The following is a 57671-nucleotide window of genomic DNA, read 5'->3' as shown; positions in this document are numbered from 1 at the left end:
GGGTGCTGTACGTTCTGGTTGCCATGGCGGAACTGACCGCCGTCGGTAAATACATCCAGTTCTGGTGGCCAGAGATCCCAACCTGGGCATCGGCGGCCGTCTTCTTCATTGCTATCAACGCCATCAACCTGACCAACGTGAAAGTGTTCGGTGAGATGGAGTTCTGGTTTGCCATTATCAAAGTGGTGGCCGTTATCGCGATGATCCTGTTCGGCGCATGGCTGCTGTTCAGCGGCACCGCAGGCCCGCAGGCGACCGTTCGCAACCTGTGGGAACAGGGCGGCTTCCTGCCGCACGGCTGGATGGGGCTGGTGATGATGATGGCGATCATCATGTTCTCCTTCGGTGGCCTTGAGCTGGTGGGTATCACCGCAGCAGAAGCGGATAACCCGGAACAGAGCATCCCGAAAGCCACCAATCAGGTTATCTACCGTATTCTGATTTTCTATGTGGGCTCGCTGGCGGTACTGCTCTCGCTGATGCCGTGGACCCGCGTCACCGCAGATGTCAGCCCGTTCGTGCTTATCTTCCATGAGCTGGGTGACTCGCTGGTGGCAAATGCCCTGAACATCGTGGTGCTGACCGCTGCACTCTCCGTGTACAACAGCTGCGTATACTGCAACAGCCGTATGCTTTTCGGCCTGGCGCAGCAGGGTAACGCCCCGAAAGCGCTGCTGAGCGTGGATAAACGCGGCGTACCGGTGAACACCATTCTGGTTTCCGCCGTCGTCACCGCGCTGTGCGTGCTGATCAACTACCTGGCCCCAGAGTCCGCATTCGGACTGCTGATGGCGCTGGTGGTCTCGGCGCTGGTGATCAACTGGGCGATGATTAGCCTGGCACACATGAAGTTCCGCAAGGCAAAACAGCAACAGGGCGTGACCACGCGCTTCCCGGCGCTGTTCTACCCGCTGGGCAACTGGATCTGCCTGGTCTTCATGGCCGCAGTGCTGGTGATTATGGTGATGACCCCGGGTATGGCCATTTCCGTGTGGCTGATTCCGGTATGGATTCTGATCCTCGGCATTGGCTACCTGTTTAAGCAGAAAGGCGCCAAAACCATTAAAGCGCTGTAATACTCCCCGCCCCCTCACCTCCTGAGGGGGCGTTTACCTCTATGTTACCTGCCTCACAGTTTCCTTTTCGCAGCAATTTTATCCATATGATTAACGTTATCCTGCTACGCATTTCGCCGTTTAGCTGCCAATAATCTCCTCCATATTATTCGGGAGAGGTCTGGCGATGAACTCAAGTAAACTGTCAGTGAAAGAGAAGATTGGCTATGGCATGGGCGATGCAGGATGCAACATCATCTTCGGCGCTATCATGCTGTTCGTTAACTATTTTTATACCGATATTTTCGGCCTTGCGCCGGCGTTGGTTGGCGTACTGCTGCTCTCTGTTCGCGTTATCGACGCCGTAACCGACCCGATTATGGGCGCACTGGCCGACCGTACCCGCAGCAAGTATGGCCGTTTTCGTCCATGGTTGCTGTGGATTGCCTTCCCCTACGCCCTCTTCAGTGTGCTGATGTTCACCACGCCGGAATGGAGCTACAGCAGCAAAGTTATCTATGCGTTTGTTACCTATTTCCTGCTGTCGATCACCTATACCGCCATCAACATTCCCTACTGCTCGCTGGGCAGCGTTATCACGAACGACCCGCAGGAGCGCGTTGCCTGCCAGTCCTATCGCTTCGTGCTGGTTGGCATCGCCACGCTGCTGCTGTCGCTGACGCTGCTGCCAATGGTTGACTGGTTCGGCGGCGGTGACAAAGCCAAAGGCTATCAGTTGGCGATGACCGTGCTGGCCTTTATCGGGATGTGCATGTTCCTGTTCTGCTTCTCCACCGTACGCGAACGCGTACGCCCGGCTGTGCAGACTAACGATGAACTGAAACAAGATTTAAAAGACGTGTGGAAAAACGACCAGTGGGTGCGCATTCTGCTGCTGACGCTGTGTAACGTCTGCCCCGGCTTTATCCGTATGGCCGCCACCATGTACTACGTCACCTGGGTTATGGGAGAAAGCACCCACTTTGCAACGCTGTTTATCAGCCTTGGCGTCGTCGGCATGATGTTTGGCAGCATGCTGGCAAAAGTGCTAACCGACCGCTGGTGTAAACTGCAGGTCTTCTTCTGGACCAACATTGTCCTGGCCGTGTTCTCCATCGCCTTTTACTTCTTCGACCCGCATGCCACCGTACTGATCGCGGTGCTCTATTTCCTGCTCAACGTCCTGCACCAGATTCCCTCGCCGCTGCACTGGTCGCTGATGGCCGACGTAGACGACTACGGTGAATGGAAAACCGGCAAACGCATCACCGGCATCAGCTTCTCCGGCAACCTGTTCTTCCTGAAGGTTGGCCTGGCGGTCGCGGGCGCAATGGTCGGTTTCCTGCTCTCCTGGTACGGCTACGACGCGGGCGCGAAAGCGCAAAGCGACACCACGATTAACGGTATTATGCTGCTGTTCACCGTCATTCCCGGCATCGGCTACCTGATTACCGCCGGAGTGGTGCGTCTGCTCAAGGTTGACCGCCAGTTGATGAAACAAATCCAGGAAGACCTGGAAAAGCGCCGCGCTAACTATCGCGAGCTGAATGAGTACCAGCAAGAACTGAAAACGACTGAACACGTAAGGAAAGCCTGATGAAGAACTGGCCCAACCCCTTTATTGAGCAGCGCGCAGACCCGTTTATTCTGCGCCACCAGGGAGAGTACTATTTTATCGCCTCCGTGCCGGAATATGATCGGCTGGAAATCCGCCGCGCCGCTGACCTCGATGGCCTGCGTACCGCCCAGCCGGTGGTGGTCTGGCGCAAACCCGAAACCGGCCCGATGAGCCAGCTTATCTGGGCTCCGGAGCTGCACCACATTAACGGTCGTTGGTATATCTACTTCGCCGCCGCCCACACCCAGGCGCTCGATCGCCAGGGGATGTTCCAGCATCGCATGTTCGCGCTGGAGTGCAGCGACGCCGATCCGCTGAACGGCAAATGGGTGGAGAAAGGTCTGGTCAAAACGCCGTTCGATACCTTTTGCCTCGACGCCACCACCTTCGAGCATCAGGGCAAACAGTGGTATCTGTGGGCGCAAAAATCGCCGGACATTGCCGGTAATTCGAACCTGTATCTTGCCGAGCTGGAAAACCCGTGGACGCTAAAAGGTGAACCGGTGATGCTCAGCCAACCGGCGTTCGACTGGGAATGCCGCGGTTTTCTGGTGAACGAAGGGCCTGCCGTCGTCACTCACGGCGACCGTCTGTTTATCAGCTACTCCGCCAGCGCGACCGATGAAAACTACTGCATGGGACTGCTGTGGATTGATAAAGATGCTGATATGACCCATGCGGCAAACTGGCATAAATCGCCCACGCCGGTGTTTACCACCAGCGACGAAAATCGCCAGTATGGGCCGGGGCACAACAGCTTTACACAGACGCCTGAAGGCGAAGATGTGTTGGTGTATCACGCAAGAAACTACACGGAGATTGAGGGCGACCCGCTGTATGACCCGAATCGACATACCCGCCTGAAGACGGTGCGCTGGAAGGACGACGGGATGCCTGATTTCGGCATCCCGCCGGCAGATTCGCAGTAAACCTCTTGCCCGGTGGCGCTACGCTTACCGGGCCTGCCGTAATGCAGGCCGGATAAGCGCCATCCGGCACAACGCTACACTAACGTCCCATAAATGGTCAGCAGCGCCATTACCACGACGACCGCGTACGACGTTTTCTTGGCCATCGAAACCGCCGCTTTCGGCGTTGCCACTTTATCCACGTGCGGCTCGCGCGCCAGCGAATACTGTGCCAGGGTGGTTAACACCTGATACTGCGATGAATGGCGGTCGCCCAGCGAGGCAAACCACGCCGGCAGCGCTTTCTCTCCGTGACCAATCAGCGCATACACGACGCCAACCAGGCGCACCGGCACCCAGTCCACCACGTGAAGTATGGCATCGATGCCCGACTGTAAACGCTGGTGCGGCGTTTGATAGCGCGCCAGCCAGGACTGCCATGAGCGCAGGAACGCATAGCCCATTAACGCCACCGGCCCCCAACTGCCGCCCACCACAAACCAGAACAGCGGCGCAAGGTAGAAACGGTAGTTAATCCACAGCAGCGCATTCTGTAATTCCCGCAGGAACTCCCGCTCGTTACAGCCAGGAGGCACGCCGTGAATCATCGTCAGCTCGCAGGCCATCGCATCACGCGCGTGGGTATCATCGCGCGACGCCGCCTTCAGATAGGCGTGATAGTGCAGACGAACGCGCCCCGCGCCGATGCACAGCAGCCCCAGCAAAATCCAGAAAATCAGCGTCGGTACGTTAAACAGCAGCCCTTCCAGCGCACGCTGAATCAGCGCCACCAACGCCATCGCCACGACGGTCATCGCCAGCGTTGCGGCCAGTGAGTAATGTTTCACCCGGCGGAACAGGGCCTCCAGCCTGTGGTCAAGCTGCCAGTGCTCGCCGAGCTTAAACAAGCGCTCCGCAAACAACACCAGAAGCGTGGTAAACAACGTCATGTCATCTCCTTATTCGACGAAGGGGTGACCTGCGCGCGAAAACGATCCCAATCAAAAGCCGGGCCGGGATCGGTTTTGCGCACGGGCGCGATATCACAGTGGCCGGTCATGTTGTCGGCAATGGCAGGATACTCGGTGATTAACAGCTGGGTCAAAGCCGCCAGCTGCAGATACTGCGCGTCGGTATAGGCCAACGTATCGGTGCCTTCCAGCTCAATACCGATAGAGAAATCATTACAGCGCTCGCGACCACGATAGCTCGAAACGCCAGCGTGCCAGGCGCGCTTATCAAAGGCAACGTACTGAACAATCTCGCCGTCGCGGCGAATAAGACAGTGGGCTGAAACCCGCAGATGGGCAATTTCCGCAAAGAACGGATCGGCATCAGGATCGAGCGTACCGGTAAACAGGGCGTCTATCCAGGGGCCGCCAAATTGGCCCGGCGGTAAGCTAATATTATGCACAACCAGCAGCGAGGGGACCTCATCCTCTGGACGACTGTCGTGATGGGGAGAAGGCACGTGCCGAACGCCCACCAGCCAGCCCTTATCTAACTGCATTCAGGATCTCCTTACGTATGGTTATGCTACTCGGTTCAGAGTAGCATGTTTCAATCTTTCGCATCGTTACCAATTTGGAGCTTTATCATGCCGCCTCGCCGCTACAACCCAGACCACCGACGTGACGCGCTGTTAGAACGTATCAACCTCGATATTCCCAACGCCGTGGCCCACGCGCTGCGCGAAGATCTGGGAGGTGAAGTTGACGCGCATAACGATATTACCACACAACTCCTGCCGGAAAACAGCCACTCGCACGCCGTGGTCATTACCCGTGAAGACGGCGTATTCTGCGGCAAGCGCTGGGTAGAAGAGGTCTTCATCCAATTGGCCGGTGATGACGTCACGCTCACCTGGCACGTGGCCGACGGCGACACCGTGGTCGCCAATCAGCCGCTGTTCGAAATTAACGGCCCGTCGCGCGTGCTGTTAACCGGCGAACGCACCGCGCTGAACTTTGTTCAAACGCTCTCCGGCGTCGCCAGCGAAGTGCGTAAATACGTCAACCTGCTGGAAGGCACCCATACGCAGCTGCTGGACACGCGCAAAACGCTGCCAGGCCTGCGCACTGCATTAAAATATGCCGTACTGTGCGGTGGCGGCGCCAACCACCGCCTGGGATTATCCGACGCCTTCCTGATTAAAGAAAATCACATTATTGCTTCCGGATCCGTACGCCAGGCGGTAGAAAAAGCCTTCTGGCTGCACCCTGACGTACCGGTGGAAGTGGAAGTGGAAACCCTGCAGGAGCTGCGTGAAGCGCTGAAGGCCGGCGCCGACATTATCATGCTCGATAACTTTGACACCGAACAGATGCGCGAAGCGGTGAAGATCACCCAGGGTCAGGCGCAGCTGGAAGTCTCCGGCAACGTCACTTTCGACACCCTCCGCGAGTTTGCCGAAACCGGCGTCGACTTTATCTCCGTCGGCGCGCTGACCAAACACGTTCGCGCCCTCGACCTGTCGATGCGCTTCCGCTAAGCCAGGAAAGGCCTTCCCTGCGAGCTAGACCGATCATAACGTTGTAGGCCGGAAAGGCGTTTACGCCGCCATCCGGCCCACAGATCCTCCTCGAAGACGTTTTTCGACCCGCCTTCCATTTTCCACGTTCACTTCTGCAACCGTCGGAAAAAAACTGGAAGGCCCTATCCTGAATGCCTTTTCGCCCCTCGCTGTCGTTTCGACGCTCTGCCAAAGTAGCGCCAGTTTCAGCAAGGAGCACAACATGAACAGACAACAGGGCTTTACCCTTATCGAACTAATGGTCGTTATCGGCATTATTGCTATCCTCAGCGCCATCGGCATTCCCGCCTATCAGAACTACCTGCGCAAAGCCGCACTGACCGATATGCTACAAACCTTTGTCCCTTACCGTACCGCCATTGAGCTGTGCGCGCTCGACCGCGGCGGGGTAGACAACTGCGATGCGGGCAGCAACGGCATCCCGTCCCCCACCACCACGCGCTACGTGTCGGCCATGAGCGTCGCACAAGGAACGGTTATTCTGACCGGCCAGGAAAGCCTTAACGGCCTGACCGTGACCCTCGTTCCAGGCTGGGACAACGCCAATGGCATCACCGGCTGGCAGCGAACCTGCGATATCCAGAACGACGGCGCGCTCCAGCAAGCGTGCGAAGACGTCTTCCGCTTTGATGCGCAATAAGCGGGGCGGCAATCATGAAACAGGAGCAACTCTTCACGCTGTGTCAGCGCCATCGCGCGGTGCTGCTCAACAATGCGCAAGATGAACTGAGCATTGCCGTCGTCGGCACTCCGCCCACAGAACTCATGGACTCACTCCGCTTCGCCACCCAAAAACGCATTGATATCGAGTGCTGGGAGCAGGAGAGAATGGACAAGCACCTCCAGCGGCTAGCCCCACTCGCGCAGCCTTCAATACACCAGGAGAGTGACAACGCAGTAGATCTGCTTAACCATTTGCTCAAGCAGGCGCTCGTGCAACGCGCCTCCGATATTCATTTTGAGCCAACAGAGCGTGCGCTACGCGTACGGCTGCGGGTAGACGGCGTGCTGCATGCGCTCACGCCCGTCGCGCTGACGCTGATGGCCCCGCTGATCGCCAGGCTTAAGGTGCTCGCAGGGCTGGACATCGCCGAGCGACGCCTGCCGCAGGACGGGCAGTTCACGGTAGAGATTGACGACACCCCACTCTCTTTTCGCCTTTCAACCCTGCCCTGCCGATACGGTGAAAAAGCCGTGCTCCGGCTGCTGCATAAAGTCGAGCAGGCGCTGGATCTGCATAGTCTGGGGCTTTCCGCCGACGCACTTGCGCAGCTGCAATCCGCGTTGAATCAGCCTCAGGGGCTGATTCTGGTCACCGGACCAACGGGCAGCGGCAAAACCGTCACGCTTTACAGCGCACTGCAAAACCGTAACCGTTGCGACGTCAATATCTGTAGCGTCGAAGATCCCATAGAGATCCCTCTGGACGGACTGAACCAGACGCAGGTCAGCCCTCGCGCCGGGCTGACGTTCCAGAACATCCTGCGCGCCCTGCTGCGCCAGGATCCAGATATCGTGATGGTCGGCGAAATACGCGACGGTGAAACAGCGGAAATCGCCATTAAGGCCGCGCAAACCGGTCACCTTGTACTCTCAACGCTGCACACCAATTCGACGGTTGAAACGCTGGTGCGCCTTGAACAGATGGGCGTCGCGCGCTGGATGGTGTCATCGGCGCTATTAATGGTGGTAGCACAGCGTCTGGTCCGTCGTCTATGCCCGCACTGTCGCCAGATGCTGCCAAGAGAGCAGCCGCTGCCGCGTACGCTATGGCCTCGCCCACTGCCACGCTGGACGGCCTCCGGCTGCTCGTACTGCTATCATGGCTACCAGGGCCGTCTCGCGCTGTTTGAACTGCTGCCGATCGCGCCTGCACTGCGGCAGGGCATCGCCAGCGGACTTAGCCCGGAACAGCTGATGCAGCATGCGCGGGAGGCCGGCATGGCGACGCTGTTTGAGAACGGCTGCCTGGCCGTTGAACAGGGGCTGACGACGCAGGAAGAGCTGCTACGCGTACTGGGGTTGCCTCACGATGTGTGAACAGCTGTGGCACTGGCGGGGTGTCGATGCCAGCGGAGCCGAACGTCGTGGCGCGCTGTGGGCTAGCCATCGGCCCGCGGCGCTGATAGCGCTGGCTCAGCAGAATATTATCGTCCTATCACTCAAGCGTCGCACGGTGAACCGATCACTATGGCGAGCACAGCACAGCTGCGCGGTGATAAGCCAGCTGGCTACGCTATTGCAGGCCGGGTTAACCCTCTCAGAGAGTTTGGCACTGCTCAGCCAACAGCATCCGATACCGCAGTGGCGCGCTCTGCTGGAAACGTTGGCCTCCCGGCTCGCCGAGGGTGTCTCGCTATCGGAGGGTTTAAGGCCGTGGCCGGAGGCTTTTCCACCGCTGTATCAGGCGATGATCCGTACCGGCGAAATAACCGGCAGGCTGGAGCATTGCTGCCAGGCGCTCGCGCGGCAGCAAAAAGCGCAGCTGCTATTAACGGCAAAAGTGAAAAAGGCGCTGCGCTACCCGCTGATTATTTTAACCCTGGCGGCGCTGGTCGTGGCGGCAATGGTCAGCTTTGTTTTGCCTGAATTTACCGCCATCTATCGCACCTTCAACACGCCGCTGCCCGCCCTTACGCTGGCCGTTATGGCCAGTGCAGACGCGGTGGCAAGCGCATGGCTTCCGCTCTGTAGCCTGGTGCTACTGGCCACCGGGCTTAGCGTCGGGTTTAAAGATCATCCGCCGTGGCAGCGCCTTCGCCAGCAGCTGCTACTCGCCTTACCGGTTATGGGCACGCTCGCTCGCGGCCAGATGCTCAGCCAGATTTTTACCGTACTGTCGTTGACTCAACGAGCCGGCATTGCCTTTTTACAGGGGCTGGAAACCGTGGAAGAGACATTGAACAGCCCATGGTGGCGCGAGGTCATTGCCAGCCTGCGCCAGCAGGTGTCACAGGGCAGCGCTATCTGGCAAGCCATGGAAAACTGCCATGAGTTTACGCCGCTGTGCTTACAACTGGTCAGAACCGGAGAAGCGTCCGGGGCGCTGGATGAAATGCTGGAGAACCTGGCGCGGCACCACGATGAAAGCACGCAGAATCTGGCAGAAAGCCTGACGGCAACGCTGGAACCGCTGCTACTGATTGTGACAGGACTCTTTATCGGCACGCTGGTCGTCGCGATGTATCTGCCGATTTTTCATCTGGGAGATGCGATCGGCGGAACAGGGTAACGCGGGTCAGTTAAGGCGTTGAATTCAGAAGCCAGGAGCAGGAACGGTATGCCGGATAAGGCGTTTACGCCGCCATCCGGCAATCCGTGCGCAGTGTGCCGATAGCGCTTTTGCTTATCCGGCCTACGAATTTAGGCATTACGCCTGCATGAGGAGGATTACAGGCTATTGAACACGCGGTTCTCTTGTTCCTGCACCCGGATGAAGGTCGTGCGTTTAGTCAGCTCTTTCAGACGCGATGCGCCGACGTAGGTGCACGCCGAACGCAGGCCGCCGAGGATGTCGCGCGCGGTGTTATCTACCGGGCCACGCAGCGGCAGCTTAACCGTTTTGCCTTCCGCCGCGCGGTATTGTGCAACACCGCCCACGTGACGTTTCATCGCGGACTCAGAGCTCATACCGTAGAACAGCATAAATTTCTCGCCGTTCTCTTCAACAATCACGCCGCCGCTTTCATCGTGACCGGCCAGCATGCCGCCCAGCATCACGAAGTCCGCGCCGCCGCCAAAGGCTTTGGCCACGTCGCCCGGCATGGTGCAGCCGCCGTCGCTGACAATCTGGCCACCCAGACCGTGCGCTGCATCGGCGCACTCGATCACCGCGGAGAGCTGCGGATAGCCAACGCCAGTTTTCACGCGAGTGGTGCACACCGAGCCAGGGCCGATACCCACTTTCACAATATCCGCGCCGGACAGAATCAGCTCTTCGCACATTTCACCGGTCACGACGTTACCTGCACAAATCGTCTTGGTCGGCCAGGCTTCGCGCGCTTTCGCTACGAACTGCACAAAATGCTCGGAGTAACCATTCGCCACATCAATGCACACGAAGTTCAGCGCCGGGCTCAGCTTAAGGATCTGCTGCGTTTTTTCGAAGTCTGCGTCGGAGGTGCCAGTAGACACCATCACGTGCTTAAGCACGTCTGCGGACTCGTTCTGGACAAACGTCTGCCACTCTTCAACGGTGTAGTGTTTGTGTACGGCCGTCAGGATACCGAAAGAGGCGAGTGCTTTTGCCATCCCGAAAGTACCCACGGAGTCCATATTCGCAGCGATAATCGGCACGCCTGACCAGCGTTGGCCTGAATGTTTAAAGGTGAATTCGCGTTCCAGTTCAACATCGGAACGGCTTTTAAGAGTAGAGCGCTTAGGGCGGATAAGAACGTCTTTAAAACCTAACTTCAGATCTTCTTCGATACGCATGTGCGAATTCCTGGGGTTAATGGCAATTAAATTGAGAGCACAACTCCAGTAATGCAATCATACGCACTAATCAGGGCTTCGCAAGACTGCGATTTTCACTTTTTTTAAGCTACAATCCCATAAATTTACCTGGCGAATAGTACAGTGCATCATTGATTCACTCGCACAGGGCTGCCAGTTTTTTAACCAAATGATTTTCATGCAAAAAATCCAGGGCTTAGCGGTATGACTTACACAGTGGCGTTAACAGGCGGCATCGGCAGCGGCAAAAGTACGGTCGCAGAGGCCTTTGCTCACCTGGGAATTAACGTGATTGATGCCGATATTCTCGCCCGTCAGGTTGTCGAACCCGGTACGCCGGCGCTCGCCGCCATCGCCGATCGTTTTGGTTCTCATATCCTCACCGCAGAAGGCGAATTAGATCGCCGGGGGCTGCGCGAGCGCATCTTTGCTCATCCTGAGGAAAAAGCCTGGCTAAACGCCCTCTTACACCCATTGATTCAGCAGGAAACGCAGCGTCAGCTTCGGCAGGCCACCTCGCCTTACGTACTGTGGGTTGTTCCCCTGCTGGTGGAAAACAAGCTTTATCAGCGGGCCGATCGCGTCCTGGTCGTTGATGTATCGCGAGAAACCCAGCTGCTTCGTACCATGCAGCGCGACCACGTATCGCGTGAGCATGCCGAAAACATTCTTGCTGCTCAGGCCACGCGTGAAGCGCGCCTGGCGGTTGCTGATGACATTATTAATAACAACGGCACACCAGATGCTATTGCATCGGATGTCGCTCGCCTTCACGCGCACTACCTTGAGCTCGCGGCACAGGCTGTATCACAGGAAAAATCGTAATGCACACCCACATCCTTTTTGAGCATCCGCTAAATGAAAAAATGCGTACCTGGCTGCGTATTGAATTTCTGACTGAGCAATTGAATGCCAATTTACCCATCAGGGATCACGCCAGCGCGCTGCACTTTTTTCGCAACGTCGGGGATTTACTGGATGTGTTCGAACGCGGCGATATCCGCACGGAGCTGCTAAAAGAGCTGGAGCGCCAGCAGCGCAAACTCAACGCCTGGAGCGAAGTTCAGGGCGTCGATCTCAGCCGCATTGACGCCCTGCGTCAGCAGCTGAAAAACAGCAGCACTATTCTGATGGCGGCACCACGCATCGGGCAGTTCCTGCGCGAAGATCGCCTGATCGCGCTGGTTCGTCAGCGTCTAAGTATCCCGGGCGGCTGCTGCAGCTTCGATTTGCCGACGCTGCACATCTGGCTGCATTCAAAACAGCATCAACGCGACGCCCAGGTCGAATCATGGCTTGCCAGCCTTGAGCCGCTGAATCAGGCGCTGTCGCTGATTCTCGATCTGGTACGCAACTCCGCGCAGTTCCGCAAGCAAACCAGCCTGAACGGCTTCTATCAGGATAACGGCGACGATGCGGACCTGCTGCGTCTGAAGCTTGAGCTAACGTCTCAGCTTTACCCGCAAATCTCCGGCCATAAGAGCCGTTTCGCCATTCGCTTTATGCCGCTGGACAGCGAGCACGGCGTGGTGCCGGAGCGACTGGATTTTGAACTGGCATGCTGCTAAGGAGAGAGAATGACTGAGGTGACAACGGTAAACTGTCCAACCTGCAATAAGCCGGTTATTTGGGGCGAACAAAGTCCTTATCGTCCATTCTGTTCTAAGCGCTGCCAGCTTATCGATCTCGGAGAGTGGGCGGCGGAAGAGAAACGCATTCCAAGCAGCGGCGATCTCTCCGACAGCGACGACTGGAGCGAAGAACAACAGTAATGTCGCGTAGGGCCGGATGAGGCGCTACGCCGCCATCCGGCAACCTGCACCATTTAGCCTGATGGCGCTCCGCTTATCAGGCCTACCCCGCAATGAGCTTTTCAATCACCGGCGCGTTCGCTGGCGGAAATTCGTCCGCCACTAAATCACGTTGCGCAACCCAACGCCCCGGCTGCCCTTCTTTCCCCCACGGCGCCCCTTCCCAGCTATCAACCAGCCAGAACCACAGCGTTATGTGACGATCGGGAAACTGATATTCCAGCTTATCAAACGGTTGCAGCGAGGTAACCACAATCCCAACCTCTTCTTCCAGCTCGCGGATTACCGCTTCCTGCGGCGACTCTCCGGACTCAATTTTGCCGCCTGGAAACTCCCACTTATGCGCCATGTGCGCATCGGCAGCGCGCTGAGTGATATAGATTTCGCCACTGACATTGCGAATGATGCCGACGGATATTTGCAGTATTTTCATTTTGTCTTACCCATAAAAAAGGCGCAGAAGTCTGCGCCTTTTATTTTTTATAATGACCTTAGCTCAGACGGCCGTGGCACTGTTTGTATTTTTTACCGGAACCGCAAGGGCATGGGTCATTACGGCCCACTTTACGTTCGCCGGTCTGCGCGGCCAGATCCTGCGCGGCGGCTTCGTCATCGCTCTGATGGCTCAACTGCTGCATCTGTGCCAGACGCTCGGCTTCTTCACGACGCTGCAGTTCCATCGCTTCAACTTCCTCCGGCATGCGCACCTGTACTTTGCTCAGGGTGCTGATCACTTCATACTTCAGCGACTCCAGCATGGCGGCAAACATAGAGAAGGATTCACGTTTGTACTCCTGCTTCGGATCTTTCTGCGCATAGCCACGCAGGTGGATCCCCTGACGCAGGTAGTCCATCGCGGCCAGGTGCTCTTTCCACAGAGAATCCAGCGTTTGCAGCATCACGCCTTTTTCAAAGTGACGCATCATCTCAGCGCCGACCACTTCTTCCTTACGTTTGTACACCTCAACGGCGCTTTCCAGAATACGCTCGCGCAGCGTCTCTTCGTGCAGTTCAGGCTCTTTATCCAGCCACTCAGAGATAGGCAGATCGAGGTCGAAGTCGTTTTTCAGACGTTCCTGCAGGCCAGGGATATCCCACATTTCTTCCAGCGACTGCGGCGGAATGTGCGCATCGATGGTAGCTTTAAACACGTCTTCGCGGATGCTGTTGATGGTTTCGCTAACGTCGCTCACGTCCAGCAGTTCATTACGCTGGGTGTAGATCGCACGGCGCTGGTCGTTGGCAACGTCATCGTATTCCAGCAGCTGCTTACGAATATCGAAGTTGCGGCTTTCCACTTTACGCTGCGCGTTAGCAATTGCCTTGGTAACCCACGGGTGTTCAATCGCTTCGCCCGGTTTCATCCCCAGTTTACGCATCATGCCGGACACGCGGTCAGAGGCAAAGATACGCATCAGGGCATCTTCCATCGACAGGTAGAAACGAGAAGAACCCGCGTCACCCTGACGACCGGAACGGCCGCGCAGCTGGTTATCGATACGACGAGATTCGTGACGTTCAGTACCAATGATATGCAGACCGCCAGCCGCCAGCACGGCGTCGTGACGAACCTGCCAATCGGCTTTGATCTGCGCAATTTGTTCCGGGGTTGGGTCTTCCAGCTGCGCGACTTCTGCCTGCCAGCTACCGCCCAGCATAATATCGGTACCACGACCTGCCATGTTGGTGGCGATGGTCACGGCAGAAGGGTAACCCGCCTGTGCAACGATATCCGCTTCGCTAGCGTGGAACTTGGCGTTCAGCACGTTGTGCTTGATACCCGCTTTGGTCAGCTCATGGGAAACCACTTCAGATTTTTCGATAGAGATAGTACCGACCAGCACCGGTTGGCCTGCCGCAGTACGCTCTTTAATATCTTCGATGATCGCCTGAATTTTTTCCGCTTCGGTCATGTAGACCAGGTCCGGCATGTCTTTACGGATCATCGGACGGTTGGTCGGAACAACCACGGTGTCCAGCTTGTAGATAGAGCTGAATTCGAACGCTTCGGTATCTGCAGTACCGGTCATACCGGCCAGTTTTTCGTACAGACGGAAGTAGTTCTGGAAGGTGATGGATGCCAGCGTCTGGTTTTCGTTCTGGATTTCAACGCCTTCTTTCGCTTCCACGGCCTGGTGCAGGCCATCGGACCAGCGACGTCCCTGCATGGTACGACCGGTGTGTTCATCGACGATGATAACTTCGCCGTCTTTCACGATGTAGTCGACGTCACGGGTGAACAGCACGTGAGCGCGCAGCGCGGCAGTAACGTGGTGCATCAGCATAATGTTGCCCGGCGAGTAGAGCGACTCACCTTCGTCCATGATGCCTTCTTTAACCAGCAGCTCTTCAATCAGCACCAGACCGCGTTCGGTCAGGTTAACCTGACGGGCTTTTTCATCTACGGAGAAGTGGCCTTCACCCTGGAAGGTGTCGGAGTCTTCTTTCTCCTGACGCACCAGGTGAGGAATGATTTTGTTAACGCGCTTGTACATTTCCGAGCTGTCTTCTGCCGGGCCGGAGATGATAAGCGGGGTACGCGCTTCATCGATCAGGATGGAGTCGACCTCATCCACCAGCGCATAGTGCAGTTTACGCTGTACGCGTTCTTCCGGGCTGAACGCCATGTTATCGCGCAGGTAGTCAAAGCCGTATTCGTTGTTAGTACCGTAGGTAATGTCGGCATTGTAGGCTTCGCGCTTAGCAGGCGCCGGCAGACCAGACATGTTGACGCCCACGGTCATGCCGAGGAATTCGAACAGCGGACGGTTGTTTTCGGCGTCACGCTGAGCCAAGTAATCGTTGACGGTCACAACGTGCACGCCCTTACCGGACAGCGCGTTCAGGTAAGCCGGCAGGGTCGCGGTCAGGGTTTTACCTTCACCGGTACGCATTTCCGCGATGCAGCGATCGTTCAGGACCATCCCACCCAACAGCTGGACGTCGAAGTGGCGCATACCGAATACACGTTTGCTGGCTTCACGTACCACGGCAAACGCTTCCGGGATCAGGCTTTCAACGGTTTCCCCTTTTTCAATACGGGCACGAAATTCGTTTGTTTTAGCCTTCAACTCGTCATCGGAGAGCTTTTCCATTTCTGGCTCCATCGCGTTGATAACAGCGACGGTTTTGCGCATACGGCGCAGGGTACGATCGTTACGACTACCAAAAACTTTGGTCAATAATTTGATTAACATAATAAAATCTCAAACGCCCCGCCATCGCGGAGTCATAAAAATAAAGGAGTTAACACGGTTATTTTCAGACGAGGCGCTGCGGCCCGGCGCGAATGCCCTGCACCTGGCTTACCCAGGCAGGAATGCTAAAAACCGGAGGTGAGAAGGCGGGTAATGCCGCCCCCTGAGCAATCACAATCGACGGCTGGCTCTCGACGTTGAGCAGCGCATTCAGGGTATCGAGCAGCGCCAGGTGCTGTGCCGCCTGCAGTGGCGACGTCGGCTCGGCAACCGGAGAGGCGGTTGGCGCCATGGCAAAAGAAAGGTGGCGAATAACAGTGCGAATAGCATGCTGATGCCAGTAGTCTACGCTGAAGGAGGGGCGACGATTGCTTTCCAGCCGCGCCAGCTGCGAGAAATCAATTCTCTGCGCCGGATTATGGTTACTGGTTGTTGCGCGGGCGGGGGAAGCCGGTTCGGCGTTGTTCGCAAGCGCAGGCAGACCAAAACCGGCAGCAACCATCCCCAACAGGAGATGCGGCCAGAAGTAGCGTCTACCAAACTGTCGCCAACGCGTCAGCATTCCACTCACGTAATGTTCCACCTTCGGTTTAAGTACCGTTATTCTATTTTAGCTCGAGGATATTACCATTAATGCCGCGTGACAGCAGCAGGAATGACGAAAACAGCCGCGAAAAACGGGTTAAGAATGCAGCGGTTGTGCAGCCGTGTGATCTTTATTGGCAGGGGAAAAGAAAATGGCAGGAGCAAAAAGAAAAAACGACTGGTTCCCTGACCGGAGAGAGTGCCAGGTTGCCAGTCGAATTTACGCTATGGTCGGGCTTATGCCAGAACCATTGACGGTGCTTTGAACGCCATCGGCAGTTCTGCGTCGTCCTCGAAGGTCACAAATTCCCAAGCTTCCTGTTTTGCCAGGACCGCCTGCAGAAGTTTGTTGTTCAGCGCATGACCGGATTTATACGCGGTAAATGCACCGATAATGTTGTGACCACACATGAACAGGTCGCCGATTGCATCCAGCATTTTGTGACGAACGAATTCATCTTCAAAACGCAGGCCGTCTTCGTTCAGTACGCGATAATCGTCAACAACGATGGCACAATCGAAGCTGCCGCCCAAGGCCAGGCCACGGGACTGCAGATATTCGATATCACGCATGAAACCGAAAGTACGAGCACGGCTAATCTGTCGCATGAACGCGTCTGCGGAGAAGTTCATGGCATAACGCTGCGTGCTGGCATCAATAGCCGGATGGTTAAAGTCGATGGTAAAGTCCAACGAGAAACCATTATACGGTTTGAATTCAGCCCACTTATCGCCATCTTCCACGCGAACCGTGTCTTTAATGCGGACGAATTTCTTCGCGCAGTTCAGTTCATCGATGCCGGCATCCAGCAGCAGATAAACGAACGGTGCGGCGCTCCCGTCCATAATCGGGATTTCTGGCGCATCGACTTCAACAACGATGTTGTCGATACCCAGGCCCGCCAGCGCAGCGTTCAGGTGCTCTACGGTAGAAATCCGCACGTCATGCTCGTTGACCAGGCAAGTACAGAGCATAGTATCACGCACAGATTTGGCATCGGCCGGAAAATCTACCGGTGGATTCAAGTCGGTGCGACGATAGATGACCCCGGTATTTGCCGGCGCAGGGCGTAGCGTCAGCGTGACTTTTTTGCCGGTATGTAAACCGACGCCAGTCGCCTGAACGATACGTTTAAGAGTCCTTTGTTTGATCATCGTATAATCTCGCCAAATTAACTATCCAACCGAAGTGTACTACACATTCGGTGGGCCAGTTTAGCACAAAGAGCGCTGATTCCCAACTTCCAGCTAATTCTTAGTCAGCTTGCTTACGCAGGAAGGCCGGGATATCCAGATAATCCGGTTCTTTGGTGGTCTGCGGCGTATTGTCGTTGACCACTTTTGCTGCCGGTTTCTGCTCTTGGGTCAGCGGCGCCATACCGTGCTGCTGATAGCGATCCAGCGCCGGCTGCGGCGTCTGCTTGTTGGTGACCAGGGTAATCTCTGGACGTTTGTCCATACCGATACCGGTGGCAACGACGGTCACGCGCAGTTCGTCGTTCATGTCCGGGTCAAGGGAAGTACCGATAACCACGGTCGCATTGTCAGAGGCGAACGCACGGATGGTGTTACCCACGGTTTCGAACTCATCCAGACGCAGGTCGAAGCCCGCAGTAATGTTGACCAGCACGCCGCGTGCGCCGGACAGGTCGATGTCTTCCAGCAGCGGAGAAGAGATAGCCATTTCAGCCGCTTCTTCCGCACGATCTTCACCGCTCGCCACGCCGGAACCCATCATCGCATAGCCCATTTCGGACATCACGGTGCGCACGTCTGCAAAGTCGACGTTCATCAGGCCCGGGCGAGTGATCAGCTCAGCGATACCCTGCACTGCGCCTTTCAGCACGTCGTTCGCCGCGCCAAACGCGTCGAGCAGAGAGATACCGCGACCCAGCACTTTCAGCAGCTTGTCGTTCGGGATGGTGATCAGGGAGTCCACGTGCTTGGACAGCTCGGTGATACCCTGCTCCGCGAATGCCATACGCTTCTTGCCTTCAAAGTTGAAAGGCTTGGTCACAACGGCAACGGTCAGGATACCTAAATCTTTAGCCACTTCCGCAACCACTGGCGCTGCACCGGTACCGGTACCGCCACCCATGCCGGCTGCGATAAACACCATGTCTGCACCGTCTAACGCTGCGCGCAGCGCTTCGCGGTCTTCGTCGGCCGCGTTACGGCCCACTTCCGGGTTGGCCCCTGCGCCCAGACCTTTGGTAATACCGCTACCGATCTGGATAGTCTGGCCAACAGCCGTTTTACGCAGTGCCTGTGCGTCGGTGTTAACGGCGAAGAATTCAACGCCTTCGATGCGCTCGCGCACCATGTGTTCAACGGCATTACCGCCGCCGCCACCGACGCCGATGACTTTAATCACCGCGTCGTTGGTCAGTTCCATAGGTTCAAACATAGTTTCTCTCCGTTTTGTGCCTGTCGCCCGAGACCGTGAATGTGCGTCGGTCTCTTTAAAAATTAAAACTCTTTGCGTAACCAGCTATTCAGTCGTTTGATCCACGATCCGACCGATGCCGTGACGCGCTTTTCTACTTCTGCTTCACCGCTCAGATGGGACTCTTTCCCATAGTGCAGCAGGCCCACCGCCGTTGAATAATACGGCTCCTGGGCATAGTCTGTCAGACCGGTAATGTTCAGCGGCGCACCAATACGCACCTGCGTATGGAACACGCGCTGCGCGCAGGCGGCTAAACCTTCAATCTGCGCTGCGCCACCGGTCAACACAATCCCCGCCGCGAGGTGATGTTTAACCCCCTGCTGACGAAGCTGTTCCTGTAACTGTAAAATCTCTTCATTGACGAGGTTCAGCAGCTCGGTATAACGCGGCTCAATGACCTCTGCCAATGTCTGGCGCTGCAGACTGCGCGGCGGACGTCCGCCCACGCTCGGCACTTCAACGCTCTCATCTTTGCCCACAATCGAGCCCAGCGCGCAGCCGTGGCGCACTTTAATCGCTTCGGCGTCGCTCGGCGGCGTGCCGAATGCATAAGCGATATCGCTGGTCACCACGTTACCCGCATACGGGATCACTTTCGTGTGGCGCAGCGCGCCGCCAGTATACACGGCGATATCCATTGTACCGCCACCGATATCCACGACACAGACGCCCAGCTCACGTTCGTCTTCCGTCAATACGGAATAACTTGACGCCAGCCCGGCGAAAATCAGCTGATCGACCTTCAGCCCACAGCGCTCTACCGCTTTGACGATATTCTTCGCCATATCGTTGTGGCAGGTAATCAAATGTACCTTGGCCTGCATACGCACGCCGGACAAGCCGACCGGGTTCTTGATCCCTTCCTGGTAATCAATGGCGTATTCCTGCGGAATCACGTGCAGAACACGATGTTCATCGCGCACGCGAACCGACTTCGCCGTGTGCACCACGTTCTCAACGTCTTCCAGCGTCACCTCTTCTTCAGAGATGGGCACCATACCAATTTCATTTTGACAGCTAATGTGTTTGCCGGAAAGCGCCAGATATACAGAAGAGATCTGGCAATCCGCCATCAGCTCAGCCTGATCGATAGCGCGCTGTACGCATTTTACTACCGATTCCAGGTCGTTAACTCCGCCTTTATCCATACCCCGGGATGGGCAACTGCCGACCCCAATGATATTAATCACTCCGTCGGGCAGAACTTCCCCTACTAAAGCGGCCACTTTTGCAGTGCCAATCTCCAGTCCAACTACCAGTTTTCTGTCCGTCGCCTTGATCATTGTTGTTCTGCCTGTGCCTGATTCTGTTGTTGATTAGTATCCGCCGCAGGAGCAGGTTCCCAGCCTACTGCCGCCCCCGAGTCATAACGCAAATCAACATAGCTAATCCGATTACCCTCTGTTTGCGCCTGCTGTTCCAGAACCGGATACAGTTCCAGGAAACGCGCCAGCCGCTTCATCGTATCGCCCCGCCCCAGATTCAGCTTGATACCGTTATCAAGCGTCAGCTGCCACGAACGGCGCGCGGTCATCGCCGCAACCTTCAACGTGAACTTCCCTTTCGCGAGCACCGCTCCCATGTCGTGATAGCCCTGCAAGACTTCGCTTGCGCTGCCTTCCGGGCCATAGAGCATAGGCAAATTCTGCTTGCTGGTGCGATCGGCCGGGACGCTGAAGGCCGTGCCTTCTGCATCTACCATGTGCTGATCATTCCAACGCGCAATTGGCACATATTCAACCAGATGAATCTTCAATTCGTCCGGCCACTGCTTTCTTACGCTTGCCTGCTTAATCCACGGCAGGCGTTCAATCTGGCCCTGAACGATATTCACGTCCTGAGTCATAAAGGTTCCCGGCGATCCCAGCGCCAGGATGGACTGACGAATATCATCGTTACGCGTGTAGTGGCGCTCGCCGGTCACCACCAGTTTTGAGATGGGCAAACGTTGCGCATCTTCCATCCAGCCCAGCACGACCCAGCCGCTCACAAACACGGTACACAGCACCGCCAGCAGGAACAGGATCCCCGCTAAACGCGTTCCATTATTGCGCCGTGAAGCGGCATACTCTTCTTCTTCACGGTTCCGCGTATTCAGCGCAGCCTGCGACATATCACCCCGCCAGGTCCAGAATTCGTACTACCAGCTGCGAGAAACTGATTCCCGCCTGTCGCGCCGCCATCGGCACCAGACTGTGGCTGGTCATCCCCGGAGACGTGTTCGCTTCCAGTAGATAATACTGCCCGTCACTGTCCTGCATGACATCAATCCGCCCCCACCCCTGGCAACCTAACACTTTCCAGGCTTTCAGCACCAGAGATTGCATTGCGGCTTCCTGGGCAGGTTCCTCACAGCCAGGGCAGAAATATTTCGTCTCATCAGAGAGATACTTCGCCTCATAATCATAGAAGGTTCCGGCTGGTTGGATGCGAACTGACGGTAAAATTTCTTCACCGAGCACCGCCACCGTAAACTCAGGCCCACTGAGCCATTTTTCTACCAGAACTTCGTCATCATGTTGAAACGCCTGCGCTAATGCCGGCGCCAGCTGCGCACTCTCGGTCACTTTCGACATGCCGACGCTGGAACCTTCGCGGCTGGGCTTGACGATCAGCGGCAACCCCAGCCCGGCGAGCTGCGTGAACACCTCATCCGACAGCCCGTTTTCAAACGCCGCGCGGTCAACGGCCACCCACGGAGCAACCGGCAGCCCGGCGCCCTGCCACAGCAATTTGCTGCGCAATTTGTCCATGGAGATAGCCGATGCCATCACCCCGCTGCCGGTATAAGGCAGCTGAAGCAGATCCAGCAGACCCTGCAGCGTGCCATCTTCCCCGCCGCGGCCGTGCAGCGCAATAAACACTTTCTGAAAACCCATGTTTTTCAACTGGGTAACATCGGTTTCTTTTGGGTCAACCGCATGAGCATCGACGCCAGCCTCACGCAGCCCCGCCAGCACCGCCGCGCCGGAATTCAGCGATACCTCGCGCTCGGCGGAGGTCCCGCCGAGAAGAACCGCGATTTTATCAGCCATGGCGCGGTTCCTCCTGAGTTTGCGGCTTCAGTTTGATTTCAGCTAAGTTACGCGCGATTTTACCAATATTTCCCGCGCCTTGAATTAGCACGAGATCATTACCCGTCAGCACAGAAGCCAGCATTTCCGCAACCTGAGCCGGATCGGAGACCAGAATCGGGTCCACTTTGCCGCGCCCGCGGATGGTACGACACAGCGAGCGGCTGTCGGCCCCCGGAATCGGCGCTTCACCCGCCGGGTAAACATCGAGCATCAGCAGCGCGTCAACCTGGGTCAATACGTGCGCGAAATCATCGTACAGGTCGCGCGTACGGGTATAACGGTGCGGCTGGAATACCATCACCAGTTTTTTATCCGGCCAGCCAGCGCGCGCGGCTTTAATCGTCGCATCCACTTCCGTCGGGTGATGACCATAGTCATCCACCAGCATGGCTGAACCTTCTTTGCCGTTGACTTCCGCCAGCGGGAATTCACCGAGGAAATCAAAGCGGCGACCGGTACCCTGGAAACTTTCCAGCGCGCGCAGAATCGCATCGTCTTCGATACCCTCTTCGGTGGCTACCGCAACCGCCGCCGCCGCATTCAGGGCGTTATGGCGCCCCGGGGCGTTGAGCGTTACACGCAGGTTGTCTTTATCCTGACGCACCAGCGTGAAGTGCCCCTGTGGGCCAATCTGCTGGTAACCTTCAACGCGCACGTCGGCGTCATCGCTGAAGCCATAGGTCGTCGTCTGACGGCCCACGCGCGGCAGCAGTTCGCGAATCACCGGGTCGTCTACGCACATCACCGCGCGGCCATAAAACGGCAGGTTGTGCAGGAAGTTAATAAACGTCTGCTTTAAATTTTCGAAGTCGCCCTGGTAGGTATCCATATGGTCGGCTTCAATATTGGTGACAATGGCCACCATCGGCTGCAAATGCAGGAACGACGCATCGCTCTCATCCGCTTCCGCAATCAAGTAACGGCTATTGCCCAGGCGCGCGTGCACGCCCGCCGCTTTCACCAGACCGCCGTTAACGAAGGTCGGGTCCAGCCCGGCTTCCGCATAAATGCTCGCTACCATTGCGGTGGTGGTGGTTTTACCGTGCGTCCCGGCAATCGCGATGCCGTGACGAAAACGCATCAGCTCCGCCAGCATCTCGGCGCGGCGAATCACCGGAATACGTGACTCACGAGCCGCCACAATCTCAGGGTTATCGGCAGAGATCGCCGTTGACACCACAACAACACTCGCATCGCGCACGTTTTCCGGGCGATGGTTGAAATAAATGGTGGCGCCCAGTTTACTCAACTGCTGGGTCACCGGGTTCGGCGCCAGGTCGGAACCGCTGATCTGATACCCTTCGTTGGCCAGTACTTCGGCAATACCGCCCATACCGGCGCCGCCGATGCCAACAAAGTGAATGTGCCGGACGCGACGCATCTCGGGCACGATAGAACGCAGTTTCGCCAGTTGTTGTGTATTCATTCTCTAAACGCCATCACTTCAAAAATTCGGGCGACGCCATTGCGCCGTGATGATTAAGCCTTTGCTGCCAGGCTGACTTCTTTTGCTACCCGCTCGGTAGCATCCGGGATAGCCGCCGCGCGCGCGCGTTCGGCCATCTCTAATAAGGTGGTGCGATCCCAGCTTGCCAGGGTCTCGGCCACCGCTTGCGCCGTGAACTGCGGCTGCTCGTAGATCTTCGCCGCGCCGGCTTTTTCCAGCGGCAGCGCATTCCAGTACTGCTGGCGGTCTTTATGCTGGAACGGGACGAAAATGGCCGGCAGACCGGCTGCCGCGATTTCGCTGACCGTCAGCGCGCCGGAACGGCACACCACCACGTCGGCCCACGCGTACGCAGCCGCCATGTCGTCAATAAATTCAGTCACTTTGTGCTGCGGCTGACCGGCATCGACGTAAGCCTGCTCAACGGTCTGCTGAGCGCCCTTGCCGCTCTGATGCCAGAGGGTGACCGCATCGCCCAGACGCTGCGCCACCTGCGGCATGGTCTGATTCAGGATGCGCGCGCCCTGAGAGCCGCCAACCACCAGAACGCGGATCGGACCCTCGCGGCCCACCAGGCGCTGCTCCGGCAGCGGCAGCGCCAGTACGTCAACGCGTACCGGGTTACCTACCACTTCGGCATCCGGGAATGCCCCAGGGAAAGCTTGCATCACTTTGCTGGCAATTTTCGCCAGCCATTTGTTCGTCAGCCCGGCAATACCGTTCTGTTCGTGCAGGACCACCGGGATGCCCAGCGACCACGCAGCCAGACCGCCTGGGCCGGATACATAGCCGCCCATGCCCAGCACCACGTCCGGCTTAAAGCGCTTCATGATAGCCCGCGCCTGGCGCCAGGCGTTGAAGATACGCATCGGCGCCAGCAGCAGGGCCTTCAGGCCTTTACCGCGCAGCCCGGAAATATGGATAAAATCAATCTCAATGCCGTGCTTCGGTACGAGGTCGGCTTCCATACGATCGGCGGTTCCCAGCCAGCGAACCTGCCAGCCCTGATCCATTAAATGGTGCGCAACCGCCAGCCCGGGGAACACGTGTCCGCCGGTACCGCCCGCCATCACCATTAGCCGCTTTGTTTGACCGCTCATCGAGAACCTCGGGTAAACGCCTGTGCTTTCTCCAGGCGAGTTTCATAATCAATTCGTAACAAGAACATAATGGCAGTCGACATAATCAGAAGACTGGAGCCGCCGTAGCTGATCAGAGGCAGCGTCAGGCCTTTCGTCGGCAGCATACCGGCCGCCGCCCCTACGTTCACCAACGCCTGGAAACTGAACCATACGCCGATTGCGCAAGCCAGGAAGCCAGAAAAACGTTGGTTAATCTCCAGCGCTTTGCGACCGATGGACATGGCGCGGAAAGCGACGAAGAATACCATTAAAAGTGCCAGTACCACACCGATATAACCCAATTCCTCGCCGATGATGGCGAAGATGAAGTCGGTGTGCGCCTCAGGCAGGTACTCCAGTTTCTGTACCGAGTTACCTAACCCCTGCCCCCACATCTCGCCACGGCCGAAGGCCATCAGGGATTGAGTCAGCTGGTAGCCGCTGCCGAACGGGTCTTCCCACGGGTTCCAGAAGGAGGTCACACGGAGAATACGATACGGTTCGGCGAGGATCAGCAGTACGACCGCGGAGATCCCCATGCCGATGATGGCGATGAACTGCCACAGCTTGGCGCCCGCCAGGAACAGCATCGCCAGGGTGGTCACAAACAGCACCACCACGGTACCCAGGTCAGGCTGCGCCAGCAGTAAAATCGCCAGTACGAAAATCACGCCCATTGGCTTTAAGAAGCCGCGCAGGTTGTTGCGCACCTCGTCAGCTTTACGCACCAGATAGTTGGCGATATAGCAGAACAGCGACAGCTTGGTCAGCTCGGCAGGCTGAATACGCAGCGGGCCAAAGGCAATCCAGCGCGATGCCCCGTTAACCGAGCTCCCCACCACCAGTACAATCAGCAGCATCCCGATAGAGGCGATCAGCATGAACGTACTGTGCTTCTGCCAGAACGACATCGGCAGTCGCAGCGTCACCAGCGCCAGCACAAACGCCAGCAGAATATAAAGGCCGTCACGCTTAGCGAACAGGAACGGGTCGTTCGCCAGACGCTGGCCCACCGGCATCGACGCCGAGGTCACCATAATGAAACCAATCGCCGCCAGGCCAAGCGTCAGCCACAGCAGCGTGCGGTCGTACATAATCAGGCTGTCGGTATCTTTCTCCCGGGAGCCCATCACCCAGCCCTTCAGCGCCGCGAACATCCAGCCGAATAGCCACGCGAACGCGCGCATACCCGGCACACGCGGCAGGCGTAGCCGCGGCAGTCTCAGGCGCGGGAGAGACAAACGCATCAACCTAACTCCCCGGCAAGACGAGCAAACACGTCGCCGCGCTGCTCAAAACTCTTAAACTGATCGAGGCTGGCGCACGCGGGCGACAGCAGCACCATATCGCCCGCTTTGACCTGCGGCGCAATCAGGCGCATTGCCTGCTCCATCGTTTCCGTCTGGGTGGCGATTTCCGGACGCAGCGCGGCCAGCTCGCCGCCGTCGCGGCCAAAGCAGAACAGACGAATATTGTCGCCGGTGAGGTAGCGCTGCAGCGGCATAAAGTCGGCCGATTTACCATCGCCGCCCAGCAGCAGGTAAAGCGTCCCGGCAACGTGCAGGCCATTTAAGGCCGCTTCGGTACTGCCGACGTTGGTCGCTTTTGAATCGTTAATCCAGCGCACACCGTTATGATCCAGCACAATCTGGAAACGATGGGCCAGGCCGGTAAAGGTGGTCAGCGCTTTGAGGCTGGTTGCACGCGGCAGACCGGCGGCATCCGCCAGCGCCAGCGCAGCCAGGGCATTGCTGTAGTTATGCTGCCCGGTTAGCGGCATTTCTTTCACGTTGAGGACCTTTTCGCCCTTCACGCGCAGCCAGGTTTCGCCCTGCTGGCGGTTAAGGTGATAGTCGCCAACGTCAACGCCAAAGCTCACGCAGCGTTCATCGGCACCGCGCACCGGCATGGTCAGGCCATCGTCGGCATTCACCACGCACACGTTGGCATGTTCATACACCCGCAGCTTCGCAGCGCGATACTGCTGCATACCCAGCGGGTAGCGGTCCATGTGATCTTCGGTCACGTTGAGAATGGTTGCCGCCACCGCGTGCAGACTGGAGGTGGTTTCCAGCTGGAAGCTGGAAAGCTCAAGCACGTACAGCTCGCGGGACGGATCGAGCAGCATCAGCGCAGGCAGGCCGATATTCCCGCCGACGCCGACGTTAACGCCCGCCGCTTTTGCCATTTCACCCACCAGCGTGGTAACGGTGCTTTTCCCGTTGGAACCGGTGATGGCAACAATCGGCGCCTGTGCTTCACGGCAAAACAGTTCGATATCGCCAACGATTTCAATCCCGGCATCCGCGGCCCGACTCAGCGCCGGATGCGCCAGCGCGATACCAGGGCTGGCAACGATCAGGTCGGCTGCCATCAGCCAGTCTTCGTTCAGACCGCCAACATACCGCTCGACCGATTCCGGCAGTTTATCCAGACCGGGCGGCGTCGCTCGGGTATCCATTACGCGCGGCGTGACGCTCTGCGCGAGGAAGAAATCCACGCAGGACAGCCCGGTCAGTCCAAGACCAATGATGACGACGTTTTTACCCTGGTAATCTGCCATGATTAACGTACCTTCAGCGTTGCCAGGCCAATCAGCACCAGCATCAGCGAAATAATCCAGAAGCGCACGATAACGCGCGGTTCCGGCCAGCCTTTGAGTTCATAGTGGTGGTGAATTGGCGCCATTCGGAAGATGCGCTGACCGCGCAGCTTGAAGGAACCGACCTGCAGAATCACCGACAGGGTTTCCACCACGAAGACGCCGCCCATGATCACCAGCAGGAACTCCTGGCGCAGCAGCACGGCAATAATGCCCAGCGCGCCGCCCAGCGCCAGTGAACCGACGTCGCCCATAAAGACCTGCGCCGGATAGGTGTTGAACCACAGGAAGCCTAAGCCCGCGCCGACGATCGCCGTACAGACGATCACCAGCTCACCCGCGTGACGCAGATAAGGGATGTGCAGATAGCTGGCAAAGTTCATGTTACCGGTCGCCCACGCCACCAGCGCAAAGCCCGCCGCCACGAACACGGTCGGCATAATCGCCAGGCCATCAAGACCGTCGGTCAGGTTGACCGCGTTGCCGGTACCCACGATGACGAAGTAGGCCAGCAGGATGTAGAACAGGCCCAGCTGCGGCATCACGTCTTTAAAGAACGGCACCACCAGCTCGGTCGCCGGCGTATCTTTACCGGCCAGATACAGCGCAAAGGCCACGCCCAGCGCAATCACCGACATCCAGAAATATTTCCAGCGGGCGATCAGGCCCTTGGTGTCTTTACGCACCACTTTGCGGTAGTCATCGACAAAACCGATAATGCCGTAGCCGATAAGCACCGTCAGCACGCACCAAACGTACGGGTTAGACGGATAGGCCCACAGCAGTACGGAAACCGTAATCGCGGTCAGGATCATGATCCCGCCCATGGTGGGAGTACCGCGTTTGCTAAAGTGCGATTCCGGACCGTCGTTACGAACAACCTGGCCGAAGGACATTTTTTGTAAGCGGGCAATCATGCGCGGGCCCATCCACAAAGAGATGAACAGCGCGGTCAGCAGGCTGACGATGGCGCGAAACGTCAGATAGGAAAAGACGTTAAAGCCGGAATAATATTTGACCAGATGTTCGGCCAGCCACACTAACATGTCCCGTTCTCCTGTAAAGCGCGTACGACCTGTTCCATGGCGGCACTGCGTGATCCTTTCACCAGAATGGTGATCGTTTTATGTTCATTAATCAGCGATTTCAGACGCGCAACCACTGCCGATTTCTCGGTGAAGTGCTCCCCTGCCCCGCTCGCCTCGCTGATCGCCTGGCTTAATTTGCCAACGCTCAGCACGCGGTCAATACCGGCGGTTTTGGCCGCCTCGCCAACCTGGGTGTGACAGGCTTCGCTCTCAACACCCAGCTCACCCATATCGCCTACCACCAGCACGCGGTAGCCCGGCATTTCAGCCAGCACCTGCACGGCGGCCGTCATCGAACCGACGTTGGCGTTATAGGAGTCGTCCAGCAGCAGCTGGTTATCTGCCAACTGAATCGGGAACAGACGCCCCGGCACCGCTTTCAGCTGCGCCAGACCGGCTTTCACCGCGCTTAATTCTGCACCCACCGCCGTCGCCAGCGCGGTAGCCGCCAGCGCATTGGCGATATTATGCCGACCCGGCAGCGGCAGCAGGACCTCTACGCTGCCCTTCGGCGTACGCAGAGTAAATTCGGTGCCCTGAGCGGTAATACGCACGTTTTCAGCGCCAAAGTCGCTGCCCGCTGTATTTGGCGAGAAGCGCCATACGGTGCGATCGCCGATCGCCTTCTGCCAGTTAGGCCAGTCGTTGTTGTCGGCGTTGAGAATCGCAATGCCGTTTTCCGATAGGCCGGTAAAAATTTCGCCTTTGGCTTTCGCCACGCCCGCCAGTGAACCAAAGCCTTCTAAATGCGCGGCCGCCAGGTTATTGACCAGCGCCGCTTCCGGGCGGGTCAGGCTCACGGTCCAGGCGATTTCGCCCTGATGGTTAGCGCCTAACTCAATCACCGCATACTGATGCTCTGCGGTCAGGCGCAGTAGTGTCATCGGCACGCCGATGTCATTATTTAGATTGCCCGCGGTATACAGCGTGTTGCCGCACTGGCTCAAAATGGCAGCGGTCATCTCTTTGACCGAGGTTTTACCGGAGGAGCCGGTCAGCGCGACCACGCGCGCCGGTACCTGCTGGCGAACCCAGGCTGCCAGCTCACCAAACGCCTGGCGGGTATCGCTCACCACCAGCTGCGGAAGGTCGATGTCCAGCTTACGGCTGACCAGCAGCGCGCCTGCACCGCCGTCTTTTGCCATTTGCGCAAAATCATGCGCGTCAAAACGCTCACCCTTTAGCGCCACAAACAGGCAGCCTGCGGTTAATTTGCGGGTGTCGGTAGTAACGTCGGTAATCTGGCGATCGTCGCCGTGCAGTTCGCCGCGCAGCGTGTCGGCCAACTGACTCAAGGTAACGCTAATCATGCTACGACTCCCAGCAGACGCGCTGCGGTCACGCGGTCGGAGTAATCCAGACGGCGATTACCGACAATCTGATAATCTTCATGGCCCTTGCCAGCCAGCAGCACCACGTCATTTTCTTGCGCCTGCATGATGGCGCTGGTGACCGCTTCCGCGCGGCCTTCCATCACCTTCGCATGCCCGGCATCGACCATCCCGGCCAGAATGTCGTTGATAATGGCGCGCGGCTCTTCGGTACGCGGGTTGTCATCGGTGACAACGGCAATATCGGCGAATTCTTCGGCGATAGCGCCCATCAGCGGACGCTTGCCTTTATCACGGTCACCGCCGCAGCCAAAGACGCACCACAGCGTGCCCGTACAGTGCAGACGTGCGGCCTGCAGCGCTTTTTCCAGCGCATCCGGCGTATGGGCGTAATCGACCACCACCGTCGGTTTGCCCGGCGCGCTGAACACTTCCATTCGGCCGCAGACCGGCTGTAAGCGGGCCGCGGTGTTCAACAGATCGCTGAGCGAATAGTCCAGCGCCAGCAGCGTTGCCAGCGCCAGCAGCAGGTTGCTGACGTTAAAGGCGCCCATCAGGCGGCTTTCGATCTCGCCTTCACCCCAGCTGGAGTCGAAGCGAATCGTGGCGCCGCTGTCGTGATAGTTAACGGCAGTGGCTTTCAGCCAGCGGCCGTGGCAGTTCGGGTTGATATGGTCTTCCATGGACACCGCCACCGCATCCGGCAGTCGGCCAAGCCAGCGACGGCCCACTTCGTCATCGGCGTTCACAATCGCCTGACCGCAGTGGTGAGTGGAGTAGAGCAGCCATTTCGCCGCTTCGTAGTGCTCCATATCGCCATGGTAATCCAGGTGATCGCGGCTCAGGTTGGTGAAGACCGAGGCGGCAAACTTGAGCGCCGCGACGCGGTGCTGCACCAGGCCGTGGGAAGAGACTTCCATCGCCGCCATCGTCGCGCCTTCAGCCACCAGGCCTGCGAGCACGTGCTGGACATCAACGGCAGAACCGGTGGTGTTTTCCGTCGGGATCACTTTCCCCAGCAGGCCGTTGCCTACGGTGCCCATCACCGCGCTGGTTTCGCCCAGCAGTTGGCACCACTGCGCAATCAGCTGCGTGGTGGTGGTTTTGCCGTTAGTGCCGGTCACGCCAACCAGATGCAGGCGTTCGGACGGCTCATGGTAAAAACGCCCGGCCAGCGCCGACAGACGTTCGTTTAACTGACTGAGGTAAATAACCGGCACGCCGTGAACTTCACGAATTTCACCGTCGGTCGCTTCATCTTTTGCCTCGGCGACAATGGCAGCAACACCTTGCGCAATTGCCTGCGGGATATAACGACGCCCGTCCGCCTGATGACCTACTACTGCCACGAACAGATCGCCCGATGCAGCCACACGGCTGTCGAGCGTCATCTCTCGCAGTGCTCGCTCCGGTGCATTCGGCACCCACGGAGCAAGAAGGTCGCGCAAATTACGATCTGCCACCTGAACCCTCGCCTTGATTTGTCACAAATTCACTCTTATCGCCCGTTGCCAGCGCATCCGGTTCAATGTTCATCGTGCGCAGTACGCCGCCCATGATGGCACCAAACACCGGCGCGGAAACGGCGCCACCGTAGTATTTACCCGCCTGCGGATCGTTGATGACCACCACCAGCGCAAAGCGCGGCTGGCTGGCTGGCGCAACGCCCGCGGTGTAAGCAATGTATTTGTTGATGTAGCGCCCGTCCGGGCCGACCTTTTTCGCCGTACCGGTTTTAATCGCAATACGGTAGCCTTTGATCGCCGCCTTCACGCCGCCGCCGCCGGGCAGCGCCACGCTTTCCATCATGTGCACCACGGTGCGGACGATAGACTCCGGGAAGACGCGTTCGCCGGGTACCGGCGGGTCAACTTTGGTTATCGACAGCGGGCGATAAATGCCATAGCTGCCAATCGTTGCGTAGACTCGCGCTAACTGTAACGGCGTTACCATTAGCCCGTAGCCGAAAGAGAAGGTGGCCCTCTCTATGTCAGACCACCGTTGTTTTTGAGGATATAAGCCACTGCGTTCTCCGACCAACCCCAAATTGGTCGCTTTTCCCAGCCCAAAACGTGAGTAAGTCTCTACTAACGCTGAGGACGGCATCGCTAACGCCAGCTTGGAAACACCGACGTTACTCGACTTCTGTAGTACCCCGGTCAGGGTCAATTCGCTGTAGCGCGCCACGTCTTTGATCTCGTGGCCGTTAATTCGGTAGGGAATGGTATTCAGCACGGTGTTTTCGCGCACCACGCCGCGTTGTACCGCGGTCATCACCACCATCGGTTTCACCGTCGAACCCGGTTCAAACACGTCGGTGATCGCCCGGTTACGCATGGTGTCTTTGGCCGTGCCGGTAAAGTTGTTCGGGTTGTAGGACGGGCTGTTGGCCATCGCCAGCACTTCACCGGTGCTTACGTCGACCAGCACGGCGCTGCCGGATTCCGCTTTGTTAAACGCCACGGCGTTGTTCAGTTCACGGTAGACCAGCGCCTGCAGACGTTCATCAATGCTCAGCGCCAGGTTGTGCGCCGCCTGGCTGTCGGTGGAGGAGATATCTTCAATCACCCGGCCATAGCGGTCCTTACGCACGATGCGCTCGCCCGGCTGGCCGGTTAACCACTTGTCGAAGCTTTTCTCAACCCCTTCAATCCCCTGGCTGTCAACGTTAGTAAAGCCAATAAGGTGAGCAGTCACTTCCCCTGACGGGTAGTAACGACGGGACTCTTCGCGCAGATAAATCCCCGGCAGCTTAAGTTTTTTGATGTAGTCAGCCATATCAGGGTTAACCTGACGGGCCAGGTAGATAAAGCGCATGCGCGGGTTGGTGTTAATGCGGTTTGCCAGCTGATCGAGCGGCATGTTCAGCGCATCGGCCAGCGCCTTCCAGCGGTTGTTGAGCACCACGCCGCCCGCATCGTGCAGCTCTTTCGGGTCGGCCCAGATGGCTTTCACCGGCACGCTCACCGCCAGCGGACGGCCAGAGCGATCGGTAATCATCCCGCGCGAAGTTGACACCTGCTGAACGCGTAAGGAACGCATGTCGCCTTCGCGTACCAGCTTATCAGGCGCAATAATTTGCAACCAGGCCGCGCGCCCGAGCAGAAACGCGAGCGCCATAAAAATACAGCCGCAGAGCAACGCAAAACGCCAACTGATAAAGTTGGCCTGTTCTTCCTGACGTTTTGGCTTAAGCGTTTTTGCCGCCGGTTTCATGCGTTGCAATAATCCTTATTTCTGAACAACAATGTTTTCTTTTGATGGATCAACATGTTGCATCTGCAACTTTTCTGTAGCGATACGTTCGACGCGGCTATGATCGCCGAGAGCATTCTCTTCGAGGATCAGGTTGCGCCATTCGATGTCCAACGCATCACGCTCCAGCACCAACTGTTCTCGTTGGGCCGTTAACAGGCGAGTATGGTGCGCCGTCGTCACCACCGTCACCGCCGTAACAATAATGCAAATGAACAGACAGAGTGGCAGTTTCCCGAACTGCAAAAGGTCGTCGCGAATAACGCCAGGCAAGGCATGACGTTCGCCATTTCCTAACGACCCGGTGACTTTGCTTAGGGCCTCTGTCACTCTGCCGATCATGCGTTCGTCCTCTCTGCAATACGCAGAACTGAACTACGAGCGCGTGGGTTCTCAGCCACTTCTTCTTCGCCCGGCATCAACTTGCCTAACGCTCGTAAATGACGGCCACCCAGTTTCTTGAGTTGCTCTTCGGTCATCGGGATCCCCGCCGGAACCTGCGGACCGCGGCTCTGTTCGCGCATAAAGCGTTTCACAATGCGGTCTTCCAGCGAGTGGAAGCTGATGATCGACAGCCGGCCACCCGGGGCCAGCACGCCAAGCGAGCTTTTTAGCGCCAGCTCTATCTCCTCCAGCTCACTGTTCACCCAAATGCGCACCGCCTGGAAGGTACGGGTTGCGGGGTGTTTGAATTTGTCTTTCACCGGCATGGCGGCGGAAATCACTTCCGCCAGCTCTTTGGTGCGGGTCATCGGCTCAACGCGGTTGCGTTCAACGATGGCTCGGGCAATACGTTTACCAAAGCGCTCTTCACCAAAGGTTTTAATCACCCAGGCGATATCCGCCTCTTCTGCCGTTTGCAGCCATTCGGCGGCAGACTGACCGCGAGTCGGGTCCATACGCATGTCCAGCGGGCCATCGCGCATAAACGAAAAGCCGCGCTCAGCGTCATCCAGCTGCGGTGAAGAAACGCCAAGATCGAGAAGGATACCGTCGATCTTGCCAACGAGATCGCGCTCGGCGACGTAGTCCGCCAGCGCAGAGAAAGGACCATGAACGATGGAAAAGCGAGGGTCATCGATGGTCTTTGCCACCGCAATCGCCTCGGGATCGCGATCGATCGCGATCAGGCGCCCCTGCTCGCCAAGCTGCGAGAGGATCAGACGCGAGTGTCCGCCGCGGCCAAAGGTGCCATCAATATAGATACCATCCGGGCGAATATTCAGGCCGTTAACCGCCTCGTCCAGCAGTACCGTAGTGTGTTTAAAATTTTCCATCATATTTATAAGGACAAATCCTGCAATCGCTCCGACAGCGCCCCTGAAGCAGATTGCTCAGCGTCGATATCTTCCTTGACCCGTTGATACCAGGCCGTCTCATCCCACAGTTCAAACTTGTTAAACTGCCCGACCAGCATCACTTCTTTGGTCAATCCGGCGTGCTGCCGTAAAACCGGCGCGATCAATAACCGCCCGGCGCTATCCATCTGACATTCACTGGCATGCCCTAACAGCAGCCGCTGCACGCGGCGCTCAACCGGGTTCATGCTCGACAAACGCGATAGCTTTTGCTCGATAATTTCCCATTCGGGCAGAGGATAAAGCAGCAGGCAGGGGTGATGGATGTCAATGGTACAAACCATTTGACCGGTAGCGCTCTCGATCAGCAGGTCCCGATATCGGACAGGGACGGCTAAACGCCCTTTGCTGTCGAGATTGACTAACGTTGCCCCTCGGAACATGCCAGCCTCACCCCTTATTACCACTTTAACCCACAAATTCCCACTCAAAGGAGTTTACGGAGCAGAGGAAAAGCTTGTCAAGCCAGCATGAATGCCAACAGAGCCCAAAATACCGCTATTTAAGGCCGACAATAGCTCTGATTAAAAATTATCCAACAGACGAGGCAAATTAACGTCATGAATACCCGCAAGAAAAATACAAAGGGATTCACATCATGTTAACGCGACTAAATATCATCAAAAGAATATATAAAGTGTCAGTTTGCGACGCGAGCGGCATTTTAGGACATTCTGCGGCCCGTTAACAGTCCCCCGTGGCGCGCCCCGGAGAGGAATTCAAGCCCGACAGCTCGCCCATTCTGGTAGGGGGCTAAAGAAGTGTTTGTTATTTCGGCAATCCGCAGTGCGAATGTAACAAAATAATTCACAAATAATATATTTTTACTTTGTGTTCACAATAATAAACGGGAAAGGGAAACGAAATGAGCGTTATTAAATAGAAAGCTAATCAAAATGAGGAATTATCTGAATATCCACACCAGAATAATGTTTTAGGCGATAAAGGCGACTTTTTTTGGCCGCCCCTATCGCGAGGAAGATTATCGACGACTCAGACTACCGCGACGGTAGAGATTACGACGAATACGGCTCAGACCCGGTTTTGGCTTACGCGGCTCGTCCAGGCTTGCCAGCACAATCTCCAGTACGCGCTCGGCAACGTCGCGGTGGCGCTGAGCCACGGCCAGCACCGGGCACTGCAGGAAATCGAGCAATTCGTTATCGCCGAAGGTGGCGATCGCCAGATCGGTCGGCAGCTTGCCTTCACGGCGCAGCGTAACGTCCATTACGCCCTGCAGCAGCGCAAACGATGTGGTAAACAGCGCCTGCGGCATCGGGTGCGTTTCCAGCCATTTCTCAAACAGCTGCGCTGCGGCTTCGCGCTCATAGCTGTTGGCGTACAGGAAGTGCACTTCGCGCGGATCGTCTTTCCAGGCCGTACGGAAGCCTTGTTCACGCAGGTAGCTAACCGACAGCTCCGGCAGTGCGCCAAGGTAAAGCACGGTTTCCGCCGGGAAGGTACGCAGTTCGGCAGCCAGCATTTCTGCATCGTCCTGGTCAGCCCCCACGACGCTGGTGAAATGTTCGCGGTCCAGCGCACGGTCCAGCGCGACAATCGGGAACGAATCGTTAGCCCAACGCTGATAGAACGGATGCTCCGGCGGTAACGAGGTAGAAACAATGATCGCGTCCACCTGGCGCTGCAGCAGATGCTCAATGCAGCGCATTTCGTTATCCGGCTGATCTTCGGAACAGGCAATCAGCAGCTGGTAACCACGCTGGCGGGCCTGACGTTCGAGGTAGTTGGCGATGCGGGTATAGCTGGTATTTTCCAGATCCGGGATAACAAGCCCGATAGAACGCATGCGTCCTGCACGCAGCCCGGCGGCAACCGCGTTGGGATGGTAGTTATGCTCGCGCACGACGGCCATCACTTTCTCAACAGTTTTGTCGCTAACGCGGTACTGCTTCGCTTTGCCGTTAATCACATAGCTGGCGGTGGTTCGGGAAACACCGGCAAGCCGGGCGATTTCATCCAGTTTCACAATTGCCCCTTGCTTTATAAGTATAATCCGTAACATCTAAACGCAGAATGATCCGATCGGCAATAGCTTTTGTTCCCACTTATTGCTGATTTCGCAAAAAAAAGCCCGACGTCTGGCCGGGCTACGATAAAGCGATGAGATCCAGGCTAGCGCATAATCTTGTCGCCGCGCGACAGACCGACCACCCCGGAGCGGGCAACCTCAACAATTCTGGCGACATCGCGCAGCGACGCGAGGAACGCATCCAGCTTATCGCTGGTGCCCGCCAGCTGGACGGTATACAGCGACGGCGTGACGTCGATGATCTGCCCGCGGAAGATTTCCGTGTTGCGTTTCACCTCGTCGCGGCCGTAGCCGCTGGCCTGCACTTTCACCAGCATGATTTCGCGCTCAACGTGCGCCCCCTGCCCCAGCTCGTTAACCCGCAGCACGTCCACCAGCTTATGCAGCTGCTTTTCGATCTGTTCGATGGTCTTCTCATCGCCAACCGTCTGAATGGTCATTCGCGACAGCGTCGGGTCGTCGGTCGGCGCCACGGTCAGGCTCTCAATGTTGTAGCCGCGTTGAGAGAAAAGCCCAATGACGCGCGACAGCGCGCCGGACTCGTTTTCCAGCAGTACAGATAATATCCGGCGCATAATCAGGTTCTCTCCGTTTTGCTCAACCACATCTCGTCCATTGCCCCACCGCGAATATGCATGGGGTAGACGTGCTCGCTACCGTCGACGGCGACGTCAACGAACACCAGTCGTTTATTGCGCACATGTTCCAGCGCCTCGCTCAGCTTGCTTTCCAGCTCATCCGGGCGAGTAATGCGGATACCCACGTGGCCATAGGCTTCCGCCAGGCGGACAAAGTCCGGCAGCGACTGCATATAAGATTGGGAGTGGCGGCCAGAATAAATCATGTCCTGCCATTGCTTGACCATCCCCAGATAACCGTTGTTCAGGTTCAGCACCAGCACCGGCAGTTGATACTGCTGTGCGGTCGACAGCTCCTGGATGTTCATCTGAATACTGCCGTCGCCGGTAACGCAAACCACCGTTTCCTCAGGAAACGCCATTTTGACGCCCAGCGCAGCGGGCAGGCCAAAGCCCATGGTGCCCAGACCACCGGAGTTGATCCAGCGGCGTGGTTTATCAAACGGATAGTACAGCGCGGCGAACATCTGATGCTGGCCAACGTCGGAGGTCACATAAGCATCGCCGTGGGTCAGCCTCCAGATGGCCTCAATGACCGCCTGCGGCTTAATCTGTTCACTTTTTTCGTCATACTTCAGGCACTGGCGGGCGCGCCACTGTTCAATCTGCTGCCACCAGTCGCGAATATCATCCAACGGCTGCGCGGCGCTTTCTTGATCCAGCAGCTCCAGCATTTGATCGAGCACCAGCCCCGCGTCGCCCACGATCGGAATGTCCGCCGGAACGGTTTTCGAGATCGACGTTGGATCGATATCAATATGCAGCACCGTCGCATCCGGGCAGTACTTCGCCAGATTATTGGTCGTGCGATCGTCAAAGCGCACGCCGACGGCAAAGATGACGTCGGAATGGTGCATGGTCATATTGGCTTCATAAGTACCGTGCATCCCTAGCATCCCCAGCGCCTGGCGATGCGTCGCCGGGAAGCCACCTAGCCCCATCAGCGATGAGGTGACGGGAAGATTCAGCTTTTCAATCAGCGTGCGCAGCTGCGCGTGGCACTCGGCGTTCACCACTCCACCGCCGACATAAACGACCGGTTTTTTCGCGGCAATCAGGGTCTGTAACGCACGCTTAATCTGCCCCTTATGCCCCGTGGTGGTCGGGTTATAAGAACGCATGCTGACCGTATCCGGCCAGACGTACGGCAGTTTGTTCGCCGGGCTAAGAATATCTTTCGGCAGATCCACCACCACCGGTCCGGGGCGGCCGCTGGCCGCTAGCCAGAACGCTTTCTTCAGTACGCCGGGAATATCCTCAGTCTGTTTCACCAGAAAGCTGTGCTTCACGACCGGCCGGGAGATCCCCACCATGTCGCACTCCTGGAAGGCATCGTAGCCAATCAGCGAGGTCGCGACCTGACCGGAGATCACCACCAGAGGAATGGAATCCATATAAGCGGTCGCAATCCCGGTAATGGCGTTGGTCGCCCCCGGGCCCGAGGTCACCAGCACGACGCCAACCTCACCGGTCGCACGCGCCAGCCCGTCAGCCATATGTACCGCCGCCTGCTCGTGGCGGACCAGTACGTGGTCAATGCCGCCGACCGTATGCAGCGCATCATATATATCGAGGACCGCGCCCCCCGGATAGCCAAACACCTGCTTTACGCCCTGATCGATTAACGATCGGACGACCATCTCGGCTCCTGACAACATCTCCATGATTTGCCTCCCGGCTTTTTTCTTGATGACCGGGGACGTCATTGTCCCGGCGGTCATGCGTCGGCGGCGCGTCTGCCATCCATCGACGCTGAATTGGGTCATGACTTAACATAACCGCTCGCCACCAGGCAGGCAATTCACCCATCCCGCGTAGATACCATCATGAAAAGAGAAAAAATAAAGCGAAAAGGGAAAATGATGGAGGAATACTTCAACGATAAGAAAAGGAGAGCGTAGATACTCGGGTGAACGCAGCCATTACAGCAAAAGCTGCATTTTTCACTTTCTCACCGCCGACGGCGACGGCTAACAACAGAATAAAATTTTAATTTTACGTGAACATACAAAACAAACAGGATGCATATGCATCCTGTTTATGCCGCCATCTTATTGCTGCCGACAGGCGTTAACCAGCAGCTCTTCCATCCACTGATGGCCCTTATCGCGCCCCGCCGCTTCATGCCAGGAAAGGTAACAGGTACGGCTATTTAGCTTCATCGGCAGCGGTAATACCTGCAGGCCAATCTGTTCAGCAAATTCGTCTGCCAGGCGACGTGGCGCAATCGCCACCAGATGAGTTTGAGAAACCACGTTTAATACGCTAATCAGCGCCATCCCCTGATAAGCAATGCGGCTTTGTTTATCAAGGGTGTCATACCACGGCTGGCTAAAAGAGGCATAACGATCCAGTGAAACCACCGCATGTTCCTCTTGATACAGCACCTCCTCCGAAACCGGGCCATTAATACGCGGATGTTTTTTACTGGCGACCATCACCATTTCATCATTGAATAACGGCACGCAGGCGAATTCCGGACGACGAAACTCTTCATAGCCAAGAACAAACTCAATTTCCTGATAGCGCAGCTGATGTTCTGTATTTTGATTTAAGGATGACTTAAACACCATGTGAATATGTGGGGCGACTTCATTCACTTTATTCAAAATAATAGAGGTCAGATAATTATCCAGCGGACTACAGACGCAGAGATTAAATACGCGTTCGCTGCTTAGCGGTTCAAAACCGGAACCCGGTAGCTCATTTTGCACCAGCTGAAGCGCCTGACGAATCGAGCCAAACAGCTGAAATGCACGGGCGGTGGGCTGAATGCCGCGACCGTAGCGAACGAACAGCTCATCATTAAACATCACCTTCAACCGCGCCACGGCGTTGCTGACCGCGGGTTGCGACATCCCCAGCATATGCGCCGCGCGGGTAATATTTTGCTCCTGCATTACCGCATCAAATACGGTCAGTAAATTTAAATCCACCAACCGTAGCTGCAGTTTGTTCCCTTCATTTGCGGTCACACGCGGCTTCTCCGGCGCGCTAATAACGCTCTCAGACTCCAGTGTCATACAAAACTCCCTTTGCAGAATCGCAGTAATATATTGAGGCTATATGATTTACCATGCATATAAAATCCAAAAAAGAGAAATAAATAAAAATAGGAATATATAAAGATGCAGAAGATTGACTTTCCCTAAGAAAAGCCAACCTTAATTTATATCACCAAGCTAATGACTGATAGTTTACTCATAGATTACATAAATAGACAACAGCCGAAAAAGTACACAATGAATTAAGTTTTATTAAATTGTTCCATTCTTACCATGAATAACATTAACAATTTCGCATCAGAAATAGTGATACTACATTTACCTGACCGACGGTTAAAATACATAAATCCAGTATTATCATATCGATAGCATTAACGCTTAATCATGACAAAGTCATGATCGATTACGATGAATCATGTTCATATGCGTCAAAATATTAAAATCATGAATTCCGACATAAGACAATCCGCTATAAAATGAGACATTCATCAGCACAATTAGCTAATTTCACCGTCTCGCTTAACGACCTTCTTCACCGCCTTTTCCGTCTTCAGGGTTGACATCAGAAAGCATATCCAGTACCACTAAAAGCATATCGAATTCATCTGGAGAATGATGACCATGTTCCGCACCACTCGCTTCAACGGCCTACTACTACTAAACGCCTTTTCTGTGCGCGGTAGGCTGGTGTGCGACGTTCAGCGTTAGTCATCATCAGTAGAACTCTAAACCCGCGCCATTGCGCGGGTTTTTTTATGCTCGTAGCAAGGCGCTCCCAAGTTAACCAAGGACCTAAACCATGAGCCAGCAAGTCATTATTTTCGATACGACCTTACGTGATGGTGAACAGGCATTACAGGCGAGCCTGAGCGTGAAAGAGAAGCTGCAGATTGCCTTTGCCCTCGAGCGTATGGGCGTTGACGTAATGGAAGTTGGGTTTCCGGTCTCTTCTCCGGGCGATTTCGAATCCGTACAGACCATCGCCCGCAACATTAAAAACAGCCGCGTCTGCGCGCTGGCACGCTGCGTAGAGCAGGATATCGACGTTGCCGCCGAGTCATTAAAAGTCGCTGAAGCGTTCCGTATTCATACTTTTATTGCGACGTCACCCATGCACATCGCCACCAAACTGCGCAGCACGCTGGACGAGGTGATCGAACGCGCGGTCTATATGGTGAAACGGGCGCGTAACTATACTGACGACGTCGAATTCTCCTGTGAAGATGCCGGGCGTACCCCAATCGATCAGCTGGCGCGCGTGGTTGAAGCGGCGATTAACGCGGGCGCTACCACCATCAATATTCCAGACACCGTTGGCTATACCCTGCCGTTCGAGTTCTCCAACATCATTACCGGCCTGTATGAACGCGTTCCAAACATTGATAAAGCGATTATCTCCGTTCACACCCACGATGATTTAGGGATGGCGGTCGGCAACTCGCTGGCAGCCGTTCACGCCGGCGCGCGTCAGGTTGAAGGCGCAATGAACGGCATCGGCGAACGTGCGGGTAACTGCTCGCTGGAAGAAGTCATCATGGCGATTAAGGTGCGCAAAGACATCATGAACGTGCACACCGCCATCAACCACAACGAAATCTGGCGTACCAGCCAGACCGTCAGCCAGATCTGCAACATGCCGATCCCGGCCAACAAAGCTATCGTCGGTACCGGCGCATTCGCCCACTCTTCCGGTATCCACCAGGATGGCGTGCTGAAGAACCGCGAAAACTACGAAATCATGACCCCGGAGTCCATCGGCCTGAACCAGGTTCAGCTGAACCTGACCTCCCGCTCCGGCCGCGCGGCGGTGAAACACCGTATGGAAGAGATGGGCTACAAAGATACCGACTACAACATGGACCACCTGTACGACGCGTTCCTGAAGCTGGCAGACAAAAAAGGCCAGGTCTTCGACTACGACCTGGAAGCGCTGGCATTCATCAACAAGCAGCAGGAAGAGCCGGAACATTTCCGCCTGGACTACTTCAGCGTGCAGTCTGGTTCCAGCGATATCGCCACCGCGTCCGTGAAGCTGGCCTGCGGTGAAGAAACTAAGGCCGAAGCGGCGAATGGTAACGGTCCGGTTGATGCCATCTACCAGGCGATTAACCGCATCACCGGCTATGACGTCGAGCTGGTCAAATACGATCTGAACGCCAAAGGCCAGGGCAAAGACGCGCTGGGTCAGGTCGATATCGTGGTCACCCACAACGGCCGCCGCTTCCACGGCGTTGGCCTGGCAACGGATATCGTCGAGTCCTCCGCCAAAGCGATGGTGCACGTGCTGAACAACATCTGGCGCGCCGCTGAAGTCGAAAAAGAATTGCAACGCAAAATTAAGAATAACGAGAACAACAAGGAAACCGTGTAATGTCGAAGAATTACCATATTGCTGTGTTACCAGGTGACGGTATTGGCCCTGAAGTCATGACACAGGCATTGAAAGTACTGGAAGCCGTGCGTCAACGTTTTGATATGCGCATTACCACCAGCCACTACGACGTGGGCGGCATCGCGATTGACCGCCACGGTGAACCGCTGCCGCAGGCAACGGTAGACGGCTGCGACCAGGCCGACGCCATTCTGTTTGGCTCCGTCGGCGGCCCGAAATGGGAAAATCTGCCGCCAAACCAGCAGCCAGAGCGCGGCGCGCTGCTGCCGCTGCGTAAACACTTCAAGCTGTTCAGCAACCTGCGTCCAGCGAAGCTGTACCAGGGGCTGGAAGAGTTCTGCCCGCTGCGCGCCGATATCGCCGCTAACGGCTTCGATATCCTGTGCGTCCGCGAACTGACCGGCGGTATCTACTTCGGTCAGCCGAAGGGCCGTGAAGGCAGCGGTCAGCACGAAAAAGCGTTTGATACCGAGGTGTATCACCGCTTTGAGATTGAACGTATTGCCCGTATTGCGTTTGAATCTGCACGCAAACGTCGTCACAAAGTGACCTCCATTGATAAATCTAACGTACTGCAGTCCTCCATTCTGTGGCGCGAAATCGTCAGCGAAATCGGCAAAGAGTATGCCGACGTTGAGCTGGCACATATGTATATCGACAACGCCACCATGCAGCTGATTAAAGACCCGTCACAGTTCGACGTGGTGCTGTGCTCCAACCTGTTTGGCGACATTCTCTCCGATGAATGCGCGATGATCACCGGCTCCATGGGCATGCTGCCCTCTGCCAGCCTGAACGAAGAAGGCTTTGGTCTGTACGAACCTGCAGGCGGCTCCGCGCCGGACATCGCCGGTAAAAATATTGCGAACCCCATCGCACAGATCCTGTCGCTGGCGCTGCTGCTGCGCTACAGCCTGGATGCCAACGATGCCGCTACCGCTATTGAAAGCGCCATCAACCGCGCGCTGGAAGAAGGCGTACGTACCGGTGACTTAGCCCGCGGCGGCGCGGCGGTCAGTACAGATGAAATGGGCGATATCATTGCCCGCTACGTTGCCGAAGGGGTGTAATCATGGCGAAGACCTTATACGAGAAGTTGTTTGATGCTCACGTGGTTTACGAAGCGCCGAACGAGACGCCGCTGCTGTACATCGACCGTCACCTGGTGCATGAGGTGACCTCGCCGCAGGCGTTTGACGGCCTGCGCGCGCACAACCGCCCGGTGCGTCAGCCGGGCAAAACCTTCGCCACCATGGATCACAACGTCTCTACGCAGACCAAAGACATCAACGCCTCCGGCGAGATGGCGCGTATCCAGATGCAGGAGCTGATTAAGAACTGCAACGAATTCGGCGTCGAGCTGTATGACCTGAACCACCCGTATCAGGGCATCGTGCACGTCATGGGGCCGGAGCAAGGCGTGACCCTGCCTGGCATGACCATCGTCTGCGGAGACTCCCACACCGCCACCCACGGCGCATTTGGCGCGCTGGCGTTCGGTATTGGTACCTCCGAAGTCGAACACGTGTTGGCAACCCAGACCCTGAAGCAGGGCCGCGCCAAAACGATGAAGATTGAAGTAAACGGCAAAGCGGCACCGGGCATCACCGCTAAAGACATCGTGCTGGCAATTATCGGTAAAACCGGCAGCGCGGGCGGTACCGGTCACGTGGTCGAATTCTGCGGCCAGGCGATTCGCGATCTGAGCATGGAAGGTCGTATGACCCTGTGCAACATGGCAATTGAGCTGGGTGCAAAAGCGGGCCTGGTCGCACCGGACGACACTACGTTTAACTATGTTGAAGGTCGCCTGCATGCGCCGAAAGGCAAAGATTTCGACGATGCGGTCGCCTACTGGAAAACCCTGAAAACCGATGATGGTGCCACGTTCGACAGCGTTGTGACCCTGCAAGCCGAAGACATCGCACCGCAGGTCACCTGGGGCACCAACCCGGGTCAGGTCATTTCCGTCAATGACAACATTCCGGATCCGGCCTCTTTCAACGATCCGGTTGAGCGCGCCAGCGCCGAGAAAGCGTTAGCCTATATGGGCCTGAAACCGGGGATCCCGCTGACCGACGTCGCGATCGATAAAGTGTTTATCGGATCGTGCACCAACTCGCGTATCGAAGATTTACGCGCGGCAGCGGAAATCGCCAAAGGCCGTAAAGTTGCCCCTGGCGTACAGGCGCTGGTCGTGCCTGGCTCCGGCCCGGTGAAAGCGCAGGCGGAAGCGGAAGGTCTGGATAAGATCTTTATCGAAGCCGGTTTTGAATGGCGTCTGCCGGGCTGCTCCATGTGCCTGGCGATGAACAACGACCGTCTGAACCCGGGCGAGCGCTGTGCCTCTACCAGCAACCGTAACTTTGAAGGCCGTCAGGGCCGCGGCGGTCGTACTCATCTGGTCAGCCCGGCTATGGCCGCAGCGGCCGCGGTTACCGGTCATTTCGCCGACATTCGTAGCTTGAAATAAGGAAAACACCATCATGGCTGAAAAATTTACCCAACATACGGGACTGGTGGTGCCGCTGGATGCCGCGAACGTCGATACCGATGCCATCATTCCAAAGCAGTTTTTGCAGAAAGTGACCCGCACCGGTTTTGGCGCGCACCTGTTCAACGACTGGCGCTTCCTCGACGACAAAGGCGAGCAGCCGAACCCAGAGTTCGTGCTGAACTTCCCTGAGTTCAAAGGTGCTTCCATTCTGCTGGCGCGTGAAAACTTCGGCTGCGGTTCCTCACGCGAACACGCACCGTGGGCGCTGACCGACTACGGTTTTAAAGTGGTGATTGCCCCAAGCTTCGCCGATATTTTCTACGGCAACAGCTTCAACAACCAGCTGCTGCCGGTCACGCTGAGCGACGCGCAGGTCGACGAACTGTTTGCGCTGGTGCAGGCCAACCCGGGCATTAAATTTGAAGTGGATCTGGAAGCGCAGGTGGTGAAAGCGGGCGATAAGTCCTACAGCTTTAAAATCGACGACTTCCGCCGCCACTGCATGCTGAACGGTCTGGACAGCATCGGCCTGACCTTACAGCATGAAGACGCCATTTCGGCCTACGAGAATAAGCAGCCTGCATTTATGCAGTAATCGCCTTTGGCTGGTCATCGGACGGTGACCGGCCATTCTTTCCTGTTTACAGCGTGTCGCCGTAGTAAATCTGGTAGCCAAGATTGACGCTGCCCGGCGCATCCTTCCCGCCAAGACGTTTAATCAAAATATCCGCTGCCGTTTTACCAATCTCAAAACGCGGGGTAATCACGCTGGCCATTTTTTGCAACCGCGCGCGGCCAATCTCCAGCCCGTGGAAACCGGCAATCGCCATTTTTCCCGGCACGTCGTACTGCTGCGCCTGACACTCCAGCAGTACGCCAACCGCAAGATCATCGTTGGTGCAAAAAATCGCATCCGTGTCCGGCTTTTCAGCCATTGCCTGTTGGAACATCTTGCGCCCCAGCGCCACCGAGGAGATGGTTTTTGGCGCCAGGTGATACGCCTCCAGCCCCTGCGCAGCCAGCGCATTCTCGGTACCGCGGTAACGACTCAAATCGCGAGGGTCGTCCATTGACCCAAAGAACGCAATGTGACGTTTTCCACTGTCGATAAACGCCTGGGTCATCTCGAAGGCCGCTTTTTCGTTATCGAAACCGACCTGTATATCCAGATACTGCCCGCTGATATCCATCAGTTCCGCCACCGGAATACCGCTGGCGCGCACGTACTGAACCATCCTGTTGGTATGCAATTTTCCGGTGAGGATCAGGCCGTCGATGTTGTAAGAAAGCAGGTTCAGCACCTCCCGTTCTTCGCGTTCTGCATCATATTCATAGTTCGCGATCAGCGTCTGGTACTGGCATGCTGAGGTCACCGACTCTATGCCCGCGAGCACATCAGCAAAAATCTGGTTACGAAAAGAAGGGATCAGCACGCCGATGGTTTTACTGCGCGCATTGAGCAATATTTCCGGCGCACGATTGGGGATGTAGTTGTTCTCTTCCATCACTTTCGAAATCAATTCGCGGCTACGCTGCGACACCTGATTCGGGTCGCGTAGATAACGGCTGACCGTCATCTTATTCAGCCCGGCAAGCGCAGCGATATCCTGTAATGTCATCCGATTGTTTTTCATGAGGTTCTCTACGACCAACAGCCCAATATGCTCGCAGAGAACCTTATCACAGCCGGTTAGCGACTGCACTCCTCGCTCAACTTAATGCGCGGCCATTTCACCTGACGGTGCGGTGACGGCATTCTGCGCGCGAACGCAGTACATCAGCACGACCGATGCCAGCAGGGCAATCGCCATAAACGTGTAGGAAACGCCCGGCCCACCGGTTACGCCGTTGAGGTAGCCCACCAGCCACGCGCCGAGGAAGGCACCCAACGCGCCGAAGCTATTAATCATCCCCATCGACACGCCGGACACATTGCGCGGCAGCAGCTCGGGGATCAGCGCAAAGAACGGCCCGTAAGGCGCGTACATACAGGCAGCGGCAACGACCAGCAGCGCGTAAGAGAGCCAGAAGGACTGGTTGCCCAGCATCCACGAGGCAAAGAACGCAATAGCAGCAATCAGCAGCAGCGGCCAGATAAACAGCTTACGATTCTGAAACTTATCGGATAGCCAGGAAACGGTTAGCATCAGACAGATAGCCGCCAGGTACGGCACCGCCGCCAGCCACCCCACCGCCACAATGTCCATCTGCGCGGCATTTTTCAGGATTGACGGCATCCACATCATGAAGCCATATACGCCAATGCTCCACAGCGCATGCACCGCACAGAGCATAATGACGCTACGTGAGCGCATGGCTTCACCGTAGTTACGCATCGGCTTGATATCGCGCTGTTCGCGGTCCATCGCCTGCTGTAACGCCCGTTTTTCCTCCTCGCTTAACCAACCCGCATCAGCCGGTTTATCGCGCACCAGAATCACCCAGCAGAATGCCCAAATGACCGCAGGAATACCTTCAATGATAAACATTTCGCGCCAGCCCCAGGCTTCAATCAGATAGCCGGAGACAATCGACATCCACAGGACCGTGACCGGGTTACCGAGAATCAAAAAGGTGTTGGCGCGTGAACGCTCCGTTTTAGTAAACCAGTTGCTAATATAAATCAGCATCGCAGGCATCACCGCCGCTTCGACTATCCCGAGAATAAAGCGGATCGCCATCAGCGTCGGAATATTGCTCACAAAACCGGTTGCCGCGGCGCAAAATCCCCAGAGGATCAGGCTGCAAAAAATCATTTTACGGACGCTATGTTTAACGGCATACATGGCGCCAGGCACCTGGAAAAAGAAATATCCCAGGAAAAAGAGCGCGCCAATCAGCGAGGCCGTGCCTTGGGTGATCCCTAAATCGTGTTCGATACCGGCGGCAGCGGCAAAGCCGTAATTCGCGCGATCGAGGTAGGCTAAGCTGTAGGTAATAAAAATAATCGGCATTAAATACCACCAGCGGCGCGCCGGCAGTTTTGCGAGCATATTCATACTCACTCCTCGGATTATCATTAAAGGATGAGGTCGCTTCCCGCGGCCTCGTTAGCGATCAAACCGCGGCCAGCATGCCGCCATCGACAAACAGAAGGTGTCCATTCACAAAGTCAGAGGCCGGGGCAGCCAGATAAACGGCTGCACCAATCAGCTCTTCCGGCTTGCCCCAGCGGGCGGCGGGCGTGCGCTGGAATAACCAGGCAGAGAAAGCATCATCGTTAACCAATGCGGTGGTCATTTCAGTCGCAAAATAGCCGGGGGCGATGCCGTTGACCTGAATATTGTATTCCGCCAGCTCTACGCACATTCCGCGGGTTAACATTTTGACCGCGCCTTTTGAGGCGGCATACGGCGTGATCGTTTTGCGCCCAAGTTCGCTTTGCATCGAGCAGATGTTAATAATCTTGCCGCGGCGGCGTTGCACCATATAGCGAGAAACCTGCTGTGAAACCAGAAAGACCGATTTCTGATTCACATCGATAATTTTGTCCCATTCCGCTTCCGGAAACTCGGTAAAGGGATAGCGGCGCTGAATACCCGCGTTGTTAATTAAGATATCAATGGCCCCCACCTCCTTTTCGATTTGCGCAATGGCGCGCTCCACCACCTCTCCCTGCGTGACGTCAAAACCGTAGCCAACGGCGCGATACCCCTGCGCCACCAGCTTGTCGGCCGCCGCCTGCGCGCGTTCGCGGGTGATGTCGTTAATCACAATTTCAGCCCCGTGCGCCGCCAGGCCACTGGCCAGCAGGTTACCGATCCCCTGCGCGGAGCCGGTAATCAGCGCACGTTTTCCGCTAAGATCGAATAGATTTTTCATGAAAAAACTCCTTTTTTAATAACTGTTACGCGTAACTGTATACGCGTAACAGTAGAAAATAGAAGATCCAGGAAGGAGAAAATGATCGTTATGTGATCAGGTTTGCATTTGCGTGCAAGATGAAAAAAAGAAGGGTTGGGCTGATACGCATTGCGTCACCAGACCGTCAAAGCATTGTGCCGGATGGTGGCGTAAGCGCCTTATCCGGCCAACAAAACGCAAGCGCCGGGGCCGCCCCGGCACACGTTAAACGTCTTTCACCCGCGCGGTCATCGCCAGCGTCACCAGCGAGATCCCCGCGATCGCCCAATACACCGAAAAGTGACCAAAGTTTTGCGCCAGCGCGCCCTGTACAATCCCGGCAAGAATAACCCCGGTAGAGATACTGTTGGTAAACAGCGTGGTGGCCGCACCGGCGCGCCCCGGCATCAGATCCTGGAACCACAGCATGCCAATCCCGGCGACAATGCCGATAAAGACGGCGTTAAACAGCTGTAATATCAGCAGCGCGGTATGGCTGTGGAAGAAGATAAGCCCGACGTAGAACAGCACACCGGCGGCTACCGCAGTGACCATCATCCGGCGCTTACCGAAGTGTTTCACGTAGTAGCCCGCAATGATCATCGCCGGAATCTCCAGACCCGCGGCCGTCCCCATCAGGATGCCCGCCAGGCTATCCGGCAAGCCAAGATCGCTGCTGATCCACAACGGCATGTCGATGATATACATGGTATTGCACGTCCACATCAGCGTGGAGGCAATAAACAGAATACGTACGTTGCTGTCCTTCCAGCCGCCTGTGGGCTTCTCCAGCACGTCGGCGGGCTGCTCAACCCGCGCCACCGAAGGCAGCGTGAGCGCAATCAGCATCAGGCTAATGGCAAAAATCACCGCCGCAATAGAAAACATGGCCGTAAAGCCGTAGTTCAGCGCCAGCATAAAGGCCAGCGGCGGGCCAATCACCCACGCCAGCGATAGCTGCGCGCGCATGACCGAGCTGAACATCACCACTTCGCGCGCCGAGCTGTCCGCATATTCGCGCGCCAGCGCAAACAGCTGCGGCATCGCGGCGTTCGCCATTGAGGCCAGCATCACGCCGCAGGTAATCAACGTCAAATAATGGCGATTGAAAGCGAACAACAGCGCGTTGCCGACGGCCATCAGGCAGCAAAACATGATCAGCTTGCGCCGATCGCCCCGGCTGTCGGATCGCCTTGCCAGCGCCAGGCTAACAACGATCCCAGCGATGGCGTTAACGGTGTAAAACAGCCCAACCCAGAACGGCGGCACCCCCACTTCACGACTGAGAAACAGGCTCAGCGTCGGCGCCTGTAGCGCCCCCGCAACGCCCATCATAAATGCCACCAGCATAAAAGCGGCGTACACACCGTTGAGACGTCGTCCCATCGTCATTAACCAGAGCATGAGAAATCCTTTAAGCACGCGAGAAAGAATAAAAAAAAGCCAGCAGATGATACCTGCTGGCAAATACTCAGTCACACATGATTAGGCGAATTAATGTTCAGAGGTCGGTTTCGTAACTTCCCACTGCATCAGCGCGTTCAGAACGTCAAGCCGCTGCGCCGTCGCCTGGCGGGCCAGCCAGGAAATACTCTGCGTCGCGGCAAAATAGCGCTGGTAGAACTGATGGATGGTAGACCCCTTCATAGACACCTCCTCGCTTCATCGAAATCCATTATTGGCCTAATATAGGGATTAATAAATTGCTGAGTTTTTATCAGGAGTTCCCCTTTTATGCCTTCAGGTCGATTACAACAGCAGTTCATCCGTTTATGGCAGTGCTGCGAAGGCAAATCGCAGGAGACAACGCTCAACGATCTCGCCGCGCTGCTGAACTGTTCGCGCCGCCATATGCGCACACTCTTAAATACCATGGAAGCGCGCGGCTGGCTGACGTGGGAGGCGGAGGCCGGACGCGGCAAGCGTTCCAGACTCACGTTCCTTTATACCGGGCTGGCATTACAGCAACAGCGCGCGGAAGATCTTCTGGAACAGGATCGGATCGATCAGCTGGTGCAGTTGGTCGGAGACAAAGCGGCGGTCCGTCAGATGCTGGTGTCTCATCTGGGCCGTAGTTTCCGCCAGGGGCGGCACATTTTACGGGTTCTTTACTATCGCCCGATGCATAATCTGCTGCCCGGTACCGCGCTGCGCCGCTCGGAAACCCACATCGCCCGTCAGATTTTCAATGCGTTAACCCGCGTAAATGAGGCAAATGGGGAACTGGAAGCCGATATTGCTCACCATTGGCAGGAAATTACCCCCCTGCACTGGCGTTTTTATGTGCGCCCCGGCATTCACTTCCATCACGGGCGTGAACTGGAGATGGAGGATGTGATCGCCTCTCTGGAGCGCAGCATGACGCTACCGCTGTTTTCCAACATCACGCGCATCCACTCCCCTACCGCCTGGGTGCTGGATGTCCACCTGGCCGAAGCCGACCGCTGGCTGCCGTGGCTATTAAGCCAGGTGTCGGCGATGATCCTGCCGCGCGAATGGCAAACGCTGGCCAATTTCTCGCGGATGCCGGTCGGCACCGGGCCGTACGCGGTCGCACGTAACAATCTTAACCAGCTGAAGATCCTCGCCTTTGATGATTATTTTGGCTTCCGGGCGCTGATTGATGAAGTGAACGTCTGGGTGCTTCAGGAAATCAGCGAAGAGCCAAACGGCGGCCTGACGCTGGAAGGTTCCACCGAGAGCGAAAAAGCGGTCGAAAGCCGCCTTGAGGAAGGCTGCTATTATCTGCTGTTCGACGCCCGCAGCCCGCTCGGCAATAACCCGGCGGTGCGCCAGTGGCTCAGCCATGTCTTTCATCCCAATAATCTGCTTTATCGGGCAGGAGAGCAGCACCAGAGCCATTGGTTCCCGGCCTACGGCCTGTTACCGCGCTGGCACCATGCGCGCAGTCGCCCCTGCGAAAAACCCGCCGGGCTGGAATCGGTGACCCTCACCTATTACCGCGAACACGTTGAGCACCGCACCATCAGCCTGATTATGGCGGCGCTGCTGGCCGAACATCAGGTTAAACTTAACATTCAGGAGGTGGATTACGACGAATGGCACCGCGGCGAAGGGGTCAGCGACATCTGGCTCAACAGCGCTAACTTCACGCTGCCGCTCGATTTTTCACTGTTTGCCTATTTGTATGAAGTCCCGCTGATCCGCCACTGCATCCCGATTGACTGGGAACAGGACGCACGACGCTGGCGAGCGGGCAACCTGCCACAGGCCGACTGGTGCCAGCAGCTGTTGGCCAATCAGCGCATGGTACCGCTGATCCACCACTGGCTGATGCTCCAGGGCCAGCGCAGTATGCGCGGCGTACGCATGAATACCCTGGGCTGGTTTGACTTTAAATCCGCCTGGTTTGCGCCACCGAATCCATAGGGCTTTTGATTTATTCACGTAATCATTACAATGTGCCGTTCTCAACGGGGTGCTGCGCCAGATGCGTGGCTGAGAGATACCCGTCGAACCTGATCCGGATAATCCCGGCGAAGGGATTTGAGGCTAACTCAAAATCCTTTGCCACCCATTTACTGAGGTGCAAAGTGCTCAAGAAATTCCTCCCCCTGTTAGTGCTGGTTGCCGTACCGGCGTTCGCAAAACCGGTCCTGACGGTCTACACCTATGACTCTTTTGCCGCCGATTGGGGCCCCGGCCCGGCGGTGAAAAAAGCCTTTGAGGCCGACTGTCACTGCGAGCTGAAGTTCGTGGCGCTGGAAGATGGCGTTTCGCTGCTTAACCGTCTGCGAATGGAAGGCAAAAACAGCAAAGCGGACGTGGTGCTGGGGCTGGATAACAACCTGCTGCAGGCGGCCACCGACACCAAACTGTTCGCCAAAAGCAACGTTCCGGCGAGCGCAGTGACGGTTCCCGGTGGCTGGAACAACGACACCTTCGTGCCGTTCGACTATGGCTACTTCGCCTTCGTCTACGACAAAAACAAGCTGAAAAACCCGCCGAAGAGCCTGAAAGAACTGGTGGAAAGCGACCAGAAGTGGCGCGTTATCTACCAGGACCCGCGCACCAGTACGCCCGGCTTAGGTCTGCTGCTGTGGATGCAAAAAGTCTACGGCGACAAAGCGCCGGAAGCCTGGCACAAGCTGGCGGCGAAGACCGTCACCGTCACCAAGGGCTGGAGCGAAGCCTACGGCCTGTTCCTGAAAGGGGAAAGCGACCTGGTGCTCAGTTATACCACCTCGCCGGCCTACCATATTATCGAAGAGAAGAAAGATAATTATGCGGCGGCGCCGTTTGCCGAAGGCCACTATTTGCAGGTTGAGGTGGCAGCCAAAACCGCAGCCAGCAAACAACAAAAGCTGGCAGATGAATTCCTGAACTTTATGGTTTCGCCAGGCTTCCAGAACACCGTCGCCACCGGTAACTGGATGTACCCGGTGACTCAGGTCGCCCTGCCGGAAGGCTTTAACGGTCTGGTCAAACCGCAGACCGCGCTCGAATTCACGCCGCAGCAGGTCGCCAGCGAACGCCAGAACTGGGTTAATACATGGCTCCGCGCCGCCAGCCGCTAATTCCGGGCTGGCTCTACCCGGGCCTCGCGGCCACCGCGCTGATGGTGGCCGTCGCCCTGGCGGCCTTTCTGGCGCTGTGGCTCAACGCCCCGGAAACCTCATGGTCTACGCTGCTCGGCGATAGCTACCTGTGGCACGTCGTGCGTTTTTCATTCTGGCAGGCGTTTCTCTCGGCGCTGTTGTCGGTGCTGCCCGCTATTTTTCTCGCCCGCGCGCTGTACCGACGACGTTTTCCCGGCCGCCAGCTGCTGCTGCGGCTGTGCGCAATGACGCTCATTCTCCCGGTGCTGGTCGCGGTGTTTGGTATCCTCAGCGTTTACGGCCGCCAGGGCTGGCTGTCGCAGCTGTTCGCCTGGCTCGGCTGGCAGTGGCAATTTTCCCCTTACGGCCTACAGGGCATTCTGCTGGCGCACGTCTTTTTCAATATGCCCATGGCCACCCGTCTGCTGCTACAAGCGCTGGAGCAGATCCCCGGCGAGCAGCGCCAGCTGGCCGCCCAACTGGGCATGCGCGGCTATCCGTTTTTCCGCTACGTCGAGTGGCCGTGGATGCGCCGGCAAATTCTGCCCATTGCCACGCTGATTTTCATGCTCTGCTTCGCCAGCTTCGCCACCGTGCTGTCGCTGGGCGGCGGCCCTTCCGCTACCACCATTGAGCTGGCCATCTACCAGGCGCTGAATTTTGACTACGACCCGGCGCGCGCGGCCATGCTGGCATTAATTCAAATGACCTGCTGCCTGACGCTGGTGTTATTGAGTCAGAGAATGAGCCGGACAATCGCCGTTGGCGCTAGCCAGATCCAAGGCTGGCGGGACCCGGACGATCGCTGGCATAGCCGCATTACCGACGGCGTGCTCATCGCCTTCACGCTGCTGCTGATGCTGCCGCCGCTGCTGGCGGTGGTCGTCGATGGCCTTCAACCCTCGATGCTGAACGTTTTCGCCCAGCCGATCCTGTGGCAGGCCATCGGCACCTCGCTGCGGATCGCGCTCGCCGCCGGGCTGCTGTGCGTGGTACTCACCATGATGCTGCTGTGGAGCAGCCGCGAGCTGCGGGCGCGTAACCAAGCGCTCGCTGGTCAGGCCATGGAGCTCAGCGGCATGCTGATCCTCGCTATGCCGGGCATCGTGCTGGCGACCGGCTTCTTCCTGTTACTCAATAATACCGTCGGCCTGCCCGACGCCGCCGACGGGATCGTGATTTTCACCAACGCGCTGATGGCGGTTCCCTACGCGCTCAAGGTGCTTGAAACACCAATGCGTGACATCACCGCCCGCTACAGCGTGCTGTGCGCTTCATTAGGTCTGTCCGGCATTCACCGCCTGCGGATCGTTGAGCTACGCGCGCTCAAACGCCCTTTAGCGCAGGCGCTGGCCTTTGCCTGCGTACTGTCGATTGGCGATTTCGGCGTGGTGGCGCTGTTTGGTAATGACAATTTCCGCACGCTGCCGTTTTATCTCTATCAGCAGATTGGCGCCTACCGCAGCCAGGACGGCGCGGCGACCGCGCTGATTCTGCTGCTGCTGTGTTTCCTGCTGTTTACCCTTATTGAAAAATTACCCGGACGCCATGCTAAAACTGAATGATGTCACCTGGCTGTACCAGCATCTGCCGATGCGCTTTAGCGCCACCATTGCGCAGGGCGAAAAAGTGGCGGTGCTGGGCCCGAGCGGCGCCGGGAAATCCACGTTGCTCAACCTGATTGCGGGTTTTCTGACGCCCGCCAGCGGCACCATCATGCTGGAAGGTCACGACCATACCCACTCCCCGCCGTCGCAGCGGCCGGTATCGATGCTGTTTCAGGAAAACAACCTGTTCAGCCATCTGACGGTAGGCCAGAACATCAGTCTGGGAATGAGCCCACGCCTCAGGCTCAGCGCCGACCAGCAGCGCCGAATGCAGACCATTGCCGGGCAAATGGGGATTGCATCCATGCTGGACAGGCTGCCGGGCGAACTCTCTGGCGGCCAGCGCCAGCGCGCGGCGCTGGCCCGCTGTCTGGTACGCGAGCAGCCGATTCTGCTGCTGGACGAACCGTTCTCTGCGCTCGATCCGGCGCTGCGCCAGGAAATGCTGCAGCTGGTGGATGACGTCTGCCAGCGCCAGAATCTGACGCTGCTGATGGTATCGCACAGCATTGAAGACGCGGCGCGGATTGCGACGCGCGCGATAGTCGTCGCGGAGGGGCGGATTGCCTGGGACGGGGAAACGCAGGCATTGCTAAGCGGTAAAGTGGAGGCTTCAGCGCTGTTGGGCATCGGGAGTTGATGCTCTGCCGGATGGCGGCTGCGCCTTATCCGGCAAAATAACGCCTACACCCCCACCACCTTGCGCAGTATATCGATATACACCGGCATCAGCGGATGACGAATCGCGCTGACCAGCGCCACCACGCCAACGCCCAGCATCAACGGAGCCAGCATCAGCAAGCGCTGGCGCGTCAGCAGCGCGCTCAGGCGATCGTGGTTCTCTTTGGCGCTGCGCCACAGCCGCCAGCTTAGCCAGGCCCCCAGCCACAGCAACAGCGCTGCCGCCAGCAGCAGCCACTTAAAGCTGGCGCTGTTCTCATCGGCCGGAATATCGATCGCCGCACCGGCAAGGATCCCCGGCAGGAAATACAGCGGCGGCCACAGCAGGCAGCCAATAATATTCGGCGGGATAAACTTGGCGACCGGCAGATCGAGCATCCCGGCCACCATCGGGACCACCGGACGCGTCGGCCCAATGAAGCGCCCAATCAGAATGGTAAACATGCTGTGCTGGTGCAGCGCATGTTCGGTTTTATCGAGCAGCGCTTTATTTTTCTTCATAAAGGACCAGCGGTGCAGCGGCTTCTTAAAGCGCCAGCCCAGCCAGAAAGAGATCCAGTCGCCCAGCAGGCAGCCGATAATGCCCACCAGCCATGCCTGCCAGAAATTCACTTCGCCGCTGCCAATAAGCGCGCCAAGCCCCGCCATCATTACGGTACCCGGCAGAATAAGCCCCACTAACGCCAGTGATTCCAGAAACGCCACCAGCGCCACCGCAATCAGCGAGTAGGTCGTGGACTGCGTAATAAAATGTTCCAGAAATGCTTGCATAGAGTGCCCGGTTTGAAAACGAAGCGGGGATTTTCCAGAGCACCCAGCGCATCGTCAAGCCTTCAATTGTCTATAGAGTTTACTGGCAAAGACAAAAGCCGACACAGCGCATTTCCTTTTCTTTACTTTTTATTCACACCCGGCGCGAAATTCGCTGGGGCTGGCACCGGTACATTTTTTAAAGACCCGGGAAAAATAGAGCTGATCTTCAAAGCCCACGTTACGCCCCACGGTGGCAATGGGCATACGGGTGGTGCTCAGCAGCAGCTTGGCCTGGCTGATGCGCTGATCCTCACGCCAGCTCAGTACGCTCACGCCCAACTGCTGGCGGAACAAATGCGACAGCCGGGATGGCGACAGGCAAACGTGCTGCGCGACGCTGGCAATATCAAACTGGCTATCGGCAAGGTGATCGCTGATGTACTGACAGGCATCGCGCACGCGGTTATCCATCGGGGGGTGCAGCGATTCGTTGATCGCTTCCATCCGCCGCAGCAATAGCTGCTCCAGCAGGTTAATCGCCAGCAGCTCAGAGTAACGCCCCACGCCCTGACCGGCTTCAATAATCTTGCCAAATAGCTCGGCAACCTCAGCCTGGTGCGCTTCATCCGGACGATAAAAACCGGTTTGCGCCACGATAGCAGGCCAGTTAAGCCACTCGTGCCAGTAGGCGCGAGGACGGAAGTAAACCCACTGGTGATACCACTCGCTGGCGTCGGGATGACGGCCATAGTGGTGAATTTCGCCTGGCGGAAACAGCAGCATGTCCCCCTGACGGCAGACGAACTGTTTCCCCTGATTTTCAATCACCCCTTCTCCACGCACCGTCAGATTGAGAATGAAACCTTTCATTCCCAGCGGGCGGTCGATGAAAAAGTCGAGATAGCCGCCGGCTTCAATCGGCGTAAGCCCCGCCACCAGGTGGGCGTTAAAGGAGTAACCAGGCAGCAGGGGATCGTTTTGCATTTCAGCCATTTCTGCTCGCTCTCATTGATATCTGAAGAAACCAATTATCCATATTCGGCTTTTTATCGGTACGGCCGCCGCACGCCATCAATAACAGAACCAGCGCCGCTGTCAACCCCGTTATTTCAAGGCACTTACGGAATATGGCCCGGCTTACAGCCACAACAGAAGTGTCTATAAAGACGACAGAAAAGTCCACATTGATTATTTGCACGGCGTCACACTTTGAGAGGTCACAGCAAGATCATCCATAAGATTAGCGGTTCCGGCCTGACGTTTTTTTTCGCGGATATCTACTGTTTCTCTATCACGTTTTCTTTGAGATGGAGTAACACGATGGCAATCGCAATTGGCCTCGATTTTGGCAGTGACTCGGTCCGCGCCCTGGCGGTGGATTGCGCGACGGGCGAGGAGATCGCTACCCACGTCGAGTGGTATCCGCGCTGGCAGGAAGGGCGTTTCTGCGACGCGCCAAATAACCGTTTTCGCCACCACCCGCGCGACTATATCGAATCCATGGAAGCCGCACTGAAGGGCGCGCTGACCGCGCTTTCCAGCGCGCAGCGCGCGGACGTCGTCGGTATCGGCGTCGACAGCACCGGCTCGACCCCGGCACCGATTGATGCCGACGGCAACGTTCTGGCGCTGAAAGAAGAATTCGCCGACAACCCGAACGCTATGTTCGTGCTGTGGAAAGACCACACCGCGGTTGAAGAAGCCGAAGCCATCACCCGCCTGTGCCATCAGCCGGGCAAAGAAGATTACTCCCGCT

At 56.9% G+C, this 57671-nt stretch carries 53 protein-coding genes and 1 riboswitch (2 of these 54 running past the window's edge); of the genes, 20 read left to right on the top strand and 33 right to left on the bottom strand.

Features of this window, described 5'->3' with window-relative positions; translation table 11 throughout:
* The 3 genes from aroP to H7R76_RS20105 all read left to right on the top strand — a co-directional run.
* Positions 1 to 1076, top strand: the 3' portion of a protein-coding gene (aroP, locus tag H7R76_RS20115) for an aromatic amino acid transporter AroP (protein WP_182966259.1). 295 nt of this gene lie to the left of the window's left edge; the window shows 1076 of its 1371 coding nt (coding positions 296–1371); the start codon falls outside the window, past its left edge; it ends in the stop codon at positions 1074 to 1076.
* Positions 1077 to 1242: 166 nt separating this feature from the next.
* Positions 1243 to 2652: a glycoside-pentoside-hexuronide (GPH):cation symporter gene (locus tag H7R76_RS20110; RefSeq protein ID WP_106925448.1), complete on the top strand. Its 1410-nt coding sequence runs from the start codon at positions 1243 to 1245 to the stop codon at positions 2650 to 2652.
* Positions 2652 to 3602: a glycoside hydrolase family 43 protein gene (locus tag H7R76_RS20105; RefSeq protein ID WP_182966257.1), complete on the top strand. Its 951-nt coding sequence runs from the start codon at positions 2652 to 2654 to the stop codon at positions 3600 to 3602. The genes H7R76_RS20110 and H7R76_RS20105 overlap by 1 nt, the downstream gene beginning before the upstream one ends.
* Positions 3603 to 3676: 74 nt before the next feature.
* Here H7R76_RS20105 and ampE read toward each other — a convergent pair whose 3' ends face one another.
* Both ampE and ampD read right to left on the bottom strand, forming a co-directional pair.
* Positions 3677 to 4531 carry a beta-lactamase regulator AmpE gene (gene ampE, locus H7R76_RS20100; RefSeq protein ID WP_106925444.1) on the bottom strand — a complete coding sequence of 285 codons (855 nt, stop codon included), beginning with the start codon at positions 4529 to 4531 and terminating at the stop codon, positions 3677 to 3679.
* Positions 4528 to 5091 (bottom strand): 1,6-anhydro-N-acetylmuramyl-L-alanine amidase AmpD, encoded by a 564-nt coding sequence (gene ampD / locus H7R76_RS20095; RefSeq protein WP_106925442.1) that lies wholly within the window; start codon positions 5089 to 5091, stop codon positions 4528 to 4530. Before ampD ends, ampE begins: the two co-directional genes overlap by 4 nt.
* A gap of 87 nt (positions 5092 to 5178) precedes the next feature.
* Between ampD and nadC the strand changes: the two genes are divergently transcribed.
* From nadC to hofC, 4 genes are all read left to right on the top strand, one after another.
* The gene (nadC, locus tag H7R76_RS20090) at positions 5179 to 6072 is read left to right on the top strand and encodes a carboxylating nicotinate-nucleotide diphosphorylase (RefSeq protein WP_182966255.1); all 894 of its coding nucleotides are present in this window, start codon (positions 5179 to 5181) and stop codon (positions 6070 to 6072) included.
* Between the two features lie 244 nt (positions 6073 to 6316).
* Positions 6317 to 6754, top strand: a complete 438-nt coding sequence (ppdD, locus tag H7R76_RS20085) for a prepilin peptidase-dependent pilin (protein ID WP_182966253.1) — start codon at positions 6317 to 6319, stop codon at positions 6752 to 6754.
* A gap of 14 nt (positions 6755 to 6768) precedes the next feature.
* Positions 6769 to 8154, top strand: a complete 1386-nt coding sequence (gene gspE, locus H7R76_RS20080; protein WP_182966251.1) for a type II secretion system protein GspE — start codon at positions 6769 to 6771, stop codon at positions 8152 to 8154.
* A complete protein-coding gene (hofC, locus tag H7R76_RS20075; RefSeq protein WP_182966249.1) occupies positions 8147 to 9346 on the top strand; it encodes a protein transport protein HofC in 1200 nt (399 codons plus the stop codon). Before gspE ends, hofC begins: the two co-directional genes overlap by 8 nt.
* Positions 9347 to 9504: 158 nt before the next feature.
* On the opposite strand, the gene H7R76_RS20070 is transcribed toward hofC, so the two are convergent.
* The gene (locus H7R76_RS20070; protein WP_106925432.1) at positions 9505 to 10548 is read right to left on the bottom strand and encodes a GMP reductase; all 1044 of its coding nucleotides are present in this window, start codon (positions 10546 to 10548) and stop codon (positions 9505 to 9507) included.
* Positions 10549 to 10773: 225 nt separating this feature from the next.
* Between H7R76_RS20070 and coaE the strand changes: the two genes are divergently transcribed.
* From coaE to yacG, 3 genes are read left to right on the top strand one after another with little or no spacing between them, the layout of a single operon-like run.
* Positions 10774 to 11394 (top strand): dephospho-CoA kinase, encoded by a 621-nt coding sequence (gene coaE, locus H7R76_RS20065; RefSeq protein ID WP_106925430.1) that lies wholly within the window; start codon positions 10774 to 10776, stop codon positions 11392 to 11394.
* On the top strand, positions 11394 to 12137 hold the full coding sequence (zapD, locus tag H7R76_RS20060) for a cell division protein ZapD (protein WP_106925427.1): 744 nt from the start codon (positions 11394 to 11396) through the stop codon (positions 12135 to 12137). The genes coaE and zapD overlap by 1 nt, the downstream gene beginning before the upstream one ends.
* A 9-nt stretch (positions 12138 to 12146) precedes the next feature.
* The gene (gene yacG, locus H7R76_RS20055; RefSeq protein WP_106925425.1) at positions 12147 to 12341 is read left to right on the top strand and encodes a DNA gyrase inhibitor YacG; all 195 of its coding nucleotides are present in this window, start codon (positions 12147 to 12149) and stop codon (positions 12339 to 12341) included.
* Between the two features lie 82 nt (positions 12342 to 12423).
* On the opposite strand, the gene mutT is transcribed toward yacG, so the two are convergent.
* The 23 genes from mutT to leuO all read right to left on the bottom strand — a co-directional run bounded on the left by mutT (position 12424) and on the right by leuO (position 39601).
* On the bottom strand, positions 12424 to 12813 hold the full coding sequence (gene mutT / locus H7R76_RS20050) for an 8-oxo-dGTP diphosphatase MutT (protein ID WP_106925423.1): 390 nt from the start codon (positions 12811 to 12813) through the stop codon (positions 12424 to 12426).
* A 58-nt stretch (positions 12814 to 12871) separates the two neighbouring features.
* The gene (secA, locus tag H7R76_RS20045; protein WP_182929464.1) at positions 12872 to 15577 is read right to left on the bottom strand and encodes a preprotein translocase subunit SecA; all 2706 of its coding nucleotides are present in this window, start codon (positions 15575 to 15577) and stop codon (positions 12872 to 12874) included.
* A 64-nt stretch (positions 15578 to 15641) separates the two neighbouring features.
* Positions 15642 to 16148, bottom strand: a complete 507-nt coding sequence (gene secM / locus H7R76_RS20040; protein ID WP_197974843.1) for a secA translation cis-regulator SecM — start codon at positions 16146 to 16148, stop codon at positions 15642 to 15644.
* A gap of 251 nt (positions 16149 to 16399) precedes the next feature.
* Positions 16400 to 17317 (bottom strand): UDP-3-O-acyl-N-acetylglucosamine deacetylase, encoded by a 918-nt coding sequence (lpxC, locus tag H7R76_RS20035; RefSeq protein ID WP_106925417.1) that lies wholly within the window; start codon positions 17315 to 17317, stop codon positions 16400 to 16402.
* Positions 17318 to 17417: 100 nt separating this feature from the next.
* Complete coding sequence (gene ftsZ, locus H7R76_RS20030) at positions 17418 to 18569, bottom strand: cell division protein FtsZ (RefSeq protein WP_182928388.1); 1152 nt, start codon at positions 18567 to 18569, stop codon at positions 17418 to 17420.
* Between the two features lie 62 nt (positions 18570 to 18631).
* A complete protein-coding gene (gene ftsA, locus H7R76_RS20025; RefSeq protein ID WP_035893041.1) occupies positions 18632 to 19894 on the bottom strand; it encodes a cell division protein FtsA in 1263 nt (420 codons plus the stop codon).
* Positions 19891 to 20724 (bottom strand): cell division protein FtsQ, encoded by an 834-nt coding sequence (gene ftsQ, locus H7R76_RS20020; protein ID WP_106925412.1) that lies wholly within the window; start codon positions 20722 to 20724, stop codon positions 19891 to 19893. The genes ftsA and ftsQ overlap by 4 nt, the downstream gene beginning before the upstream one ends.
* A gap of 1 nt (position 20725) precedes the next feature.
* Complete coding sequence (locus H7R76_RS20015; RefSeq protein ID WP_182929465.1) at positions 20726 to 21646, bottom strand: D-alanine--D-alanine ligase; 921 nt, start codon at positions 21644 to 21646, stop codon at positions 20726 to 20728.
* Entirely contained in the window at positions 21639 to 23114 is a 1476-nt protein-coding gene (gene murC, locus H7R76_RS20010) for a UDP-N-acetylmuramate--L-alanine ligase (RefSeq protein WP_106925408.1), read from the bottom strand. Before murC ends, H7R76_RS20015 begins: the two co-directional genes overlap by 8 nt.
* A gap of 53 nt (positions 23115 to 23167) precedes the next feature.
* The gene (murG, locus tag H7R76_RS20005) at positions 23168 to 24235 is read right to left on the bottom strand and encodes an undecaprenyldiphospho-muramoylpentapeptide beta-N-acetylglucosaminyltransferase (protein WP_106925406.1); all 1068 of its coding nucleotides are present in this window, start codon (positions 24233 to 24235) and stop codon (positions 23168 to 23170) included.
* Positions 24232 to 25503: a cell division protein FtsW gene (gene ftsW / locus H7R76_RS20000; protein ID WP_182966247.1), complete on the bottom strand. Its 1272-nt coding sequence runs from the start codon at positions 25501 to 25503 to the stop codon at positions 24232 to 24234. Before ftsW ends, murG begins: the two co-directional genes overlap by 4 nt.
* Positions 25503 to 26819 (bottom strand): UDP-N-acetylmuramoyl-L-alanine--D-glutamate ligase, encoded by a 1317-nt coding sequence (gene murD, locus H7R76_RS19995; RefSeq protein WP_182966245.1) that lies wholly within the window; start codon positions 26817 to 26819, stop codon positions 25503 to 25505. Before murD ends, ftsW begins: the two co-directional genes overlap by 1 nt.
* 2 nt (positions 26820 to 26821) lie before the next feature.
* Positions 26822 to 27904, bottom strand: coding sequence for a phospho-N-acetylmuramoyl-pentapeptide-transferase (gene mraY / locus H7R76_RS19990; RefSeq protein WP_106925400.1), 1083 nt, complete (start codon positions 27902 to 27904; stop codon positions 26822 to 26824).
* A complete protein-coding gene (gene murF, locus H7R76_RS19985) occupies positions 27898 to 29256 on the bottom strand; it encodes a UDP-N-acetylmuramoyl-tripeptide--D-alanyl-D-alanine ligase (protein ID WP_182966243.1) in 1359 nt (452 codons plus the stop codon). The genes mraY and murF overlap by 7 nt, the downstream gene beginning before the upstream one ends.
* On the bottom strand, positions 29253 to 30740 hold the full coding sequence (gene murE, locus H7R76_RS19980; RefSeq protein WP_182929467.1) for a UDP-N-acetylmuramoyl-L-alanyl-D-glutamate--2,6-diaminopimelate ligase: 1488 nt from the start codon (positions 30738 to 30740) through the stop codon (positions 29253 to 29255). The genes murF and murE overlap by 4 nt, the downstream gene beginning before the upstream one ends.
* Positions 30727 to 32493 carry a peptidoglycan DD-transpeptidase PBP3 gene (gene ftsI, locus H7R76_RS19975; RefSeq protein ID WP_182966241.1) on the bottom strand — a complete coding sequence of 589 codons (1767 nt, stop codon included), beginning with the start codon at positions 32491 to 32493 and terminating at the stop codon, positions 30727 to 30729. Before ftsI ends, murE begins: the two co-directional genes overlap by 14 nt.
* 15 nt (positions 32494 to 32508) lie before the next feature.
* A complete protein-coding gene (gene ftsL / locus H7R76_RS19970) occupies positions 32509 to 32874 on the bottom strand; it encodes a cell division protein FtsL (RefSeq protein WP_035893020.1) in 366 nt (121 codons plus the stop codon).
* Positions 32871 to 33812 (bottom strand): 16S rRNA (cytosine(1402)-N(4))-methyltransferase RsmH, encoded by a 942-nt coding sequence (gene rsmH / locus H7R76_RS19965; RefSeq protein ID WP_182929469.1) that lies wholly within the window; start codon positions 33810 to 33812, stop codon positions 32871 to 32873. Before rsmH ends, ftsL begins: the two co-directional genes overlap by 4 nt.
* A gap of 2 nt (positions 33813 to 33814) precedes the next feature.
* Complete coding sequence (mraZ, locus tag H7R76_RS19960) at positions 33815 to 34273, bottom strand: division/cell wall cluster transcriptional repressor MraZ (protein ID WP_106925390.1); 459 nt, start codon at positions 34271 to 34273, stop codon at positions 33815 to 33817.
* A gap of 599 nt (positions 34274 to 34872) precedes the next feature.
* On the bottom strand, positions 34873 to 35877 hold the full coding sequence (cra, locus tag H7R76_RS19955; RefSeq protein ID WP_182966239.1) for a catabolite repressor/activator: 1005 nt from the start codon (positions 35875 to 35877) through the stop codon (positions 34873 to 34875).
* Between the two features lie 146 nt (positions 35878 to 36023).
* Positions 36024 to 36515 carry an acetolactate synthase small subunit gene (ilvN, locus tag H7R76_RS19950; RefSeq protein WP_035893016.1) on the bottom strand — a complete coding sequence of 164 codons (492 nt, stop codon included), beginning with the start codon at positions 36513 to 36515 and terminating at the stop codon, positions 36024 to 36026.
* A gap of 2 nt (positions 36516 to 36517) precedes the next feature.
* The gene (gene ilvI, locus H7R76_RS19945; protein WP_182930668.1) at positions 36518 to 38242 is read right to left on the bottom strand and encodes an acetolactate synthase 3 large subunit; all 1725 of its coding nucleotides are present in this window, start codon (positions 38240 to 38242) and stop codon (positions 36518 to 36520) included.
* A gap of 387 nt (positions 38243 to 38629) precedes the next feature.
* A complete protein-coding gene (leuO, locus tag H7R76_RS19940) occupies positions 38630 to 39601 on the bottom strand; it encodes a transcriptional regulator LeuO (RefSeq protein ID WP_182966237.1) in 972 nt (323 codons plus the stop codon).
* Positions 39602 to 40195: 594 nt separating this feature from the next.
* On the opposite strand from leuO, the gene leuL reads away from it, so the two are divergent.
* The 5 genes from leuL to leuD all read left to right on the top strand — a co-directional run bounded on the left by leuL (position 40196) and on the right by leuD (position 45067).
* Positions 40196 to 40291: a leu operon leader peptide gene (leuL, locus tag H7R76_RS19935; protein ID WP_308811496.1), complete on the top strand. Its 96-nt coding sequence runs from the start codon at positions 40196 to 40198 to the stop codon at positions 40289 to 40291.
* A gap of 91 nt (positions 40292 to 40382) precedes the next feature.
* Positions 40383 to 41954 carry a 2-isopropylmalate synthase gene (gene leuA, locus H7R76_RS19930; RefSeq protein ID WP_106925383.1) on the top strand — a complete coding sequence of 524 codons (1572 nt, stop codon included), beginning with the start codon at positions 40383 to 40385 and terminating at the stop codon, positions 41952 to 41954.
* Positions 41954 to 43045, top strand: coding sequence for a 3-isopropylmalate dehydrogenase (gene leuB, locus H7R76_RS19925; RefSeq protein ID WP_106925381.1), 1092 nt, complete (start codon positions 41954 to 41956; stop codon positions 43043 to 43045). Before leuA ends, leuB begins: the two co-directional genes overlap by 1 nt.
* A 2-nt stretch (positions 43046 to 43047) precedes the next feature.
* Positions 43048 to 44448: a 3-isopropylmalate dehydratase large subunit gene (leuC, locus tag H7R76_RS19920; RefSeq protein WP_106925379.1), complete on the top strand. Its 1401-nt coding sequence runs from the start codon at positions 43048 to 43050 to the stop codon at positions 44446 to 44448.
* Positions 44449 to 44461: 13 nt separating this feature from the next.
* Positions 44462 to 45067, top strand: coding sequence for a 3-isopropylmalate dehydratase small subunit (leuD, locus tag H7R76_RS19915; RefSeq protein WP_106925377.1), 606 nt, complete (start codon positions 44462 to 44464; stop codon positions 45065 to 45067).
* Positions 45068 to 45113: 46 nt separating this feature from the next.
* On the opposite strand, the gene idnR is transcribed toward leuD, so the two are convergent.
* The 5 genes from idnR to sgrT form a co-directional block, all read right to left on the bottom strand.
* Entirely contained in the window at positions 45114 to 46106 is a 993-nt protein-coding gene (gene idnR, locus H7R76_RS19910; RefSeq protein ID WP_182966235.1) for a DNA-binding transcriptional regulator IdnR, read from the bottom strand.
* An 81-nt stretch (positions 46107 to 46187) separates the two neighbouring features.
* On the bottom strand, positions 46188 to 47471 hold the full coding sequence (locus tag H7R76_RS19905; RefSeq protein WP_182966233.1) for an MFS transporter: 1284 nt from the start codon (positions 47469 to 47471) through the stop codon (positions 46188 to 46190).
* Between the two features lie 58 nt (positions 47472 to 47529).
* Positions 47530 to 48294 carry a gluconate 5-dehydrogenase gene (gene idnO, locus H7R76_RS19900; protein WP_182966231.1) on the bottom strand — a complete coding sequence of 255 codons (765 nt, stop codon included), beginning with the start codon at positions 48292 to 48294 and terminating at the stop codon, positions 47530 to 47532.
* A 246-nt stretch (positions 48295 to 48540) separates the two neighbouring features.
* The gene (locus H7R76_RS19895) at positions 48541 to 49719 is read right to left on the bottom strand and encodes a sugar efflux transporter (RefSeq protein ID WP_106925371.1); all 1179 of its coding nucleotides are present in this window, start codon (positions 49717 to 49719) and stop codon (positions 48541 to 48543) included.
* A 90-nt stretch (positions 49720 to 49809) separates the two neighbouring features.
* Positions 49810 to 49962 (bottom strand): glucose uptake inhibitor SgrT, encoded by a 153-nt coding sequence (sgrT, locus tag H7R76_RS19890; RefSeq protein ID WP_106925369.1) that lies wholly within the window; start codon positions 49960 to 49962, stop codon positions 49810 to 49812.
* Between the two features lie 87 nt (positions 49963 to 50049).
* On the opposite strand from sgrT, the gene sgrR reads away from it, so the two are divergent.
* The 4 genes from sgrR to thiQ all read left to right on the top strand — a co-directional run bounded on the left by sgrR (position 50050) and on the right by thiQ (position 55121).
* The gene (gene sgrR / locus H7R76_RS19885; RefSeq protein ID WP_182929474.1) at positions 50050 to 51705 is read left to right on the top strand and encodes an HTH-type transcriptional regulator SgrR; all 1656 of its coding nucleotides are present in this window, start codon (positions 50050 to 50052) and stop codon (positions 51703 to 51705) included.
* Positions 51706 to 51740: 35 nt separating this feature from the next.
* A riboswitch (TPP riboswitch) is annotated at positions 51741 to 51839 on the top strand.
* Between the two features lie 30 nt (positions 51840 to 51869).
* Positions 51870 to 52853: a thiamine ABC transporter substrate binding subunit gene (thiB, locus tag H7R76_RS19880; RefSeq protein WP_182966229.1), complete on the top strand. Its 984-nt coding sequence runs from the start codon at positions 51870 to 51872 to the stop codon at positions 52851 to 52853.
* Positions 52829 to 54439 (top strand): thiamine/thiamine pyrophosphate ABC transporter permease ThiP, encoded by a 1611-nt coding sequence (gene thiP / locus H7R76_RS19875; protein ID WP_182966227.1) that lies wholly within the window; start codon positions 52829 to 52831, stop codon positions 54437 to 54439. The genes thiB and thiP overlap by 25 nt, the downstream gene beginning before the upstream one ends.
* Complete coding sequence (thiQ, locus tag H7R76_RS19870; RefSeq protein ID WP_182966225.1) at positions 54423 to 55121, top strand: thiamine ABC transporter ATP-binding protein ThiQ; 699 nt, start codon at positions 54423 to 54425, stop codon at positions 55119 to 55121. The genes thiP and thiQ overlap by 17 nt, the downstream gene beginning before the upstream one ends.
* Positions 55122 to 55165: 44 nt before the next feature.
* Here the strand turns inward: thiQ and H7R76_RS19865 are convergent, their stop codons facing one another.
* The gene (locus H7R76_RS19865) at positions 55166 to 55933 is read right to left on the bottom strand and encodes a DedA family protein (protein WP_106925361.1); all 768 of its coding nucleotides are present in this window, start codon (positions 55931 to 55933) and stop codon (positions 55166 to 55168) included.
* Positions 55934 to 56062: 129 nt separating this feature from the next.
* On the bottom strand, positions 56063 to 56908 hold the full coding sequence (araC, locus tag H7R76_RS19860) for an arabinose operon transcriptional regulator AraC (RefSeq protein WP_106925359.1): 846 nt from the start codon (positions 56906 to 56908) through the stop codon (positions 56063 to 56065).
* 327 nt (positions 56909 to 57235) lie between these two features.
* Here araC and araB point away from each other — a divergent pair, with 327 nt between their 5' ends.
* Positions 57236 to 57671, top strand: partial view of a ribulokinase gene (araB, locus tag H7R76_RS19855; RefSeq protein WP_182966223.1) — the 5' portion only. It continues 1271 nt past the right edge of the window; the window shows 436 of its 1707 coding nt (coding positions 1–436); it begins with the start codon at positions 57236 to 57238; the stop codon falls past the right edge of the window.

This window comes from Klebsiella sp. WP8-S18-ESBL-06, from assembly GCF_014169755.1.
GTDB classification, from domain to species: Bacteria; Pseudomonadota; Gammaproteobacteria; order Enterobacterales; family Enterobacteriaceae; genus Kluyvera; species Kluyvera ascorbata_B.
Note: the sequence above shows the minus strand (reverse complement) of the source record. Positions and strands in the feature narration are given on the sequence as shown.

What these genes read in the sequence shown, in the direction of transcription:
- H7R76_RS20015 (WP_182929465.1), bottom strand. Translation starts at nt 21,646, where the DNA reads ATGGCTGATAAAATCGCGGTTCTTCTCGGCGGGACCTCCGCCGAGCGC.
- leuC (WP_106925379.1), top strand. Translation starts at nt 43,048, where the DNA reads ATGGCGAAGACCTTATACGAGAAGTTGTTTGATGCTCACGTGGTTTAC.
- ftsQ (WP_106925412.1), bottom strand. Translation starts at nt 20,724, where the DNA reads ATGTCGCAGGCTGCGCTGAATACGCGGAACCGTGAAGAAGAAGAGTAT.
- H7R76_RS19865 (WP_106925361.1), bottom strand. Translation starts at nt 55,933, where the DNA reads ATGCAAGCATTTCTGGAACATTTTATTACGCAGTCCACGACCTACTCG.
- H7R76_RS20105 (WP_182966257.1), top strand. Translation starts at nt 2,652, where the DNA reads ATGAAGAACTGGCCCAACCCCTTTATTGAGCAGCGCGCAGACCCGTTT.
- coaE (WP_106925430.1), top strand. Translation starts at nt 10,774, where the DNA reads ATGACTTACACAGTGGCGTTAACAGGCGGCATCGGCAGCGGCAAAAGT.
- idnO (WP_182966231.1), bottom strand. Translation starts at nt 48,294, where the DNA reads ATGAAAAATCTATTCGATCTTAGCGGAAAACGTGCGCTGATTACCGGC.
- murC (WP_106925408.1), bottom strand. Translation starts at nt 23,114, where the DNA reads ATGAATACACAACAACTGGCGAAACTGCGTTCTATCGTGCCCGAGATG.
- H7R76_RS19905 (WP_182966233.1), bottom strand. Translation starts at nt 47,471, where the DNA reads ATGAATATGCTCGCAAAACTGCCGGCGCGCCGCTGGTGGTATTTAATG.
- sgrR (WP_182929474.1), top strand. Translation starts at nt 50,050, where the DNA reads ATGCCTTCAGGTCGATTACAACAGCAGTTCATCCGTTTATGGCAGTGC.
- ftsL (WP_035893020.1), bottom strand. Translation starts at nt 32,874, where the DNA reads ATGATCGGCAGAGTGACAGAGGCCCTAAGCAAAGTCACCGGGTCGTTA.
- H7R76_RS19895 (WP_106925371.1), bottom strand. Translation starts at nt 49,719, where the DNA reads ATGCTCTGGTTAATGACGATGGGACGACGTCTCAACGGTGTGTACGCC.
- araC (WP_106925359.1), bottom strand. Translation starts at nt 56,908, where the DNA reads ATGGCTGAAATGCAAAACGATCCCCTGCTGCCTGGTTACTCCTTTAAC.
- ftsI (WP_182966241.1), bottom strand. Translation starts at nt 32,493, where the DNA reads ATGAAACCGGCGGCAAAAACGCTTAAGCCAAAACGTCAGGAAGAACAG.
- zapD (WP_106925427.1), top strand. Translation starts at nt 11,394, where the DNA reads ATGCACACCCACATCCTTTTTGAGCATCCGCTAAATGAAAAAATGCGT.
- lpxC (WP_106925417.1), bottom strand. Translation starts at nt 17,317, where the DNA reads ATGATCAAACAAAGGACTCTTAAACGTATCGTTCAGGCGACTGGCGTC.
- secA (WP_182929464.1), bottom strand. Translation starts at nt 15,577, where the DNA reads ATGTTAATCAAATTATTGACCAAAGTTTTTGGTAGTCGTAACGATCGT.
- nadC (WP_182966255.1), top strand. Translation starts at nt 5,179, where the DNA reads ATGCCGCCTCGCCGCTACAACCCAGACCACCGACGTGACGCGCTGTTA.
- idnR (WP_182966235.1), bottom strand. Translation starts at nt 46,106, where the DNA reads ATGAAAAACAATCGGATGACATTACAGGATATCGCTGCGCTTGCCGGG.
- hofC (WP_182966249.1), top strand. Translation starts at nt 8,147, where the DNA reads ATGTGTGAACAGCTGTGGCACTGGCGGGGTGTCGATGCCAGCGGAGCC.
- gspE (WP_182966251.1), top strand. Translation starts at nt 6,769, where the DNA reads ATGAAACAGGAGCAACTCTTCACGCTGTGTCAGCGCCATCGCGCGGTG.
- ftsZ (WP_182928388.1), bottom strand. Translation starts at nt 18,569, where the DNA reads ATGTTTGAACCTATGGAACTGACCAACGACGCGGTGATTAAAGTCATC.
- ilvI (WP_182930668.1), bottom strand. Translation starts at nt 38,242, where the DNA reads ATGGAGATGTTGTCAGGAGCCGAGATGGTCGTCCGATCGTTAATCGAT.
- thiQ (WP_182966225.1), top strand. Translation starts at nt 54,423, where the DNA reads ATGCTAAAACTGAATGATGTCACCTGGCTGTACCAGCATCTGCCGATG.
- mraY (WP_106925400.1), bottom strand. Translation starts at nt 27,904, where the DNA reads ATGTTAGTGTGGCTGGCCGAACATCTGGTCAAATATTATTCCGGCTTT.
- murG (WP_106925406.1), bottom strand. Translation starts at nt 24,235, where the DNA reads ATGAGCGGTCAAACAAAGCGGCTAATGGTGATGGCGGGCGGTACCGGC.
- mutT (WP_106925423.1), bottom strand. Translation starts at nt 12,813, where the DNA reads ATGAAAATACTGCAAATATCCGTCGGCATCATTCGCAATGTCAGTGGC.
- murD (WP_182966245.1), bottom strand. Translation starts at nt 26,819, where the DNA reads ATGGCAGATTACCAGGGTAAAAACGTCGTCATCATTGGTCTTGGACTG.
- leuB (WP_106925381.1), top strand. Translation starts at nt 41,954, where the DNA reads ATGTCGAAGAATTACCATATTGCTGTGTTACCAGGTGACGGTATTGGC.
- leuD (WP_106925377.1), top strand. Translation starts at nt 44,462, where the DNA reads ATGGCTGAAAAATTTACCCAACATACGGGACTGGTGGTGCCGCTGGAT.
- H7R76_RS20110 (WP_106925448.1), top strand. Translation starts at nt 1,243, where the DNA reads ATGAACTCAAGTAAACTGTCAGTGAAAGAGAAGATTGGCTATGGCATG.
- ampD (WP_106925442.1), bottom strand. Translation starts at nt 5,091, where the DNA reads ATGCAGTTAGATAAGGGCTGGCTGGTGGGCGTTCGGCACGTGCCTTCT.
- ftsA (WP_035893041.1), bottom strand. Translation starts at nt 19,894, where the DNA reads ATGATCAAGGCGACGGACAGAAAACTGGTAGTTGGACTGGAGATTGGC.
- mraZ (WP_106925390.1), bottom strand. Translation starts at nt 34,273, where the DNA reads ATGTTCCGAGGGGCAACGTTAGTCAATCTCGACAGCAAAGGGCGTTTA.
- ppdD (WP_182966253.1), top strand. Translation starts at nt 6,317, where the DNA reads ATGAACAGACAACAGGGCTTTACCCTTATCGAACTAATGGTCGTTATC.
- ampE (WP_106925444.1), bottom strand. Translation starts at nt 4,531, where the DNA reads ATGACGTTGTTTACCACGCTTCTGGTGTTGTTTGCGGAGCGCTTGTTT.
- murF (WP_182966243.1), bottom strand. Translation starts at nt 29,256, where the DNA reads ATGATTAGCGTTACCTTGAGTCAGTTGGCCGACACGCTGCGCGGCGAA.
- leuO (WP_182966237.1), bottom strand. Translation starts at nt 39,601, where the DNA reads ATGACACTGGAGTCTGAGAGCGTTATTAGCGCGCCGGAGAAGCCGCGT.
- rsmH (WP_182929469.1), bottom strand. Translation starts at nt 33,812, where the DNA reads ATGATGGAAAATTTTAAACACACTACGGTACTGCTGGACGAGGCGGTT.
- leuA (WP_106925383.1), top strand. Translation starts at nt 40,383, where the DNA reads ATGAGCCAGCAAGTCATTATTTTCGATACGACCTTACGTGATGGTGAA.
- ilvN (WP_035893016.1), bottom strand. Translation starts at nt 36,515, where the DNA reads ATGCGCCGGATATTATCTGTACTGCTGGAAAACGAGTCCGGCGCGCTG.
- leuL (WP_308811496.1), top strand. Translation starts at nt 40,196, where the DNA reads ATGATGACCATGTTCCGCACCACTCGCTTCAACGGCCTACTACTACTA.
- sgrT (WP_106925369.1), bottom strand. Translation starts at nt 49,962, where the DNA reads ATGAAGGGGTCTACCATCCATCAGTTCTACCAGCGCTATTTTGCCGCG.
- ftsW (WP_182966247.1), bottom strand. Translation starts at nt 25,503, where the DNA reads ATGCGTTTGTCTCTCCCGCGCCTGAGACTGCCGCGGCTACGCCTGCCG.
- yacG (WP_106925425.1), top strand. Translation starts at nt 12,147, where the DNA reads ATGACTGAGGTGACAACGGTAAACTGTCCAACCTGCAATAAGCCGGTT.
- thiP (WP_182966227.1), top strand. Translation starts at nt 52,829, where the DNA reads ATGGCTCCGCGCCGCCAGCCGCTAATTCCGGGCTGGCTCTACCCGGGC.
- H7R76_RS20070 (WP_106925432.1), bottom strand. Translation starts at nt 10,548, where the DNA reads ATGCGTATCGAAGAAGATCTGAAGTTAGGTTTTAAAGACGTTCTTATC.